This window comes from Streptomyces sp. SID12488 (genome assembly GCF_010548275.1).
In the GTDB taxonomy this organism is placed as follows: domain Bacteria; phylum Actinomycetota; class Actinomycetes; order Streptomycetales; family Streptomycetaceae; genus Streptomyces.
Genome location: NZ_JAAGLT010000001.1, coordinates 738,503 through 794,601, shown reverse-complemented (window position 1 = coordinate 794,601; position 56,099 = coordinate 738,503). Strand labels below are relative to the sequence as shown.

Below are 56,099 nucleotides of genomic sequence, written 5' to 3'. Positions count from 1 at the left end.
GCGGACCGGGCGCTCCATCGTGGAGAACACGGCCCCGGCCACGTCAGAGCCGAGCGACTCAGTCGGCCTGAGTACGCGTACTCACGGGGTCACTCCGCCGCGCCGACGACGTCCTGGCGAAGGGAGGTGCCCTTCGGGGCGAGGCCGCCGTGCTCTGGCCGTGACCTCCGTCTGCGTAACCTCTCATCCGACCTCCTCGCGGGGTGAGAGCAAAGTTCCCTTCCGGTCACCCACAGCCACAGGGCCGAAACGCGCTCTGCCTACCTTCGGGACTCATCACCGCTCAGCACCCCAAAAAAGAACCACCCGAGCCCCGGACCACCGTGGAGGCGTCATGACAGCCCCTAGTTCAGCCCCCGCACCCGGCAGGGGAGGCCGCTGGATCGAGCACTGGGATCCCGAGGACGAGGCCTTCTGGAACGCGACCGGCGAGAAGGTCGCCCGCCGCAACCTGTACTTCTCCGTGCTCTCCGAGCACATCGGCTTCTCCATCTGGACGCTGTGGTCCGTGATGGTGCTGTTCATGGGACCGGAGTACGGGCTCACCCCGGCCGACAAGTTCTTCATCGTGTCGATGGCCACGGGCGTCGGCGCCGTCGTCCGCGTCCCCTACACCTTCGCCGTCGCCCTCTTCGGCGGCCGGAACTGGACCATCGTCTCCGCGGCACTCCTGCTCATCCCGACGATCGCGGCGTTCATCGTCATGGAGCCGGGGACGTCCTTCAACACGTTCCTCGCCTGCGCCATGCTCGCCGGCATCGGCGGCGGCAACTTCGCCTCCAGCATGACCAACATCAACGCCTTCTTCCCGCTCAGGAAGAAGGGCTGGGCCCTCGGGCTCAACGCCGGCGGCGGCAACATCGGTGTCCCGGTCGTGCAGCTCATCGGCCTCGCCGTCATCGGCGCGAGCGGCGGTCCGCGGGTGCTCCTCGGGATCTACATCCCGCTCATCCTCATCGCCGCCGTCCTCGCCGCGGTCAAGATGGACAACATCGCGCACCTGAAGAACGACACCGGCGCCGCCAAGGACGCCGTCAAGGACGCGCACACCTGGATCATGTCCTTCCTCTACATCGGGACGTTCGGGTCGTTCATCGGCTACAGCTTCGCCTTCGGCCTCGTCCTGCAGACCCAGTTCGGGCGTACGCCGCTCGAGTCCGCGTACGTCACCTTCATCGGCCCGCTGCTCGGCTCGCTGATCCGGCCCGTGGGCGGCGCGCTCGCCGACCGCTTCGGCGGGGCGAAGATCACGCTGTACAACTACGTCGGCATGGCCGGTGCCACCGGTGTCATCGTCGTCGCGTCCATGCAGAAGTCGCTGCCCCTCTTCACCACCGCCTTCATCGCCCTGTTCGTCCTCTCCGGCCTCGGCAACGGCTCGACCTTCAAGATGATCCCCGGCATCTTCCAGGCCAAGGCCCTCGCCAAGGGACTGGAGGGTGAGGAGGCCGCGGCCTACGGCCGTCGCCTGTCCGGCGCCTCCATGGGACTCATCGGCGCGGTCGGCGCGCTCGGCGGCCTCGGCATCAACCTCTCCCTCCGCCAGTCGTTCCTGAGCGTCGGATCCGGCACCGGAGCCTTCGTCGCCTTCCTCGCCTTCTACGGGGTCTGCTTCCTGGTCACCTGGGCCGTATACCTTCGCCGTCCGTCCGGTGCGCAGGCCACCGAAACCGCACCCTCCGAAGCAAAGCCGCAGCTCAACTACGCCGAGGTGTGACCCTCGCCGGAAGCGGCTTAAGTAACACCAGCGACATGAAGTCGAACCGAGCCTGTCACGCGCTGTTGACAGGCTCGTTCGGCACCCCTGTGCAGATGTGACCCGACTGCGGGACGAGAGCCATGTTCGACGAACAGCAGCGACCAGAACGACCGGAGCCACCGGACCACGGGCCCCTCGCGGGGTTCACCGTGGGTGTCACCGCCGCGCGTCGGGCCGACGAACTCGGGACCCTGCTCCAGCGGCGGGGCGCCGCCGTCGTGCACGCGCCCGCTCTGCGGATCGTGCAGCTCGCCGACGACAGCGAACTGCTCGCGGCCACCAAGCAGCTCATCGGCCAGGCGCCGGACATCGTCATCGCCACCACCGCCATCGGCTTCCGGGGCTGGATCGAGGCCGCCGACGGCTGGGGGCTCGGGGAGGATCTGCTCGCCTGTCTCGGCGGCGTGGAACTGCTGGCGCGCGGGCCCAAGGTCAAGGGGTCCGTCCGGGCCGCCGGGCTCAAGGAGGAGTGGTCGCCGGCCTCCGAGTCCATGGCCGAGGTGCTCGACCGGCTTCTGGAGGAGGGCGTCGAGGGGCGCCGTATCGCCATCCAGCTGCACGGCGAGCCGCTGCCCGGCTTCGTCGAGTCGCTGCGTGCGGCGGGCGCCGAAGTCGTCGGTGTGCCCGTCTACCGGTGGATGCCACCGGAGGACATCGGCCCCGTCGACCGGCTCCTCGACTCCACCGTCTCGCGCGGCCTGGACGCGCTCACCTTCACCAGCGCGCCCGCCGCCGCGTCCCTTCTCTCCCGCGCCGAGGAACGGGGCCTGCTCCCCGAACTCCTCGCCGCCCTCCACCACGACGTCCTCCCGGCCTGCGTCGGCCCGGTCACCGCCCTGCCGCTCCAGGCCCATGGCGTCGACACGGTGTCCCCCGAACGCTTCCGGCTCGGCCCCCTCGTACAGCTCCTCTGCCAGGAACTCCCTTCCCGCGCACGGGCGTTGCCCATCGCCGGGCACCGCGTCGAGATCCGCGGGCACGCCGTCATCGTCGACGGCGCTCTGCGGCCCGTACCGCCGGCCGGAATGTCCCTGATGCGGGCGCTGTCCCGGCGGCCGGGGTGGGTCGTCGCCCGCGCCGAACTGCTGCGTGCGCTGCCCGGAGCCGGCCGCGACGAGCACGCCGTGGAGACGGCGATGGCACGCCTGCGCACCGCCCTCGGCGCGCCCAAACTGATCCAGACGGTCGTCAAACGCGGCTACCGGCTCGCCCTGGACCCGGCGGCCGACGCCAAGTACTCCGACGCGTAGCCCCTCCGGGCCGGCATGGTCATCGTTGTCCGCGAGGCGGCCCCGGAGGAGTCGCGCCCCGGCAAGGGGACGGCGAACTGCGCGCCCAGCCCCACCGCCCCGCAGGTGGACGAGCCGCGTACCAGGCAGGGCGGACACCTCCACCGGCGTGCAGGTGGAGGAGTCGCGTACCCGCCGGGGCGGGCGTCTCCACCGGCCTGCCGGGTGGACGAGCCGCCCAGCCCGCGGAGCGAGTCGCCTCCACCGGCCCACGCCGAATGAACCGCGTATCCCGCGGAGCGACCTGCACGAGGGGTTCCGGCCGTGACAGCGGGCAGGCACTGTAGAGGGAACGGTTCCCCTGACCCCCTCAGTGGCATCCCACCGACATCCCACCCGGCATCCCGGCTGCCCTGAACGGTGGCGACTCCTAGGCGGTGACAGGGCACATGGCATCGGAGACGACCGTGGCCACAGCCTCGTACGAGCTGCGTTTCGACGCCGGGCGGATCTGCCTGGACCTGCTGGCGACCGCCCACCCCGACGAACGGCTCGGTGCCGTCGAGCCGCTCCGCGCCTGGATCGCCGCGTCCGGACTCGTCCCGGCGGGCACTCCCCTGCACCACGCCGACACCTCCTGGGTCGCGCACTTCCGTGAACTGCGGGACCTGACCGGCCGGTTGACCGGTCAGTTGGTGCACAGCCCCCCGGTGGCCGACCCCCGCCACCTCGACCAGGCCCTCATCCGTCTCAACGAACTCGCCCGCCCGGCGGCCCCGGCCCCCCGCGCTGTCCGCGCCGGGGACGGCACCCTCGTACGGGAGTTGCACGGGCCGCCCGACTGCGCGGCCCTGCTCGGCGCGGTCGCCAGGGACGCCGTGGAGCTGCTCACCGACCCCGTGGCACGCGCGTGCCTGCGCCAGTGCGAGGGCGACAGCTGCTCGATCGTCTACCTCGACACCTCCCGGGGCAGACGGCGCAGATGGTGTTCCAGCGAGATCTGCGGCAACCGGGAACGGGTCGCTAGACACCGGCGGCGGGTCGCCCTGGCACGCGCGTAGATCGTTTCCAGCACGCGCGTAGACCGCTCCGGAGAGGTTCGCAGATCGCCCATAGTGGGTCTTTCGCGCGGAATCGGACCTGGCAACTCCCCTGGGTTGCAGTGACCTTGGTTACACGTGTGTTTCCAGTCGGCGCGCCGCGGGCATCGCCCCGAACTTGCCAGTGTGGCGGAAATGTAAAGCACTTGCGGCAGGAATGTGCACCCTTGTCCCTCACGTCGGGGACGGACAAAGAAAGTTGTGGTCACGCGTTGAACATCCCGCATGCCACTTCCGTACTTGGTGGCGAGCGACCGACCGGGGGAACCCGGGACAGCGGAGGTGGGCGTGCGTAAGGATTCCGTCGTGGCCAATGAACAAGGACCGAGGGCCCGACATCGCATGTCCCAGCCCTCGGAGCCCGACGAGGACTTGATGCGTGCGCTCTACCGAGAGCACGCGGGGCCCCTCCTGGCGTACGTCCTGAGGCTGGTCGCCGGAGACCGGCAACGAGCCGAGGACGTCGTGCAGGAGACACTAATCCGTGCCTGGAAGAACGCCGGTCAGCTCAATCGAGCAACCGGTTCGGTACGCCCCTGGCTGGTGACGGTCGCCCGGCGCATCGTCATCGACGGGCACCGCAGCCGGCAGGCCCGGCCGCAGGAGGTGGACCCGTCGCCGCTGGAGGTAATCCCCGCGGAGGACGAGATCGACAAGGCGCTGTGGCTGATGACGTTGTCGGACGCGCTCGCCGACCTGACCCCCGCCCACCGGGAGGTCCTGGTCGAGACCTATTTCAAGGGACGTACGGTGAACGAAGCCGCCGAAACGCTGGGCATACCCAGCGGAACGGTGCGCTCACGGGTCTTCTACGCCCTGCGTTCGATGAAGCTCGCACTAGAGGAGCGGGGGGTGACGGCATGAGTATTTACGGGGGGTTCGGAGCGGGTAGTCCTGGTTCCATGCGAGGAATGCAGGGTTCCCAAGGCCCGAACGAACACGAGACAGTAGGCGCCTACGCCCTCGGCATCCTCGACGACGCGGAGGCCACGGCCTTCGAGGCACATCTCGCCGGCTGCGAGTGGTGCGCCCAGCAGCTCGACGAGCTGGCCGGGATGGAACCGATGCTGGCCGCCCTCGCGGACCTGCCCGGTGCCCAGGGATCTCCCGCCATCGGCGAGTCGCTGTCCGCCCGCCCGAGTCCACAGCTCGCGACGCGGCTGGTCGACGAGGTCGCGGAACGGCGTGCGAGCAAGCGCCGGCGCAGCTTCTACATGGTGGCCGCCGCGGCAGCCCTCATCATCGGCGGCCCGACCGCGGTGTTCGCGACGACCGGCGGCGACACCACCAGCGTGGCTACTCCCTCGCCGACGGTGACGACGAAGGCCACCGGCTCCGCCAAGGACGCCTTCGGTCTCATGAAGGACCGGGTCTCCGCCACCGACCCCAACACCAATGTCACCGCGACCGTGGCGATGGAGTCGAAGGCCTGGGGAGTCAGCGCGGTCCTCGAGCTGGGAGGCGTCAAGGGTCCGCTGAAGTGCTCCCTCGTCGCCGTCGGCAAGGACGGCAAGCGCGAGACCATGTCCAACTGGTCCGTCCCGACGGCCGGTTACGGCATCAAGGACGCCACGACCGAAGCTGCCCGCAACCCGCTCTTCATCCACGGCGGAACGGCCTTCAGCACCGACGAGATCGACCACTACGAGGTTGTCGACTCCGGCGGCAAGAAGCTCGTCGAGGTCGACGCCTGACCCTCCACCACTGTTTCCCGACCGCTCCGAGACCGCCCCAGGACGCCTCGTACGAAGACTCGTACGGTGTCCTGGGGCGGACTCGTAGCATCCGGGCCTCTTTTTCGCGTACGGTTGACGGCTGCCCAGCACGTCAGAAGGGGGCCCGGTGGCCGCTCAGGCTCAGCAGGAAACGGCGCTCGTGTCGGTCGAGGACTCCTCAGTACAGGACTCCGTCCGCGACCGCGAGATCAGCGTCGAACAAGAACACCTGGACCGGGTGTACCAGCGTCTTGAGGAGAAGATCGACGAGGCCGAGTTCCTCATGCACGACGCGGCCAAACGGGGCCAGGTCGGCACCCCCGGCGCGCTCGCCGAACGGGACGCCCAGGTGTTCCGCGCCGGCATCCACCTCAACAGGCTGAACAACGAGTTCGAGGACTTCCTCTTCGGCCGTATCGACCTGCTGCGGGGGATGGACGGCAAGAAGGGCCCGGACGGCGCCTACACGGCCGTGGAGGCCGCGGAGGGGGCCGTGAGCCCCGAGGGCACCGCCGACATCGCCGAGACCCTCCACATCGGCCGTATCGGCGTCCTCGACGAGGACTACTCGCCCCTCGTCATCGACTGGCGCGCCCCGGCCGCCGCGCCCTTCTACCGCTCGACCCCGGTCGACCCGGGCCGGGTGGTCAGGCGTCGCGTCATCCGGTCCAAGGGCCGGCGGGTCCTCGGCGTCGAGGACGACCTGATGCGCCCCGAGCTGAAGGCGTCCCTGGACGGCCAGGAGCTCGCGGTGATCGGCGACGGCGCCCTGATGGCGGCCCTCGGGCAGGCCCGCAGCCACACCATGCGGGACATCGTGTCGTCCATCCAGGCCGAACAGGACCTGGTGATCCGCGCTCCCGCCGCCTCGGTGACGTACGTGGAGGGCGGTCCGGGCACCGGCAAGACGGCCGTCGCCCTGCACCGCGCCGCCTACCTGCTCTACCAGGACCGGCGCCGGTACGCGGGCGGCATCCTGATCGTCTCCCCGACGCCCCTCCTGGTGGCGTACACGGAGGGCGTCCTGCCCTCCCTCGGTGAGGAGGGCCAGGTGGCCATCCGCGCCATCGGCTCCCTCGTCGACGGCGCCGAGGCCACCTTGTACGACGCCCCGGCCGTGGCCCGCGCCAAGGGCTCGTACCGCATGCTCGGGGTGCTCCGGAAGGCCGCGCGAGGCGCCCTGGAGCAGCACGACTCGCCGACGGTGACCAGCCGTCTGAGGGTCGTCGCCTTCGGCCGCCGTATCGAACTGGAGGCCCCCGAGCTGGCCCGCATCCGCGAGTCGGCGCTCAGCGGCACAGCCCCCGTCAACCTGATGCGCCCGCGCGCCCGCAGGCTGCTCCTGGACGCCCTGTGGGCCCGCTCGGGCGCCCAGAGCCGCCACACGGACCGGGAACTGGCCGCGGAACTCCGCTCCTCGTTCGACGAGGACGTCACGTCCGAGGACGACTTCATCGCGTTCCTGGACGCCTGGTGGCCGGAACTGACCCCCGCGTCGGTCCTCGCCGCCATGTCCGACGAACGCCTCCTCGGCCGCTGGGCCCGCCGCATCCTCAACCCGGGCGAGGTCCGCCGGGTCGCCCGCGCCCTCAAGCGCGACGGCCTCTCGGTCCACGACGTGGCCATGCTGGACGAGCTGGGCGCGATCCTCGGCGCCCCGGCCCGCCCCCGCAAGAGGCGCGAGGCGGACCCCATGGACCAGCTCAGCGGCCTGGAGGAGCTGATGCCGGTACGGGAGGAGACGCAGCGCGAACGGGCCGAGCGGCTCGCCGAGGAACGCACCGAGTACGCCCACGTCATCGTCGACGAGGCCCAGGACCTCACCCCGATGCAGTGGCGCATGGTCGGCCGCCGCGGCCGGCACGCCACCTGGACGGTCGTCGGCGACCCGGCCCAGTCCTCCTGGTCCGACCCCGACGAGGCGGCTCAGGCCCGTGACGAGGCCCTGGGCACCCGTCCGCGCCGTCGTTTCACCCTCACCGTCAACTACCGCAACCCGGCCGAGATCGCCGAACTGGCCGCCAAGGTCCTGGCCCTCGCGATGCCGGGCTCGGAGTCCCCGAGGGCGGTCCGCTCGACCGGCGTGGAGCCGCGCTTCGTGGCCGTACGGGGTTCCCTGGCCCAGTCGGTCCGTGACGAAGCCGCCCGCCTCCTGGACCTCGTCGACGGCACCGTCGGCGTCGTCGTGGCCATGAACCGCCGCGACGAGGCGGCCCGCTGGCTGGCGGGCCTCGGCGACCGTGTGGTGGCCCTGGGCAGCCTGGAGGCCAAGGGCCTGGAGTACGACGCCACAGTGGTCGTCTCCCCGGCGGAGATCGCCGACGAGAGCCCGGCCGGCCTGCGGGTTCTGTACGTCGCCCTGACCCGCGCCACCCAGCAGCTCACGGTCGTCTCGGCGGACCGCGACGAGCCCGATGCGCAGGGGGTGCCCGACCTTCTCCGGGACTGAGGCAAAGACAGTGGCCGATGGGAATTGCCTTACGGGGATCGTTTGTTACCGTTGACGTGGCACCGGCTCGATCCAAGCCCCCGGGCCCAACCTTCGTCGCTACGAGCGACCACTTGCCGCGAGGCGAGCATGGCGGGTCGGTGCCACTGAACATGTAGAGGTCCACGCCACGAAAGTGGCGTGGACCTCTCTTTGTTGAGAACAAAACGTTCGCAATCGAGGCCCCGCTACCAGCTACTCCGCGGTAGGTGCGACGATCGGACGGCAAACCAAGCATCAGGGTGAAAGCAGAAGGAAGTCGGCCATGGCAACGGCGCCCAGCGTCTCCTACTCGATCACGGTCCGGTTGGAGGTGCCCGCGAGCGGAACCGCGGTCTCCCAGATCACCACCGCCGTTGAGTCCTCCGGAGGCTCGGTGACCGGCCTCGACGTCACCGCCTCCGGCCACGAACTGCTCCGGATCGACGTCACCATCGCGGCGACCTCGACCGCGCACGCCGACGAGATCGTCCAGCAGCTCCGCGGCATCGAGGGCGTCAACCTCGGCAAGGTCTCGGACCGTACGTTCCTCATGCACCTCGGCGGCAAGATCGAGATGCAGTCCAAGCACCCGATCCGCAACCGTGACGACCTCTCGATGATCTACACCCCGGGCGTGGCCCGCGTGTGCATGGCGATCGCCGAGAACCCCGAGGACGCCCGCCGCCTCACCATCAAGCGCAACACGGTCGCGGTCGTGACGGACGGCTCCGCGGTGCTGGGCCTCGGCAACATCGGCCCGATGGCCGCCATGCCGGTCATGGAGGGCAAGGCGGCCCTCTTCAAGCGCTTCGCCGACATCGACGCCTGGCCGCTGTGCCTGGACACCCAGGACACCGACGAGATCGTCATGATCGTCAAGGCGATCGCCCCGGGCTTCGCCGGCATCAACCTCGAGGACATCTCGGCCCCGCGCTGCTTCGAGATCGAGGCCCGCCTCCGCGAGGCCCTGGACATCCCCGTCTTCCACGACGACCAGCACGGCACCGCGATCGTCGTCCTCGCCGCCCTCACCAACGCCCTGCGCGTCACGGGCAAGGCGATCGGCGACATCCGGGTCGTCATGTCGGGCGCCGGCGCGGCCGGTACGGCCATCCTCAAGCTGCTCATCGCGGCCGGCGTCAAGACCGCTGTCGTCGCCGACATCCAGGGCGTCGTCCACGCGGACCGCGCGGACCTGGTGGACGCGGCCCCGGACTCCCCGCTGCGCTGGATCGCCGACAACACCAACCTGGAGGGCCTCACCGGCACTCTCAAGGAGGCCGTGCGCGGCGCCGACGTCTTCATCGGTGTCTCGGCCCCGAACGTCATCGACGGCGACGACGTGGCCGCGATGGCGGAGGGTGCGATCGTGTTCGCGCTCGCGAATCCCGACCCCGAGATCGACCCGGCGATCGCCCGCCAGACGGCTGCCGTCGTGGCCACCGGCCGCTCGGACTTCCCGAACCAGATCAACAACGTGCTGGTCTTCCCGGGTGTCTTCCGTGGTCTCCTGGACGCGCAGTCCCGCACGGTCAACACCGAGATGATGCTCGCGGCGGCGACCGCACTCGCGAACGTCGTCACCGAGGACGAGCTGAACCCGAACTACATCGTGCCCAGCGTCTTCAACGACAAGGTCGCGGGCGCGGTGGCGGGTGCGGTGCGGGACGCCGCGAAGGCGGCGGCCGAGTAGTTCCCGGTTCCCGCTGCCGTATATGTGACGGTTACCACGGGCCCTCCTACCGGCGCGTCGGGGGCGTCCTGCCCCCGGGCGCCTCTAGGGTGGCGGCCAGGTTCAGCCTGTCGGCCCCGGCCGCTGACGCTTTCCGTCCGACTCCCAAGGGTGTTCGTGTGACTCCCAGGGGTGCCGGATTGGCTTTCCCGCCGCAGGTGGGGGCAGGATGCGTCTTCGGGCGTGAGGGTCCGACGGCGGACCCGGGTCCGGGGACCCACCGAGGACCCTGGCAGCATCGGCTTCGCTGTGCCCCCCATGCGGCTCCGCCGCGGGGCACGCCTCAACAGCAAGAAGAACACGGGAGTAACAACATGAACCGCAGTGAGCTGGTGGCCGCGCTGGCCGACCGCGCCGAGGTCACCCGCAAGGACGCGGACGCCGTTCTGGCCGCGTTCGCCGAGACCGTCGGTGAGATCGTCGCCAAGGGCGACGAGAAGGTCACCATCCCCGGCTTCCTGACCTTCGAGCGCACCCACCGTGCCGCTCGCACCGCGCGCAACCCGCAGACCGGCGACCCGATCGACATCCCCGCCGGTTACAGCGTCAAGGTTTCCGCGGGCTCCAAGCTCAAGGAAGCGGCCAAGGGTAAGTAAGGGCGCCTGTTCGTCGTTGCGGCTTGGCGCCGTGGGCGACTGCGGGGCCGCTGTAGTTGGTCGCGCAGTTCCCCGCGCCCCTTCAGGGCGCTGCAGTTGACGCCGATGGGGCGGTCACCCAAATTTGGGTGACCGCCCCATCGGCGTTCGTACGACTGCGGCTATCCGAGCGCCTTGCCGGGCAGCTCGACCTTCGCACCCAGTTCCACGAGCTTCTCCATGAAGTTCTCGTAGCCCCGGTTGATCAGGTCGATGCCGTGCACCCTGGACGTCCCCTGGGCGGCCAGGGCGGCGATGAGGTACGAGAAGCCGCCCCGGAGGTCCGGGATGACCAGGTCGGCGCCCTGGAGGCGCGTGGGGCCCGACACGACCGCCGAGTGGAGGAAGTTGCGCTGGCCGAAGCGGCAGTGGGAGCCGCCGAGGCACTCGCGGTAGAGCTGGATGTGCGCGCCCATCTGGTTGAGCGCGGAGGTGAAGCCGAGGCGGGACTCGTAGACCGTCTCGTGGACGATGGAGAGGCCGGTGGCCTGTGTCAGCGCGACGACCAGCGGCTGCTGCCAGTCCGTCTGGAAACCGGGGTGTACGTCCGTCTCCAGGGCGATCGACTTCAGCTGGCCGCCGGGGTGCCAGAAGCGGATGCCCTCGTCGTCGATCTCGAAGGCACCGCCCACCTTCCGGTAGGTGTTCAGGAACGTCATCATCGACCGCTGCTGGGCGCCGCGGACATAGATGTTGCCCTCGGTCGCCAGCGCCGCCGACGCCCACGACGCGGCCTCCAGCCGGTCCGGGAGGGCCGCGTGGTTGTAGCCGTCGAGCTTGTCGACCCCGGTGACACGGATGGTGCGGTCCGTGTCCATGGCGATGATCGCGCCCATCTTCTGCAGTACGCAGATGAGGTCCTCGATCTCGGGCTCCACCGCCGCGTTGGACAGCTCGGTGACGCCCTCCGCCAGCACCGCCGTCAACAGGACCTGCTCGGTCGCGCCCACGGACGGGTACGGAAGGGCGATCTTCGTACCGCGCAGCCGCTGAGGAGCCTCCAGGTACTGCCCGTCCGCCCGCTTCTCGATCGTCGCGCCGAACTGCCGCAGCACCTCGAAGTGGAAGTCGATGGGCCGGCCGCCGATGTCGCAGCCGCCGAGGCCCGGGATGAACGCGTGCCCGAGGCGGTGCAGCAGCGGGCCGCACAGGAGGATCGGGATACGGCTCGACCCGGCGTGCGCGTCGATGTCGGCGACGTTGGCGCTCTCCACGTGCGACGGGTCCATGATCAGCTCGCCGGGCTCCTCGCCCGGACGGACCGTCACCCCGTGCAGCTGGAGCAGCCCGCGCACGACACGGACGTCACGGATGTCGGGGACATTGCGCAGTCGACTTGGCGCACTGCCCAGCAGGGCGGCGACCATGGCCTTCGGTACGAGGTTCTTCGCACCGCGGACACGGATCTCGCCCTCCAGCGGGGTGCCGCCGTGGACAATCAGTACGTCGTCTGTGCCGTTGACCGTCATGTATCTCGCGTTCCGATGAGTTGGGCGGGGGTATGGCGGGACCGTCGTGCGGGACGCGGTCGTACAGGCCGCGGTCGTACAGGCACGCGCAGGAGCCGAAGAGCAAGGGTAAACGCCCCACACCCCCCTTCTGTAAGCCCAAGCGCCGCCCAGCCGTGTCATAGGTTTGCCACAACACGAACCGTTCGCCGCCGGGCACGTGCGGTCACCGGCGCGGGCGCGCGCCCGCTCGGATCCCGTACGCCCTGACCTGCCTTCACCCGGGTACCCCGATTGGCCCCCCTCAGAGGGGGAAGATGCGAGATCATGTCTGGCATGACCGAGGTGTCCTCGCTCACAGGGCGACTGCTCGTGGCAACGCCCGCCCTGGCGGACCCGAACTTCGACCGCGCGGTGGTGCTCCTTCTCGACCACGACGGGAAGGGTTCCCTCGGCGTCGTCCTCAACCGTCCGACGCCGGTGGACGTCGGGGACATCCTGGAGGGCTGGGCCGAACTCGCGGGTGAACCGGGGGTCGTCTTCCAGGGCGGCCCGGTCGCCCTCGACTCGGCGCTCGGCGTCGCGGTCATCCCCGGCGGCGGGGTGTCCGGCGAGCGCACCCCTCTCGGCTGGCGGCGCGTGCACGGCGCGATCGGCGTCGTCGACCTGGAAGCGCCGCCGGAACTGCTCGCGAAGGCGCTCGGATCGCTGCGCATCTTCGCCGGATACGCGGGCTGGGGCCCGGGGCAACTGGAGGCCGAGCTGGCGGACGGCGCCTGGTACGTCGTCGAGTCGGAGCCCGGAGACGTCTCCTCCCCGTCCCCGGAACGCCTGTGGCGCGAGGTCCTCAGGCGCCAGCGCAGCGAACTGGCGATGGTCGCGACGTATCCGGACGACCCTTCCCTGAACTGAGGGGTGTGACCTTCAGTACGATTGCCGCTATGAGCACTCTTGAACCTGAGACCCAGCCCCAGCGCGGGACTGGTACGGGGACCCTCGTCGAACCGGCGCCGCAGACCTCGCACGGCGACGGCGACCACGAGCGCTTCGCCCACTACGTCCAGAAGGACAAGATCATGGCGAGCGCCCTCGACGGGACTCCCGTCGTGGCGCTGTGCGGCAAGGTCTGGGTACCGGGCCGCGACCCGAAGAAGTACCCGGTGTGTCCCATGTGCAAGGAGATCTACGAGTCCATGGGCTCCGGCGGCGACGAGGGCAAGGGCGACGGCAAGAAGTAGGCCGCGCCGGCTGGTCGTTGATGTGCACAAAGGTCCCCAGGGTGCGATTTGGTGCGCCCTGGGGACCTTTGTGCTGTCTGTCGTTGCACGGGGTGCGTCGGCCGGTCACAGAGTGGTGGAGACGTGGTCAAGACCTCTTGTGGCCATGTCCATGTAGTCCATAGCCTCCGTGGTGTTGTGCAGAGCGAAACATCCATTGCGTATGTTGCAACGCTTTCTCCGGAGGAAACGCCAGATGAAGCTCTCTGTCCGATCTGCCCGGCTGGCCGCCTCCGTGGCCACCCTCGCCCTCGCCGGGCTCACCGCCACCGCTTGTGCCCCCGAGACCTCGGACAACTCCTCCTCCGGCAAGGACGAGCAGACCGGCACCCTGCGCGTGTGGCTCTTCCAGGAGGTGTCCAACACCCCCAAGGAGAAGGTCGTCACGTCGGTCGTCGACGCCTTCGAGAAGGCCCACAAGGGCGCCCAGGTGAAGGTCGAGTACATCCCCGTCGAGACCCGCGCCCAGCGCATCAAGGCCGCCTTCAACGACCCGAAGAGCGCCCCCGACGTCATCGAGTACGGCAACACGGACACCGCCGGTTATGTCGCCGACGGTGGACTCCTCGACGTCAGCAGGGAGTTCGCGGCCTGGAACGAGGCGAAGGACACCGACCCCACCGCCCGCCAGTCCGTCACCGTCGACGGCAAGGTCTACGGAGCCCCCTTCTTCGTCGGCGTCCGCGCTCTGTACTACCGCACCGACATCTTCAGGGAACTCGGCCTCCAGGTCCCGAAGACCATGGCCGAGTTGACGAACACCGCGCACCGGATCCGCGCGGCCAGGCCCGACCTGTACGGGATCGCGGTCGGCGGTGCCTACACCTACGGGGCGATGCCGTTCGTCTGGGCCAACGGCGGCGAACTCGCCACCGGCCGGGGCGGTTCGTACGCCTCCGCCATCGACGGCACCGCCGCGCAGAAAGGCATCAAGGCCTACACTTCCCTCTTCGGCGACGACAACTGTCCCGCCGCCAAGTGCGCGGGCATGGGCGGCAACGACACCGTCACCGCCTTCGCCGCGGGCAAGGCGGGCATGGCGATCGGCGGCGACTTCAGCCACGCGGCCGTCGAGGCGGGCAAGGTCAAGGGCGACTACGCGGTCGTACCGCTGCCGGGCGTCGCAGCCGGCTCGGTGGCACCGGCGTTCGCGGGCGGGAACAACCTCGGTGTGCTGAACAGCACTTCGCATCGCACACTCGCCGTCGACCTGATGGAACAGCTCGCCTCGAAGCAGACCCAGACCGAACTCTTCGACGCCATGGGCTTCCTGCCGACGTTCGCCGACGTGCGCGAGACCGTCGCCAAGAAGCAGCCGTACGTCGCGCCCTTCGTGAAGACCCTCGCCGCGGGCACCAAGTTCGTGCCGGCGTCGCCCGCCTGGTCGCAGATCGACTCCTCGCTGGTCCTGCCGACGATGTTCCAGGAGATCGTCAGCGGCAAGAAGGATGTCGCGGCGGCTTCCGCGGACGCGGCGAAGAAGATGGACGATGCGTTTGGCTCCGCGGGGTGACGCAGGTGACACCGCCCAGCAGCTCGGGGGTTGACGAGCGTCGGCGGGTGCGGGTGGGTCGTGGCTTGTCGCGCCCACGTGGCGGTAGCCGCAAATCCAGAACAGCCCCGCGCCCCTATCAGGGTGCCCCTTGGCTCTATCTCGCCCCTGCCCTTGTCGTCCTTGGGGGGGTGCTCCTTTACCCCATCTATCAGCTCGGGCTGATCTCGTTCTTCCACTACACCCAGGCTCAGGTCAGCGGTGGTGAGCCGGCCACCTTCGAGGGGTTCGGCAACTATCGGGAGATCTTCTCCGACCCCCAGTTCTGGCGGGTGCTGCTGGCGACGGTCGTCTTCGCGGCGGCCTGCGTGGTCTCCACGCTCTCCGTCGGCTGCGCCCTCGCCGTCCTGCTGACTCGTGTCCGTGCCCTGCCCCGCCTCGCGTTGATGCTGGCGGCGCTCGGCGCGTGGGCGACCCCCGCGGTCACCGGCTCCACGGTGTGGCTGCTGCTCTTCGACCCCGACTTCGGCCCGGTCAACCGGATGCTGGGCCTCGGCGACCACTCATGGACGTACGGACGCCTGAGCGCTTTCTTCCTGGTGCTGCTCGAAGTGGTGTGGTGCTCCTTCCCGTTCGTGATGGTCACGGTGTACGCGGGCATCCGCGCCGTACCGGGTGAGGTGCTGGAGGCGGCGGCCCTGGACGGCGCGTCCCAACTGCGCGTCTGGCGCTCGGTGCTGGCGCCGATGCTCCGCCCGATCCTGGTGGTCGTCACCATCCAGTCGGTCATCTGGGACTTCAAGGTCTTCACCCAGATCTACGTGATGACGAACGGAGGCGGCATCGCCGGCCAGAACCTCACCCTCAACGTCTACGCCTACCAACAGGCCTTCGCCTCCTCCCAGTACAGCCTCGGCTCGGCGATCGGGATCGTGATGCTGCTGATCCTGCTCGCCGTGACCCTCGTGTACCTGCGGCTGCTGCGCCGGCAGGGGGAGGAGCTGTGATGTCCGGCAACGTTGTCCAACGTGTTCGACCTGTCCAACGTGTCCAACGCGCCCGAGGTGTTCACCGATTCGTACGGCGGCCCTGGCGGCTGGCCGCCGAGGGGTCGGCGCTGCTGATCGCGGCCGTCGTCGCCTTCCCCCTCTACTGGATGGTGCTCAGCGCCTTCAAACCGGCCGGGGAGATCGAGTCGACCGAGCCGCGCCCCTGGACACTGGACCCCTCCCTGGACTCCTTCCGGCGGGTCTTCGGGCAGCAGGAATTCGGCCGGTACTTTCTCAACAGCCTTGTGGTCGCCTGCTCCGTGGTCGTCGTCTCGGCGCTGATCGCTTTCCTCGCGGCGACCGCGGTGACCCGATTCCGGTTCCGTTTCCGGACCACCCTGCTGATCATGTTCCTGGTGGCCCAGATGGTGCCCGTGGAGGCGCTCACGATCCCGCTGTTCTTCCTCATGCGGGACTTCGGGCAGCTGAACACGCTGGGCGCGCTGATCCTGCCGCACATCGCTTTCTCGCTGCCGTTCGCGATCTGGATGCTGCGGGGTTTTGTGAAGGCGGTTCCCGAGGCGCTGGAGGAGGCCGCGTACATCGACGGGGCGAGCCGGTCGCGATTCCTGTGGCAGATCCTTTTCCCGCTGGTCTTCCCGGGGTTGGTGGCCACCAGCGTGTTCTCCTTCGTCTCGGCCTGGAACGACTTCCTGTTCGCCAAGTCGTTCATCATCAGTGACACCTCCCAGTCGACGCTGCCGATGGCCCTGCTGGTCTTCTACAAACCCGACGACCCGGACTGGGGCGGCGTGATGGCCGCCTCCACGGTGATGACCATTCCGGTGCTGGTGTTCTTCGTACTCGTGCAGCGCCGACTGGTGTCGGGGCTCGGTGGAGCGGTTAAGGACTGACGTGGCTGATGTGACTGATGTGACCGGACTGATTCCGGCGCCCCTGCGGAGCGTCGGCAACGCGGGCGGCTTCGTGCTCGACGAGACCACGGTGATCGACGCCGGGCCCGGTACCGAGGCGACGGCGCGCTGGCTGCGCGGTGTCCTGGGGGCCGCGACGGGCCTCGCGCTGCCGCCCGGAGCGGGGGCCGCGGGCGAGACCGTCCGGCTGCGGGTACTGCCCGAGGACGCAGGTCACCTGGGCCCTGAGGGCTACAAGCTGTACGCCGACGGGGACGCCGTCGCCATCCACGGCGGCGGGCCGGCCGGTGTGTTCTGGGGCGCGCAGACGCTCCGTCAACTGCTCGGCCCCGATGCCTTCCGGCGTGCCCCTGTCACCCCCGGCCGGCAGTGGCTCGTCCCCGGCACCTTCGTCGAGGACACCCCCCGGTTCCGCTGGCGCGGCCTGATGCTTGACGTGTCCCGGCACTTCACGCCCAAGGAAGGCGTCCTGCGCTACCTGGACCTGATGGCGGCGCACAAACTCAACGTCTTCCACTTCCATCTGACGGACGACCAGGGCTGGCGCGTCGAGATCAAGCGCTACCCGAAGCTGACGGAGATCGGCTCCTGGCGGGCCCGTACCAAATTCGGCCACGGGGCCTCACCGCTGTGGGAGGAGAAGCCGCACGGAGGCTTCTACACCCAGGACGACATCCGCGAGATCGTCGCCTACGCCGCCGAGCGGCATATCAGCGTGGTCCCCGAAATCGACGTACCGGGGCACTCGCAGGCCGCCATCGCCGCGTATCCGGAACTCGGCAACACGGACGTCATCGACACCACCTCCCTCTCCGTCTGGGACAACTGGGGGATCAGCCACAACGTACTCGCCCCCACTGACAACACCCTGCGCTTCTACGAAGGCGTCTTCGAGGAAGTCCTCGACCTGTTCCCGGCGGAGTTCATTCACATCGGCGGCGACGAGTGCGCGAAGGAGCAGTGGCGGGAGTCGCCCACCGCGCAGGCCCGCATCGGGGAACTCGGGGTCGGCGACGAGGACGGGCTCCAGTCCTGGTTCGTAGGGCACTTCGACAAGTGGCTCACCGCGCGCGGGCGGCGGCTCATCGGCTGGGACGAGATCCTGGAAGGCGGCCTCGCACCGGGCGCCGCCGTCTCCTCCTGGCGCGGTTACGCGGGCGGCATCACGGCCGCGCGCGCGGGTCACGACGTCGTCATGTGCCCTCAGGAGCAGGTGTACCTGGATCACCGTCAGCACGGGGGCGCCGACGAACCCGTCCCCATCGGGTACGTCCGCACACTTGAGGATGTCTTCCGCTTCGAGCCGGTTCCAGCGGAGTTGGGCCCCGAGGAGGCGCGGCACGTCCTGGGCACGCAGGCCAACCTGTGGACCGAGGTGATGGAGGACGCCGGGCGCGTGGACTACCAGGCATTCCCGCGACTGGTCGCCTTCGCCGAGGTCGCCTGGAGTGCCCTGCCCGCGCCCGCCGAACGGGACTTCGCCGACTTCGAACGCCGGATGACCGCCCATTACGGGCGACTTGACGCCCTCGGCGTCGGCTACCGGCCGCCCGCCGGGCCGCATCCGTGGCAGCAGCGGCCAGGGGTCCTCGGACGTCCGATCGAGGGAGCGCCCCCGAACGTGTGAGGCCCCGTGGAGGCTTCGTAGGGCTTCACAGATGAAAACGCCCCCAACGCTCACCGATCAGTTCCAATCCGAACCGATCGGTGATGTCGTACGAAAACGGACCATCTCGCGGACGAGGCGGGCGAATGCCTCCTAGCGGACCCCTGCGTTCGGGTCTCGCGAGAATGTGCCAGAGTTGCCACGTCCGCCCTGTCAGCACGTACCGTACGGCAAACACAGGTGGGACCAGGTGGGGCAGCGGGAAGGGGCAGCCGGTTTGACCACGCAAGCACCGCAGGCGGCGCAGGCCGTGACGCTGCCCGCCTCGCTGGACGAGGCGGTCGCGGCGCTCGCAGCCATGCCGGCGGCCGTCCCCGTGGCGGGCGGCACCGACCTCATGGTCACCGTCAACTCCGGGCAGCTCAGACCCGCCGCGCTCGTCGGCCTCGGCCGGATCAGCGAGATCCGCGGCTGGCAGTACCAGGACGGCCACGCCCTGCTCGGCGCCGGCCTCACCCACGCGCGGATGGGCCGCCCCGACTTCGCCGCCCTGATCCCGGCCCTGGCCGCCTCCGCGCGTGCCGCGGGCCCGCCGCAGATCCGCAACGCGGGCACGCTGGGCGGCAACATCGCCACGGCCGCCCCCACGGGGGACGCACTGCCCGTGCTGGCCGCCCTGGAGGCGACGCTGATCATCGCGGGCCCCGGTGGCGCCCGCCGTGAGATCCCGGTGTCGCACCTGCTGGCCGGCGTGGAACTGTTGCGGGCCGGTGAACTCATCGGCTTCGTGCGCGTGCCCCTGCTGCACGCGCCCCAGGTCTTCCTGAAGGCCACCGGACGGACCGGCCCCGGGCGCGCCCTCGCGTCCGTCGCGCTCGTCCTCGACCCCGCCCGGCGTGGAGTCAGGTGCGCCGTCGGCGCCATAGCGCCGATGCCGCTGCGCCCCCTGGACGCCGAGCAGTGGGTCGCCCGGCTCATCGACTGGGACAACAACCGCACGATCGTCCCGGAGGCACTGGGTGCCTTCGGCGAGTACGTCGCCGCGGCCTGCATCCCCGACCCGGCTCCGGCCGAGGACGGCTCCGTACCACCGCTTCCGCCCGCGGTACTGCACCTGCGGCGCACTGTCGCCGCGCTGGCCCGGCGAGCACTGGGGAGGGCACTGTCGTGACCGACGACCAGTACGGCGACGACCAGTACGGCGACCGGCGCGAGAGCCGGCAGGGGGAGCTGCAGCACGGGGACCAGAGCGCAGAGGGCGCGCCCCGTGGCGGGGGCCGCTGGGACCCGCTGCCCCAGGGTGACTACGACGACGGTGCCACTGCCTTCGTGAAGCTCCCCGAGGGGGGCATCGACGCGTTCCTGGCCTCCGTGGACAGCCCGCTGGCCGCACCCGGCCATGGGTACGTGCCCCCGCAGATAGCGGCAGTGCCGGGTGCCGAGGACGGTTCCCCGGGCGCTCCGGGAGCGCCGGACGCGTGGGGGACGCCGCCCACGCCCCCCGGCGGCGCCCAGTGGCCGGACCCGAACGCCGTGCCCCAGGAGGCGCAGCGGCACGACGGGTTCAGCTACGACCAGAGCTCCACGGGGCAGTGGGCCTTCGACCAGGGAACCGGTGCGCCGGACACCGCCGCGCCCGGAACCGCGGGCCGCGAGGTGACCGGGGAGTGGCGGATCCCCGTCGCCGGTGGTGACCTCCCGGACGAATCGGGCGAGTTCAGCACCTCGGCGCTGGTCGAGCAGTGGGGCGGCACGCCGCCCGCCACGCTCCCCGGCGGCGCGTCCGCGCCCTGGGCGACGGACACGCCGACGCAGCCGTGGGCGTCCGGACCCGCCCCGGCGCCGGAGTCCGACCGGACGAACGGCGCGGGGACGATGTTCGCGCCCGAAACAGCGCACGAAACGGGTGGCGCCGGTCGCACGGCCGACGGGATCGGTCACCAGGCCGACGCCACCGGCCACACCGTCACCGAAGCCAGTCGCACGGTCCCCGACGAGGATCAAGCCCCGGCCGTAATCGCCCCCGACCCCGACGAGGGCCCTGACGGCCCCGCAGAGGCCGCCACGGAGACCGGCCCTGCTCCCGGGTCGGAGACCTCACCGGAGGCCACTGAGGAGCCCGTGGAGGGCGAGTCGGACGCGGGCGGCGAGGCATCCGGTGCCACAGCGACCGCTGAGGAGCCCGCCGCAGAGCAGGACGCGGCGGATCCGGCCGACGACGCCCCCGGACTGCCCGGCGAGGAACACCCCCTCGCCTCGTACGTGCTGCGGGTCAACGGCTCCGACCGGCCCGTCCCCGACGCCTGGATCGGCGAGTCGCTGCTCTACGTACTGCGCGAGCGCCTCGGCCTCGCCGGTGCCAAGGACGGCTGCTCCCAGGGCGAGTGCGGTGCCTGCAACGTGCAGGTGGACGGACGGCTCGTCGCATCCTGCCTCGTGCCCGCGGTCACCGCCGCCGGCAGCGAGGTGCGCACCGTGGAGGGCCTCGCCACCGACGGGCAGCCCTCGGACGTACAGCGGGCGCTCGCCAAGTGCGGGGCTGTGCAGTGCGGTTTCTGCGTCCCCGGGATGGCGATGACCGTGCACGACCTCCTGGAGGGCAACCCCGCCCCGACCCAGTTGGAGACGCGCCAGGCCCTGTGCGGCAACCTGTGCCGCTGCTCCGGCTACCGGGGCGTCCTGGAGGCGGTCCGCGAGGTCGTCGCCGAACGCGAGGCGCACGCCGCCGACGCCGAGGCGGAGGACGGCGAGGCACGTATCCCGCACCAGGCCGGACCGGGCGGGGGCGGGGTCAACCCGTCCGCGTTCGACGCCCCGGGCTTCGAGCCGGCCCGGAACCACGACTCGCACGCGTATGACCAGACTCACGGCCAGGACGGAGGCCAGACGTGAGCAACGAAGCCGCCACCGCGACCACGGCCGCGGAAGCCGCCCCCGACGCGGAGGCGCTCCCGCACGGCCTCGGCGTGTCGCTGCCGACCGCCGACGCGCGCGCCAAGACGGAGGGCACGTTCCCGTACGCGGCCGACCTGTGGGCCGAGGGCCTGCTGTGGGCCGCCGTACTGCGCTCACCGCACCCGCACGCCCGCATCGTCTCCATCGACACCACCCACGCGCGTGAGATGCCCGGTGTACGGGCCGTCGTGACGCACGAGGACGTGCCCGGGGTCGAACTGCACGGCCGTGGCCGAGCCGACCGCCCGATGTTCGCCTCCGAGGTCGTACGCCACCACGGGGAGCCCATCGCCGCCGTCGCCGCCGACCACCCGGACACCGCGCGCATGGCGGCGGCGGCCGTCATCGTCGAGTACGAGGTACTCGAACCGGTGACCGACCCCGAGCAGGCCTTCGAGGCCGAACCGCTGCACCCCGACGGCAACCTGATCCGGCACATCCCGCTGCGCCACGGCGACCCGGACGCGGTCGGCGAGGTCGTCGTGGAGGGCCTCTACCGGATCGGCCGCCAGGACCCCGCCCCCATCGGTGCCGAGGCGGGCCTCGCGGTACCGCGCCCCGACGGCGGCGTGGAGCTGTACCTCGCCTCCACTGACCCCCACGCGGACCGTGACGCCGCCGCCGCCTGCTACGGCCTGGAGCCGGAGCGGGTCAAGGTGGTCGTCACCGGAGTCCCCGGCGCCACCGCCGACCGCGAGGACCAGGGATTCCAGCTCCCGCTGGGCCTCCTTGCGCTGAAAACGGGCTGCCCGGTGAAGCTGACGGCGACCCGCGAGGAGTCCTTCCTGGGCCACGTCCACAGACACCCCACCCTCCTGCGCTACCGCCACCACGCGGACACCGACGGCAAGCTGGTGAAGGTCGAGGCACAGATCCTGCTCGACGCGGGCGCGTACGCGGACACCTCGGGGGAGGCCCTCGCGGCGGCCGTCTCCTTCGCCTGCGGCCCGTACGTCGTCCCCAACGCCTTTATCGAGGGCTGGGCGGTGCGCACCAACAACCCCCCCTCCGGCCATGTGCGCGGCGAGGGCGCGATGCAGGTCTGCGCGGCCTACGAGGCCCAGATGGACAAGCTGGCGAAGAAGCTGGCCGTCGATCCGGCGGAGCTGCGCCTGCGCAACGCGATGGCCACCGGAGACGTACTCCCGACCGGCCAGTCCGTCACCTGCCCGGCCCCGGTCGCCGAACTCCTCCAGGCGGTACGGGACTTCCCGCTCCCGCCGCTCCCCAAGGACACCCCCGAGGACGAGTGGCTGCTCCCGGGCGGCCCCGAGGGCGCGGGCGAACCGGGCGCTGTCCGCCGAGGCGTCGGCTACGGCCTGGGCATGGTCCACATGCTCGGTGCCGAGGGCGCGGACGAGGTCTCGACGGCCACCGTCAAGGTCCACGACGGCATCGCCACGGTCCTGTGCGCGGCCGTGGAGACAGGCCAGGGCTTCACCACCTTGGCTCGCCAGATCGTCCAGGAGACGCTGGGCATCGACGAGGTCCACGTGGCCCCCGTCGACACCGACCAGCCCCCGGCCGGCCCGGGAGCGCGGGGCCGCCACACCTGGGTGTCGGGCGGCGCGGTGGAACGGGCCGCGAAAATGGTCCGCACCCAGCTCCTCCAGCCCCTCGCGCACAAGTTCGGCATGTCCACGGAGCTGCTCCAGATCACCGACGGCAAGATCACCTCGTACGACGGTGTCCTGTCGACCACGGTGACGGAGGCGCTGGACGGCAAGGAACTCTGGGCCACGGCCCAGTGCCGCCCCCACCCCACGGAACCGCTGGACGAGGCGGGCCAGGGCGACGCCTTCGTGGGCCTCGCCTTCTGCGCGATCCGCGCGGTGGTGGACGTCGACATCGAGCTGGGCTCGGTACGGGTGGTGGAAATGGCGCTCGCCCAGGACGTCGGCCGGGTCCTGAACCCGGCGCAGCTGGCGGCCCGTATCGAGGCGGGCGTCACCCAGGGCGTCGGCATCGCGCTCACGGAGAACCTGCGCTCCGCGCGCGGGCTGATCCGCCACCCCGACCTCACCGGCTACGCCCTCCCGACCGCCCTGGACGCCCCGGACATCCACATCGTCAAACTGGTCGAGGAACGGGACGTGGTCGCACCCTTCGGCGCGAAGGCGGCGAGCGCGGTACCGGTGGTGACGTCACCGGCGGCCATCGCCTCGGCGGTACGCGCGGCCACGGGCCGCCCGGTGAACCGCCTGCCGATCCGCCCGCAGGCGGCGGTGGTGACGACGACGTCATGACGACTCCGAATCCGACTCCGGAGGAGCCGCAGCGTTACGAGCCCGGGCCGACGCCCGGCAAGGTGCTGGCGTGGGTGCTGCTGTTCCTGGTGGCGGCGGTCGTGGTCGTCGTGGGTGGCGTGTACTTCGGCTGAGGCCGCCAGCTTCTGCTCCGTCGCAGGTCAGAGGCTGTTGTCAGTGGTGCAGCGTAGTGTTCTGGTCAGTGGGAGGGCCTGCCGGGCAGTGGACGTTCTCGACGTCACGCCCGGGGGACCGTGAACAACCATGCGCGGGGGAAACCATGAGTACGAGGACCACCCTGACCAGGGACGAGTACGAGTCGCTGACGCGCGTGTGCCTGCCGGCAGGCAGAGGCCGGTCGAGGTGCGGCGCACTGCGCACCGGCGCCCTGCGGACGGTGGTGAACTCGACCTCGACCGGAGATACGCCCGCGACGCACTTCCCGCGCCATCGCCCCGCCCCGATGGACCGGCGCCCGCCGGCCACCTCCCTGGACGTGCTGCTGCGCTTCGCGGCGGCGACGGAGGAGATGGCAGCCGCGCGAGCCCAACTGGCTTTCTCCGCAGGCCGGTTCAGCCCGCGGACACTGGCGGAGACGTCCCGGCACCTGCTGACGGTGTTCGCGCAGGGCGCCGGCGGCGGAGGTGATGTGCTGCCGTACTGGAAGATGGCGGCCTCGATCCGCCCACTGGCCCGGATCGCCGCCTCCGGCGCGGAGTCGGGCCTCACACTGGACCTCCCGGCCCGCCTCCTGGAGCAGGAGTTCGGCCATGCCAGGGTGGCGCGCTTCGAGGACGTCGACTTCCCGGCACCGCTCACCCACGAGCCGACCCGCCGCTTCCTGAGCGGCACGGGACTCCCGGAGGACTGCTCCCTCTTCCAGCTGGACACGGAGATACCGCTGCCGACCCTCGCGGAGTACTGCGCGGACGAGGAGACCGAAGCCGAACTCCCGTACGGTGCAGCGGACTTGATCCGCCTGGGGCACCTGACGGAGGGCAACAGCCTGGTGCTGGACGGCAGAACGGGCGCGATCCTCACCTGGAACGAGCCCGAGACCACCCTGCACCGACTGAACACGGACGTTTCGACCCTCGCGTACACCCTGTGGCTGATGCGCCGGGCGAAGACGATCGACTTCGACGGCGAGGCGGGCAGGGTCCTCTGAACGCGGGGGAGCCTGCCGTTCCTTGGCCGGCGTCAGCCGGTTTTCCGGACGGGCGTGCTGCTGCGCCCGTGCTCCCGGCCAGCGAGCTCGGCGTCGAGTGTCTCCTGGGCGACGCGCATGGCGTCGGCGTAGACGGGGTCGTGCAGCCGCTTCCACATGTCTTCCTCGGCGACGTCCTCGACGTGGCTGACCACCCACCAGATATTGCCGAAGGGATCCTTGATGCGCCCTCCGCGGTGTCCGAAGGCGTCGTCCGCGACAGCGGTGACGACCTGGCCGCCGGCAGCGACGGCTTGTGAGAACGCCTGGTCCGCGTCGGCGACATACACACGCAGCAGACTCGGCATGACGGGCCAGTCCGCATGCCGGTCGAAGGCCAGCACGACGGTGTCACCGACCCGGATCTCACCGTGCCCTACCAGGCCGTCCTCTGTAAGTACCCGGCCGAGCTCCTCGCCGTCGAACGCGTGGGTGACGAAGTCGAGGAAGGCCCCCGTGTCGTCGGTGACGACCCAGGGGGCGACGGTGGTGTAGCCCTCCGGGGCGGTGTTGGTCTGCTGGGGCATCGCGGTCCTCTCGTCGATGTGGCTGTGCCGACAACGACGCTAGGTGAGATATAGGCCCGTTTCTGTCCTAGGCGCAGCGGGAGCAGAGAAGAACGGCCGATGGGACGGCCCTCAAGGAGGGCCGCCCCATCAGTGTGCAGCGGTCGGGCTGATTGAGGCCGTGGCGGGAATCGAACCCGCGTAATTCGCTTTGCAGGCGAATCCCTGAACCACTCGGGCACACGGCCATGTTGGGAGCGGAGGGTGGGAGCAGTGTGGCTGCGTCCCGGTCCGTCCCGAACTTCTTGAGTCGACCGTAGGGGCGGGCGGCGCGCGGGAACAAGGGAGCCGGGCGGGCTGCAATGGGACTGCCACACGCCGTTCATGAACCAGGGGCGGGGGAGAGGAGTGCAGAGGAGTGGTAGGTGGCCATTGGGCGTACGACGATGGTCCCGGGTGGGCTCCTCCCTCCGACAGGGGTCAAGTCGGGGGACGACCCTTACGCTGGCCTTCATGACCTCCCTGGAACCGGGCGACACCGGCGTCGCCGCCGACACCGCCGACGAGACCGTCGGCGCGGACACCCCTTTGGCTGCCGTACCCGGTGAGGGGGTGCTGGGGCGTACCTATCGGGCGCTCAGTGTCGGGATCGTCTCCGTCGTGCTGCTGATCGCCTTCGAGGCGACCGCCGTGGGGACGGCCATGCCCGTCGCGGCGCGGGAGCTGGACGGGGTGTCGCTGTACGCGTTCGCGTTCTCCGGGTACTTCACGACCAGTCTCTTCGGGATGGTGCTTGCCGGGCAGTGGTCGGACCGGCGGGGTCCGTTGGGGCCGCTGACCACCGGGATCGCCGCCTTCGCCGCCGGGTTGCTGTTGTCCGGGACTGCCGGGGTCATGTGGCTGTTCATCGCCGGGCGGGCTGTGCAGGGGCTTGGGGGCGGGCTGGTGATCGTCTCCCTGTACGTCGTGGTCGGGCGGGCCTATCCGGAGCGGTTGCGGGCCTCGATCATGGCCGCGTTCGCCGCCAGTTGGGTCGTGCCCTCCGTCGTCGGGCCCCTTGCCGCCGGTGCCGTCACTGAGCACCTCGGCTGGCGGTGGGTGTTCGTCGGGGTTCCGGTGCTCGTCGTCTTTCCGCTTGCCCTAGCGCTGCCTCAGATACGGCGGCTGGCCGGCGGTCCCGTGAAAGCGGGGGAGCGGGATGAGCAGGGAGACCGGCGGCGTATCCGGCTGGCCCTCGGAATCTCGTTCGGCGCCGGGCTGCTTCAGTACGCGGCCCAGGATCTGAGCTGGTTCTCGCTCCTTCCCGGGCTCCTCGGCGTCTCGCTGCTCGTGCCCGCTGCGCTCGGGCTGCTTCCCCGGGGGACCTATCGGGCCGCGCGCGGGCTGCCGTCCGTCGTGCTGTTGCGCGGGGTCGCCGCGGGGGCGTTCATCTCTGCCGAGTCCTTCATCCCGCTGATGCTCGTCACGCAGCGGGGGCTGTCGCCGACGATGGCCGGGTTCTCGCTCGCGGCGGGGGGCGTTACGTGGGCGCTGGGGTCGTCCGTGCAGGCGCGGGCGCGGATGGAGCCGTATCGGGAGCGGATGATGACGTTCGGGATGGTCGTCGTCGCCGCCTCCATCGCCGCCGCGCCCGCCGTGCTGATCGACGCCGTGCCGGTGTGGACCCTCGCGGTCGTGTGGGCGTTCGGGTGCTTCGGGATGGGGCTGGTCATCGCCAGCACCAGCGTGCTCCTGCTTCACCTCTCCGCGCCCGAGGAGGCAGGCAGCAACTCCGCCGCCCTGCAGATCTCCGACGGGCTCTCCAACGTGGTGCTGCTGGCGAGCGGGGGCGCGGCGTTCGCCGCGCTGGGCGGGGGGACGGTGGCTCACGCCTCCGCCGCGTCGGCCGGCGGCTCTCACCCGGGCGCCTTCGCCGTCGTGTTCCTGCCGATGGCGGGGGTGGCGTTGGTGGGGGCTTGGGTGACTACGCGGGTGCGGGCCGCTCACTCCTGAGTGATACCAGTCTGGCCCCACTGGGTGGTACCATTTTGGTATGGCTATGAACCTGCGTCTTCGTGACGACCAGACGGAAGCTCTGAAGCTGCGTGCCGAGGAGGAGGGCACGAGTATGCACGCCATATTGCTGAAGGCTGTGGACGACTACCTCTCCAGGACGGCTCACGAGGCGCTGGTGCGTAAGGCGGCCAAGGAGCAGACCGTCAAGTGGGCCGAACTGCTGGAGCGGCTCAAATGACGTACGTCTATCTGTCGGCCGAGGACGTGCTGGACATCGCCGGACTCGCTGTCGATGATCAGCAAGTTGTCGTCCGCGACGCCGGTTTGCTGGAGTCGGCCGTGCATCGTCCCTCGGCTTCGATGTTCGGGCAGGAGGCGTACTCCGACCTGTTCGACAAGGCGGCGGCCCTCTTGCAGTCGCTCGCGATCAACCACCCCTTCGTCGACGGCAACAAGCGCACGGCGTGGACCTCCTGCGTCGTCTTCCTGGCGCTGAACGACGTACAGCTGCGGCCGGACATCGATGCCGCCGAACGTCTGGTGATCGCGGTGGCCTCCGGCGGTGTGGATGAGGTCAAGGCCATCTCCGAGGTGCTGCGAGACCTGGCCGAGCCGTCGGTGTGAGCTGAGTCCCATCCCGGGGCACCCCCGCGTCGTACGCACGTTGACAGACCCGGGCCGCCGGTAGGGTGGCCCGGTTGTCATACGTAGCCCCAGCCCCAGCCCCAGCCATAGCCGTCGCAGAGCCGCCCGACCCACCACCCCCGGAGACCGTGACTACCACCGCCGCCAACGCTTCCCCCGGCACCGCCCATCACCTCTCGCCCGCCTTCCCCGGCCGTGCCCCCTGGGGTACCGCCAGCAAGCTGCGTGCCTGGCAGCAGAAGGCGATGGAGAGGTATCTCCAGGAGCAGCCGCGTGACTTTCTCGCCGTCGCCACCCCTGGCGCAGGCAAGACGACGTTCGCGCTGACGCTCGCCTCCTGGCTGTTGCACCACCATGTCGTGCAGCAGGTGACCGTGGTCGCGCCCACCGAGCATCTGAAGAAGCAGTGGGCCGAGGCGGCGGCGCGGATAGGGATCAAGCTGGACCCCGAGTACAGCGCCGGGCCGCTCAGCAAGGAGTACCACGGCGTCGCCGTGACGTACGCCGGGATCGGCGTGCGGCCCATGCTGCATCGGAACCGGGTCGAGCAGCGCAAGACGCTTGTCATTCTCGACGAGATCCACCATGCCGGGGACTCCAAGTCCTGGGGCGAGGCCTGTCTCGAGGCCTTCGAGCCCGCCACGCGCCGGCTCGCGCTGACCGGTACGCCGTTCCGCTCCGACACCAACCCCATTCCCTTCGTCGCGTACGAAGAAGGGAATGACGGGATTCGGCGGTCCTCCGCCGACTACACCTACGGGTACGGGAACGCGCTGGCCGACCATGTCGTGCGGCCCGTCATCTTCCTCTCCTACAGCGGGCAGATGCGGTGGCGGACCAAGGCCGGGGACGAGATCGCCGCCCGGCTCGGCGAGCCGATGACCAAGGACGCCATCTCGCAGGCCTGGCGTACGGCCCTGGACCCGCGCGGTGAGTGGATGCCCAGCGTGCTGCGCGCCGCCGACAAGCGGCTGACCGAGGTGCGGAAGGGGATTCCGGACGCCGGGGCGCTCGTCATCGCCACCGACCAGGAATCCGCCCGCGCCTACGCCAAACTGATCCGCGACATCACCGGGACCAAGGCGACGGTCGTCCTCTCCGACGACACCGGCGCCTCCAACCGCATCGACGAGTTCGCCAACAACGACTCCCGCTGGATGGTCGCCGTCCGCATGGTGTCCGAGGGGGTGGATGTGCCTCGGCTCGCCGTCGGCGTGTACGCCACCACCATCTCCACCCCCCTCTTCTTCGCCCAGGCCGTCGGACGCTTCGTGCGGTCCCGGCGGCGTGGCGAGACGGCCTCCGTGTTCCTGCCGACCGTCCCCGACCTCCTCACCTTCGCCAACGAGATGGAGGTCGAGCGCGACCACGCCCTCGACAAGCCCAAGAAGCAGGGCGAGGAGGACCCGTACGCCGAGTCCGAGAAGGAGATGGACGAGGCGAACAAGGAGGAGGACGAGGACACCGGCGAGCAGGAGCAGTTCTCCTTCGAGGCGCTGGAGTCCGACGCCGTCTTCGACCGGGTGCTGTACGACGGCGCCGAGTTCGGCATGCAGGCGCACCCGGGGAGCGAGGAGGAGCAGGACTACCTCGGGATTCCGGGGCTGTTGGAGCCCGACCAGGTGCAGATGCTGTTGCAGAAGCGGCAGGCCCGGCAGATCGCGCACAGCCGTAAGAAGCCCGACGGCGAGGCCGACCTCCTCGAACTGCCCGCCGAGCGGCGGCCCGTGGTCTCCCACAAGGAGATGCTGGAGCTGCGGAAGCAGCTCAACACCATGGTCGGCGCGTACGTCCATCAGACCGGCAAGCCGCACGGGGTGATCCACACCGAGCTGCGGCGCGCCTGCGGCGGGCCCCCGAGCGCCGAGGCGACCGCGGGACAGTTGCGACAGCGCATCGCCAAAGTGCAGGAATGGGCGACCCGGATGCGGTGATCGCCCCACCGACGCCCGGCGTGTCCGGTGAGGGGGCGTGGGCGGTCGTGCGCACGCTGTGCATATCGGGAGGAAGCGCAGTAGTCCGTACCGCGGAGTGACCGGATTCTGGACGGAGCCTTCCGCTGAGCGAACTGCCTTCGCTACTGTCCCCGAACGTACACGCCCCGTGGCAGCGCCGCCGCGGAGCGCAGTCGTAAAGCGACAGCGTCCGGGAGAGCCCTGGGCCGCCGCCGATCGGCCGCCTCTGACGCGCGTCGCCCACGGGACCGGCGACGCACCTGCCGCCAGGGAGCTGCCGACCTCACCACGTGAAGGAGTGGGCGTCGTGACCGCGGAGACCTCCCAGACGCTCGACCGGGGACTGCGCGTCCTCAAGCTGCTCGCCGACACCGACCACGGTCTGACCGTCACCGAACTGTCGACCCGGCTCGGCGTGAACCGGACCGTCGTGTACCGGCTGCTGGCCACCCTGGAACAGCACGCGCTCGTACGCCGTGATCTGGGCGGCCGGGCGAGGGTGGGGCTGGGAGTGTTGCGGCTCGGCCGGCAGGTGCACCCTCTTGTACGGGAGGCCGCGCTGCCCGCGCTCAGGTCGCTGGCCGAGGACATAGGCGCCACCGCCCATCTGACCCTGGTCGACGGGACGGAGGCGCTCGCCGTGGCCGTCGTCGAGCCGACCTGGACCGACTACCACGTGGCGTACCGGGCCGGTTTCCGGCATCCTCTGGAGCGCGGCGCGGCCGGCAAGGCCATCCTCTCCGCCCGGCAGCAGCCCCCCATCGACCCCGGATACACCCTCACGCACGGGGAGCTGGAGGCCGGCGCGAGCGGGGCCGCGGCCCCGCTGATCGGCGTGACGGGGGTCGAGGGGAGCGTGGGGGTTGTCATGCTCGCCGATGCGGTGCCCGAGCGGGTGGGCCCGCGGGTCATGGACGCGGCCCGGGAAGTGTCCGAGGCGCTGCGCTGACCGCCGGGCTCCCGTAGGGGAGGGGGCGGGCTCCCGTGGGTGAGGGGCGGGGTGGCCGCCCCTGGCCGGAAGGGGCCCCCACGTTAGATTGACCTCGTGCTCTCTCGCCTCACGCGCCCCCGGGCCGTCGCCGTCTGTGCCCTGCCCGTAGTGGCCCTGCTCGCCACGGCCGTGTTCGCGCCGCTGCCGTTCGCCGTGGCGCAGCCCGGGATGACGGCGAACGTGCTCGGCGACAACGACGGCGACGCGGTCATCACCATCACCGGCGCGACGACCCGCGAGACGCGCGGCGAGCTGCGGATGACGACGATCGAGGCGACCGGCCCGGACACCCACGTGAGCCTCGGCGACGTACTCGACGGCTGGTTCCGTACCGACCAGGCCGTGATGCCGCGCGACTCGGTCTACCCGAGCGGCAACAGCACCAAGGAGATCCAGGAGCACAACGAGGCCGAGATGAAGGAGTCGCAGGACGCGGCGGCCGAGGCGGCCCTGAAGTACCTGGACGAGGACTCCGGCAGGATCAAGGTCAGCCTGAAGCTGTCCGACGTCGGTGGTCCGAGCGCCGGGCTCCTGTTCTCCCTCGGCGTCGTCGACAAGCTCGACGGCGACGGCAAGGGCGGTGACCTGACCGGCGGTCGCACCATCGCCGGTACGGGGACGATCGACGAGGACGGGAAGGTCGGTGCGGTGGGGGGCGTCGCCCTGAAGACGCGGGCCGCGCGGCGGGACGGGGCGACCGTCTTCCTGGTGCCGAAGGCGGAGTGCTCGGATGCGGAGTCGGAGCTTCCGAAGGGGTTGCGGCTGATTCCGGTCACTTCGCTCAAGGGGGCGATCGAGGCGTTGGTGGCGTTGGAGACGGGGCGGGGGTCGGTGCCGGGCTGTTAGCTCCGCCGGGTACGCGGTTCTTCGGCTGCGGGCCCAGTGGGGGCTTGTCGCGCCCCGCGGCGGAGCCGTTGGTCGATACAGCCCCGCGCCCCTGAAGGACCCCCGGCCCCGCCCTGTCTCACCTCACCAGCGGTGTCTCGCGTCCTCCTGCGACGAGCAGCGATGTCGCGCGACTCGCCGGCGTCTCCCAGAAGACGGCCTCGCGCGTGACGAACAACGAGCCGTACGTCCGTGAAGAACTCCGGACGCGAGTCCTGCGGGCGGCCGAGCAACTCGGGTACCGCCCGAACGGCGCGGCGCGCAACCTCGCTTCGGGCCGGAGCCGGCGTCTCGGTGTGATCTCCCTCGGCACCCGCCTCCACGGGCCCATGACCATGCTCGTCGCCATAGAGCGCTCGGCGCGCCGGCTCGGCTACCGGGATTCATTCGCAGTGCATCGGGCTTCAGCCTGGTGGTGAAGCGAATCTGATGGCTGCGACGCGGAGCGTCGCAGGTTCTTGTCCGGCGGAGCTGGGTGCTGCTCACACGGGCCGGTTCTGTCGTTCGATGTACTGCCTGACCGCGGTGAGTGGGGCGCCGCCGACGGTGCCGGCGAAGTAGGAGCCGGACCAGAGTTTGTTGGCCCGCCAGTAGCGCTGTACCAGGTCGGGGAATTCCTGGCGCAGGCGGCGGGAGGAGACGCCTTTGAGGGAGTTGACGAGTTTGGTGACGGCGACCTTGGGCGGGAAGTTCACCAGGAGGTGGACGTGGTTGTCCTCGCCGTTGAACTCCATCAGCTCGCACTCGAAGTCCGTGCACACCGACCGCATGATCTCCTCCATCCGCGTCAGATGGGCATCGGTGAACACGTTGTGCCGGAGCTTGGTCACGAAGACCAAGTGGACGTGCATCATGAAAATACAGTGCCGGCCAGTTCTGATCTTCCGCGTCTCGCCCATAACCCAAGTATGTAGCGTGACGGTCATGCAGCTTCGGTACGCCTTCAGGTTGTACCCGGACTCCGGCCAGCGAACGGCACTGGCGAAGGCGTTCGGGTGCGCCCGCGTCGTGTTCAACGACGCGGTGCGCGCCCGCGAGGACGCCCGCGCGGCAGGGCTGGCCTTCCCCACCGCCGGACATCTGTCGAAGCAGCTGATCACTCAGGCGAAACAGACGGACGCACGGTCGTGGCTGGGCGAGGTGTCCGCCGTCGTGCTGCAGCAGTCCCTGCGCGATGTGGAGGCGGCCTACAAGAACTTCTTCGCCTCTCTCAAGGGCGGGCGCAAGGGCCCGAGGATGGGTGCGCCCCGGTTCAAGTCCCGCAAGGACAACCGGCAGTCGATCCGGTTCACGGCCAATGCCCGCTGGTCGGTCACCGGTAGTGGTCGGCTGAACCTGCCGAGGATCGGGGCGGTGAAGGTGACGTGGTCCCGGACTCTGCCCACCACCCCGACCTCGGTCACCGTGATCAAGGACGCGGCCGGACGGTACTTCGCGTCCTTCGTGATCGACACCGACCCGCATGCCGACGCCACCCGCATGCCGGACACCGACCAAACGGTCGGCATCGACCTGGGCCTGACCCACTTCGCGATCCTCGACGACGGCACGAAGATCGACAGTCCTCGGTTTCTGCGCCGCGCGGAGAAGAAGCTGAAGAAGGCCCAGCGGGAGCTGTCCCGCAAACAGAAGGGATCGAAGAACCGGAACAAGGCCCGCCTGAAGGTCGCTCGCGCCCACGCGAAGGTGGCCGACGCCCGCCGCGAGTTCCACCACCGGCTCTCCATGAAGCTGATCCGCGACAACCAAGCGATCGGTGTGGAGGACCTGGCGGTCAAGGGACTGGCGTGCACCAGGCTGGCGAAGAGTGTGCATGACGCGGGCTGGGCGCAGTTCGTGGCCATGCTGGAGTACAAGGCGGTCCGGTACGGCCGGTCCCTGGTGAAGGTCGGCAGGTTCGAGCCGACCAGCCAGGTCTGCTCGGCCTGCGGGGCCAAGGACGGACCCAAACCCCTGAACGTCAGGGAGTGGACCTGTACGGCCTGCGGTGCGGTGCACGATCGGGATCACAATGCAGCGAAGAATGTGAAAACGGCCGCCGGACTGGCGGTGACAGCCTGTGGAGCGCAGGTCAGACCAGGACTCGTCCCGGCACAGCGCGACGAAGCAGGAAGCCACGGATTCCCCTCCGAACCCCGTGCCGCGTAGCGGCACAGCAACGGAAGAGAAGGCCAGAATCCCCGGGCTTCAGCCCGGGAGCAAGTCAATCGGTCAGCGTCGCCCACACCACCGAGGACGACGAACACAGCACCGCCGAGGCCATCGACAGCCTCCTCGAACAGGGTGTCGACGGCATCGTGCTGTCGGAGGCGATCGACGAGGGAAGCCCCGTCAAGGTCTGGCTGGACGTTCCGATCCTCACCATCGGGCGGTTTCCCGGTCTGGTCGCGGCGCGGCGCATCCGGTCGGCGGAGAAGTCGGACCGCAGTGGGTATGTGGCGACCCGGCACCTCATCGACCTGGGGCACACCGAGATCCGGCATGTCTCGGGGCCCGGCCAGTGGTGGGCGTCCCGCGACCGTGCGGAGGGCTGGCGGTCGGCACTGACCGAGGCGGGCCTGCCCGTGGCGGAGCCCGTCGAGGGGGACTGGTCCTGCGCGAGCGGCTACGAGGCGGGCCTGCGGCTGGCGGCCGACGAGGCGATGACCGCGGTCTTCGCGGCCAACGACGACATGGCGATCGGCCTGGTCAGAGCGTTGCACGAGCGTGGCCGTCGGGTCCCGGACGAGGTGAGCGTCGTGGGCATGGACGACATCCCGGCCGCCCGGTTCCAGCAGCCCGCGCTGACCACGGTGGCGCAGGACTTCGACGCGGTGGCCACCGAGGGCATCGGCCTCCTGGTCGACGAGATCACGAACCCCGGCTCGACGGAACGCGTCCTGCACGAGGTGGACCCGCCGTTGGTCGTACGGGAGTCGAGTGGGCGGCCACGGTCACTGCCGGACAGGTCGTAGGTCCTAGGCGATCCGGGGCCTCGGCGGCGCGGAGGCCAGCCGCAGGCCCACCTCTACGAGGGTCCAGCCGACGCGGGTACGCAGATCCTGCGAGCCGGAGCGCTTGGCGGCGAGGGCGAGTCGGTGGGCGTCGGCCTCGGCGCGGAGGTCGACGACGCGGAGGTGATGGGGGGCGAGGTAGGGCTCGGGGTTCATCGGGCGGCAGCCTCTCAGTCCGTCTTGACGGGGAACAGGTGGGTGTGGACGCGCACTTGCTCTGTTTCGGGGCTGTCCTTGTCGGGGGTGAGGCTGCGGTAGCCCTCGATCAGTTCGTGCATCTTGTGGATGAGGTCCTCGGCGAGGTCGGGCGTCAGTTGCAGCGTCGCGCTGCTCATGTCCGAGCCGCGTGACCACGCCTGGGGCCAGTCGTCCCGGGTGCCGAGCCAGGTGGACAGCTCGCGGGTGTGGCTGTTCGCGATCTCGTGCAGGTACAGCTCGGTCGCTCCGCGCAACTCGGGGTCTGCGTCCTTGAACTGGCTGCTGTCGAAGGACAGCCCCTGGTACACCGCCTTCCACCACCGCTCCCGCCCCTTGCCGCGCTCCGGCGCGTCCTCGACGAAGCCGTGTGTGGCGAGCTGGCGCAGGTGGTAGCTGGTCGCCCCGCTGGACTCGCCGAGCTTCTCGGCCAGTTGGGACGCCGTCGCCGGACCGCGCCGACGTAGAGCGTCCAGCAACTGCATCCGCAGCGGATGGGCGAGGCCGCGCAGCGAGCGGGCGTCGAGGTGACGCACCTTGCGCTCTTCGTTGGCCGTCCGCTCTTGGTTCTCCGGGCGTTCCTCGTGCTCCGTCATGCATGCAAAGGTAGCCTTGCAAAGAAACCATTGCAAGTACTTCTTTGCAGCGCCTTCTTTGTAACTCGGCTCAGTCGCCGTGCTCCGAAGCCGCCTGCTCCACCAGTGGGATGATCCGCAGCGGAACGGGGTTCTCCATGACGATCGCCGTGGCGGCCCGGTCGATGCCGTCAAAGCCGACGACCCGGTCGATCACCCGCTGGAGATCGGCGTTCGAGCGGGCCACGAGCCGGCACAGCATGTCCCCGCTGCCGGTGGTCGTGTGCAGCTCCAGCACCTCCGGTACGGACGCCAAGTGGGCCCGTACGTCCGGCCCTTGGCCCTGCCGGATCTGGAGCGTCGCGAAGGCGGTGACCGGGTAGCCGAGGGCCGCCGGGTCCACCTGCGGCCCGAAGCCCCGGATGACGCCGTTCGACTGGAGCCGGTCGAGACGCGCCTGCGCCGTCCCCCGCGCCACTCCGAGCCGCCGGGACATCTCCAGTACGCCGATCCGCGGCTCTCGCGCGAGCAGCACGATGATCCGCCCGTCCAGCTCGTCGATCGTCACAGCAGCCCCCCAGATGGGATGGTCATCCTGTACAGAAAGCCCGTAAGTCCGCGCCTACAGCTGAGCAGAATGTCCAGCTCCAGCGCAAACTGTTGCGCATCTTGCCGTGGCGGGACCAGGCTGCGGCCATGACGCAGACCACACACCACACTCCCGACACCGCCCGGCAGGCAGATCCCTTCCCGGTCAAGGGAATGGACGCGGTCGTCTTCGCCGTGGGCAACGCCAAGCAGGCGGCGCACTACTACTCCACGGCCTTCGGCATGCGGCTCGTCGCCTACTCCGGACCGGAGACGGGCAGCCGAGAGACGGCGTCGTACGTCCTGGAGAACGGCTCCGCCCGGTTCGTGTTCACCTCCGTCGTCAAGCCCGCCACCACCTGGGGCCACTTCCTGGCCGCACATGTGGCCGAGCACGGCGACGGCGTCGTCGACCTCGCCATCGAGGTCCCGGACGCCCGCGCCGCGTACACGTACGCCGTCGAGCACGGCGCCCGCTCGCTGGCCGAGCCGTACGAGCTGAAGGACGAGCACGGCTCGGTCGTCCTCGCCGTGATCGCCACGTACGGCCAGACCCGCCACACCCTCGTCGAGCGCACGGGGTACGACGGCCCGTACCTCCCGGGGTTCGCCGCCGCGACCCCGATCGTCGAACCGCCCGCCCGGCGCACCTTCCAGGCGATCGACCACTGCGTGGGCAACGTCGAACTCGGCCACATGGACGAATGGGTCGGCTTCTACAACAGGGTCATGGGCTTCACGAACATGAAGGAGTTCGTGGGCGACGACATCGCCACCGAGTACAGCGCGCTGATGTCGAAGGTCGTCGCCGACGGGACGCTGAAGGTCAAGTTCCCGATCAACGAGCCGGCCATCGCCAAGAAGAAGTCCCAGATCGACGAGTATCTGGAGTTCTACGGCGGCGCGGGCGTCCAGCACATCGCCCTGAACTCGGGCGACATCGTCGAGACCGTACGGACCATGCGGGCGGCCGGGGTCCAGTTCCTCGACACGCCCGACTCGTACTACGACACCCTGGGGGAGTGGGCCGGCGACACCCGCGTGCCCGTCGAGACCCTCCGCGAGCTGAAGATCCTCGTCGACCGCGACGAGGACGGCTACCTGCTCCAGATCTTCACCAAGCCGGTCCAGGACCGCCCGACCGTCTTCTTCGAGATCATCGAACGGCACGGCTCGATGGGCTTCGGCAAGGGCAACTTCAAGGCCCTCTTCGAGGCGATCGAGCGCGAACAGGACAAGCGCGGCAACCTGTAACCCTGAATCTCTGTAACTCCGTAACCGGTTTGTATCTGCGGTCAGTTGGGCGGTCCCGACGCCACGGGATCGCCCAGCCCCGCCAACGCCTCCTTCGCCGCCGGTACGCCCACCGGCGAGAAGTACGGGTTGATCCGCAGCGCCTCCTCCAGATGCCGGCGTGCGGGACCCGTCAGCCCCAACTCCCGCTCGATCATGCCCCGGTGGTACACGTACAGGGCGCTGCGCACCTCGGCGCCGTGCTCCTTGTCGGTCGTCCGCCCAGCCCAGGCGAGTGCCTCCTCGGCCTTGCCCGCCCGGTGCAACGCCCAGCCCAGCGCGTCCGCGACATCGAGCCCCGGCTGCCGCGCCCACTCCGCGCGCAGCCGCCGTACGGCCGACCCCGCGTCCCCGTGGTCCGCCTCGAACCGCCCGAGCAACAACTCGCTGTCAACGCCGCCGAGTTGCTCCTTCGCGACTCGGGCCCGCAGCACGGCGTACTGCGCCCGCGCCTCCGTCGGCCGGCCCAGGGAGTCGTACAACTCGCCCAGCTCCAAGGCGTATTGAGGCGACGGCTGCTTGGCGAGGGACGCCCGGTACGCGATCGCCGCCTCCCGCGTACGGCCCAGCGCGGCCAACGCCCGCCCCTCGCTCGCCCGCGCCGACGACAGCCCGGGGTCGAGCCGCAGGGCGGCCTCGAAGTGCCGCAGCGCGTCGGCCGGTTCGCCGCGTTCCCACGCCAACTCGCCTGCCCTGTAGTGCCATTCGGCCTCCTCGGCCGGGGTCGAGGCCCGCGCCGCCGCGTCCGCGAGCGCCGCCTGCGCGTCCTCGCGCCACCCCCGGTCCCGGTACACACCCGCCGCCCGCGCCATCACCGCCGGTACCGCCGTCCCGGAACGCAGCCCCTGCAGTCGCTCCAGCGTCCGCCGGACCGCCTTGTGGTCGCCGAGACCCGTGTACGCGTCGAGCAGCGCCGGGTACGACGTCCAGCGCTTCGGCGCCTGCCGCAGGGCCGCCTCGCCCCACGTCCGGGCGGCCGGGAAGTCACGCCGCGCGTTCGCCAGCGCGGCCATGCCCACGAGCCCCTCGGCGTTCCGGCCCCCGGCCGCCGGCCGCACCTTCAGCGACGTACGCAGTGCCCGTTCCGCCCTCGGGAAGTCGGCGGCGTCCGCCGTCCGCCGCCCGCGCTCCACATAGGCCGAGCCGAGCTGCGCCCAGGCCTGCCCGTCACGCGCATGGGTGCGTACGTATGCCTCACGATCGCCGATGAACACCGCCAGGTCGGGCAGCGCGGCGGGCACCCCGCCGGTCACCGCCAGCTCCGCCCGGGCCGCCGGACCCGGCGCCGGTGCGGACGCCGGGGCAGGCAGGTCAGGGGGCAGCAGCATCAACGCGCCGCCGAGTACCGCACACCCCGCGAGTGCGGCGATCAACGGGCGAGGAAGGACACGTACACGACCACGGCCACGGACTCTCTCCATCTCCATGGCGCTCACTGTGCGTCAATACGACGACCGGATTCCCGTATCGAAAGCGCCCCGCAGCCGGGGTTCACACCGATGGCCCCGGGTGCGACGCTGTGATCATGAGCCGTATCCAAGCCGCACCCGACGAAGCCCAGGGCAACCTCACGGACCGGCTGCTCGCGGAGCTGCCGGCCGAGGCCGTGCTCACCGATCCCGACGTCACCGCCGCCTACGCGAACGACATGGCGAGCTTCTGCGAGGCGGGCACCCCGGCCGTCGTGGTCCTGCCGCGCACCGTCGAGCAGGTCCAGCACGTCATGCGCGTCGCCACCGAACTGCGCGTCCCGGTGGTCCCGCAGGGTGCCCGTACCGGGCTGTCGGGCGCGGCCAACGCGTCCGAGGGCTGCATCGTGCTGTCGCTCGTGAAGATGGACCGGATCCTGGAGATCAACCCGGTCGACCGCATCGCCGTCGTCGAGCCCGGCGTCATCAACGCGACGCTCTCCCGCGCGGTCAACGAACACGGCCTGTACTACCCGCCGGACCCCTCCAGCTGGGAGATGTGCACGATCGGCGGCAACATCGGCACCGCGTCGGGCGGGCTGTGCTGCGTGAAGTACGGGGTGACCGCCGAGTACGTACTCGGGCTGGACGTCGTCCTCGCCGACGGTCGGCTCATGTCCACCGGGCGCCGGACCGCGAAGGGCGTCGCCGGATACGACCTCACCCGCCTGTTCGTGGGCTCGGAGGGCTCCCTCGGCATCGTCGTACGGGCGGTGCTGGCGCTGAAGCCGCAGCCACCCCAGCAACTGGTCCTGGCCGCCGAGTTCGGGTCGGCCGCCGCCGCCTGCGACGCCGTGTGCCGGATCATGGCGGGCGGTCACGTGCCGTCCCTCCTCGAACTCATGGACCGTACGACCGTCAAGGCGGTCAACGCGCTGGCGAACATGGGCCTGCCGGAGACCACCGAGGCGCTCCTCCTCTGCGCCTTCGACACCCACGACCCCGCCGCCGACCTGGCCGCCGTCGGCGCGCTCTGCGAAGCGGCCGGGGCGACGCAGGTGGTCCCCGCCGACGATGCCGCCGAGTCCGAACTCCTCCTCCAAGCACGGCGGTTGTGCCTCGTCGCGCTCGAAGCGGTCAAGGGCACGACGATGATCGACGACGTGTGCGTACCCCGGTCGCGGCTCGCCGAACTGCTGGAGGGGGTCGAGCGCATCGCCGAGAAGTACCAGCTGACCATCGGGGTGTGCGCCCACGCGGGCGACGGCAACACCCACCCCACGGTCTGCTTCGACGCCCAGGACCCCGACGAGTCCCGGCGGGCCCGCGAGTCCTTCGACGAGATCATGGCCCTCGGCCTGGAACTCGACGGCACGATCACCGGCGAGCACGGCGTCGGCATCCTCAAGAAGGAGTGGCTGGCACGCGAGCTGGGCCCGGTGGGCGTGGAGATGCAGCGGGCGGTCAAGGCCGCCTTCGATCCGCTGGGCCTCCTGAACCCGGGAAAACTGTTCTGAACGACCGGCGGTACGTGTCACACGTGCGGTGCGAGTCATACGTACCCCTCCCCGTCCTGGGACTCGTCCGACGGCCACGGGTCACGCAGCCACAGGTCATCGGCCACGGTGGGTGCGAGCAGCTCGGCGAGGCCGTCGTCGATGCCGAGCTGCTCGGCCTCAGAGCCCGGGGGGACCGCCCGAAGGGTGCGCTCCAGCCACGCCGACACCTGAGCGGTGGGTGCCTCCAGCAGGGCGTCTCCGTCGGGTGAGCTCAGCGCCATGAGGATGACGCTGCGCCCGTCGACCTTCGTCGGCCACACCCGGACGTCACCGTGCCCGCACGGCCGGAACACCCCCTCGACGAGGAGTTCGCGGGCGAACGTCCAGTTCACGGGGTTCTCGGAACCGATGTGGAAGGCGATGTGGACGGCGAACGGATCGTTGGTGCGGTAGGTGAGGCGGGCGGGGACCGGGATGCTCCGCTCCGGCGACAGGATGAGTTTCAGCTCCAGTTCCCGTTCCACCACGGTGTTCATCGCGTGGTTCATGGCGGGCACTTCCTCTCTCTCCACGAGCGCGACAGGCGTCTCGTACGGGGCCCGCGGTGGGCCCGTACGAGGAGAGAGCGCGGGAACGCGTCAGCATTACGCGGGTTCCGAGAGGTTTTTCGGAGAAGTTTTTTGCGAACGCTGTCGGAGCCGTCGCGACAGATGTCAGAAGCTGTCACGAAGGGAGTAGGTAGCGCGGGAGGGGCATCGGCGCATGCGCCGGTCTGATAGATGTGGGGCACCCCAAATGACCCCCGACAGATACGGGACGACGGACATGAGCGCCCCAACCCCGGCACCCGGTGACGACAGGCCCCGCGAAGGGTTTTACCCGGACCCGTCCATTCCTGGATATGTCCGGTTCTGGAACGGCACCGCCTGGGTGCCGGGCACCAGCCGCCCGGCGCAGTCCGACGGTGCGCCCGCCGCGGCGCGGGTCGAGGAGACCGGGCCGCACTTCTTCGACGAGGACCCGCACTCGCCGGCCGGCGAGCCGCGTCGGGCGACCCCGGCCGAGGCCCAGCACGGCAGCCGGCCCGAACCGGCGTCCGCCTGGGGTGCCGACCGCTCGCACCAGTCCGGGTTCGGCGGTGACCGGGACCGCCAGGTCTCCTGGGGCTTCCCGGCACCGGCCGCCGACCCGAGAACCACCGACCCCAGGGGGGCGCACGAGCCCCCGGTCCAGCCGGACGGGCGGTCGGCGCGTACGGACGGTTCGGCGACGATCCCGCCGATGGAACCGGACGCCGGTGACGTGCCCGAGTCGGGCACGTTCGTGTTCCGCCGGCCCACCCCCGGACCGGCCGCCACCGGCGCCGAGGGAGGCGTCCCCGGCACCCGTGGCCCCGTGCCCTCCGAGGGCACCATGACCTTCCGTGCGCTCTCCCCGCGCACGGGGCGCGAGGGCGGGGCGGGCGGCGCGCAGCCGGGGAGCACGAGCTCGCCGGAGGGCGCACAGGGCCCTGTCACGGCACCCGCACCCGCACCCTCGCCCGGAAACGGCCGCGGCTTCGGCGCCGGAAAGGCCGCGGCGGCCCGCGCGGCGTCGGCCCAGGGCGCGAACCCCGCCCTGCTGCCCCCGCCCCCGGCCGTTCCCCAGCAGAACACTCCCGGAGCCGGTGCGGCCATGGGCCCCGGCGTCGGCGGCGGCCAGCCCTCCTGGGCCCAGCAGGTGCACCGCCTGGGCGGGGCCGAGGAGGACGGAGAGCAGCGCCTCGCGCCCTGGAAGCCGCCTGTCGAGGACGTGTTCCAGGCCGCCGCCCGCCGACAGGCGTCGGCCCGTCCGGCGGGCCTCGGCAAGCGGCTGTTCGCGCGGCTCGTGGACACCCTGGTCGTCGGCGCCCTCACCGCCGCGGCGGCCGTACCGCTGGGCACCATGGCCGCCGACCACATCACGGAGAAGATCGACGCGGCCAAGCTCTCCGGCGAGACCGTGACCGTATGGCTGCTGGACGGCACGACCGGGATGTACCTGGGCATCGTGCTGGCCGTGCTGCTGCTGGCCGGGATCCTGTCCGAGGTGTGGCCCACGGCCAAGTGGGGCCGCACCCTCGGCAAGAAGCTGGTCGGTCTGGAGGTCCGGGACATCGAGGGCCACGAGCCGCCGTCGTTCGGCGGGGCCCTGCGCCGCTGGCTCGTCTACGCCGTCCCCGGACTGCTCGGCATCGGTGTCGTGGGTGTCCTGTGGTGCCTGTTCGACCGCCCGTGGCGCCAGTGCTGGCACGACAAGGCGGCGCACACCTTCGTGGCGGGCTGAGCGCACACCGATATACGTCGGCCGTACGTTCGACGCGGGGCGGCCGGGTACGGCGTACGGATCGCCTGATCCGGTCCCCCGGACGGCCCCTCGCCGGATGCGGAGCCGGGTGGTTCGCGGTCCACTCGGGCCATGAGCAGCGAACCGCCTCCCGGCTCCGGTCAGCAGCCACCGGACGACGACCCGTTCAGGAAGCAGCCACCGCCTCCGTCGTACGGCGCGGGCGATCCGTACGGCAGCTCAGGCCCCGCCGGCGGCGGCTCGCCGTACGGAGGCGGCGGCCAGCCCTACACGGGCGCCGGCGGCCCACCCTATGCAGGCGGCGGCGGTGATCCGTACGGCGGTGCGGGCGACCCCCTCGCGGGCATGCCCCCGCTCGCCGACGGCGGCCGGCGCGTGCTCGCGCGGCTCATCGACATGATCCTCGTCGGGATCGTCGTCTGGCTGCTCACCTGGGGTTTCAACGTCAACGAGTACGACGTCGACGGCGACAACATGGACTACGGCCGCTCGGTCGGCCAGTCGGTGATCGCCGCCGTGCTCTACATCGCGTACGACACGATCCTGATCTCCCGCACCGGGCAGACGCTCGGCAAGAAGTGGCTACGGCTCCGGGTGGCCAACCTCGACAACGGTGCCACGCCCTCCGTGCAGAGCGCGCTCGTCCGGTCGCTCGTCCTGTGGATCCCGTTCGCGTTCTGCTGCGCCTGCATCTGGACGGCGATCTCGGGCGGCTGGAGCTTCTTCGACAAGCCGTACAGGCAGGGCCTGCACGACAAGGCGGCCAAGACGGTGGTGGTCAGCACCGGTTGATCCGATTGATCCGGTGATCAACTCCGGGGACGGCAACGGCGGTTGGGCGGGCCCGCTTCAATGCGGGCCCGCCCAACCGCCGTTGGCGGAGCGGAAGGGTTCGGGGTGCTTCAGTCCTGCTGTCCCGAGGAGGCCGGTACCGGGACGCGTTCGCGCGGTGCCTGGGCGGCCGACGAGGCGACGATCTGTGAGGTCGCCCGGGCCGGCCTGGACCGGGGAACGGTCATGGCGACCAGCAGTCCCAGGACGAGTCCCACGAGGGCGATCAGCGCGACCCCCGGACCCGAATCCGTCTGAGACAGCAGCAGCATGGCGAGCGTCGAGAGAATCACGGTGCACGAACCGTAGGTGAGCTGTGCGACGGTCGGACGAGGCGCGGTCTGACGAGGCATGGCAATCGAGTCCTCGTTGGATTCGGGAGTGAGGGGAGCGGGTCGGCGTGGCTTCCACCGGGCATCCGGCGTTCCGCCAACCGACTCTAATCGCGTCCATGCCCGACTGGAACGCGCAGTAAGCGTGACCTAACCCACGGCTCCGGAGCACAGGGGGCGCACGGAGTCACAGCGTCCAGCAACTGGACGCGCCCGCGCGCCGGTTGGGCGACACGGTTGGGCGACACGTCGGACGTGCTCCCGATGTCCGTAAAGCGGACCCCTGGCGGAGATATGGCGGCTGCCAACTCCACATAATGCACTTGACCTGTCCAAGTCAAGGTCTGTCTTTTCTTCTAAACCTCTAGTCAAATTACGTCACTTGACTACACGCGTATACCGCCCGCGGAGAGCTTCCGAACCAGGAACCCCCCATCCGCGCGGACGGACGCGGGGGAGGGACCCTCAAGTGACCAGCAGACCCTGGACGTTCAGAACGGCGGCCGTCGGTGTGGCACTCGCCACAGCCGCCGCCACCTTCTCCACCTACGCCATCGCCGAGGCCGATTCGAGCGCTTCGGCCGCGCCGGCCGCGAACCGGCACGACCCGGCGGAGCAGCAGCACGCGGACCACGATCTCGACGGCCCGCTGAGCAAGACCCAGGAGGCCCAGCGCGAGGAAGCGCTCAACCAGGTCATCTCCGGCGAGGCCACGGCCAAGAACCGCAACGGTTCGCAGGTCGTGCAGCTGAAGAGCGGCAAGGGCAAGGGCAAGTACGTCGAACTGGGCCGGGAGAAGACCGACAAGATCTTCACGATCCTGGTCGAGTTCGGCGACCAGGTCGACAGCCGCTACGGCGGCACGCCCGGCCCGTTGCACAACAAGATAGCCAAGCCGGACCGCACCCAGGACAACAGCACGGCCTGGCAGGCGGACTACAACACCGACCACTTCCAGAAGCTCTACTTCGGCACCGGCAAGAACGTCGAGTCGATGAAGAAGTACTACGAGAAGCAGTCCTCGGGCCGCTACTCGGTCGAGGGCACCGTCTCGGACTGGGTCAAGGTCCCCTACAACGAGGCCCGTTACGGCTCCAACCTGGCCAACGACGGCGCCTGGTACGCGGTCCAGGACGGTGTCACCGCATGGGTCGCGGCGCAGGAGGCAGCAGGCGCGACCGACGCGGCGATCAAGGCACAGCTCGCCGCGTACGACCAGTGGGACCGCTACGACTTCGACGCCGACGGCAACTTCAACGAGCCCGACGGCTACATCGACCACTTCCAGATCGTGCACGCCGGTGAGGACGAGTCCGCGGGCGGCGGCGCCCAGGGCGAGGACGCCATCTGGGCCCACCGCTGGTACGCGTTCGGCACCGACGCCGGCTCGACCGGCCCGGCCGGCAACCAGCTCGGCGGCGCCCAGATCGGCGACACCGGCATCTGGGTCGGCGACTACACCATCCAGCCGGAGAACGGCGGACTCGGCGTCTTCGCCCACGAGTACGGCCACGACCTCGGTCTGCCGGACCACTACGACACCACCAACACCGGTGAGAACTCGACCGGTTTCTGGACTCTGATGTCGTCCGGTTCCTGGCTCGGCACCGGTGGCGACAACATCGGCAACCTGCCCGGCGACATGAACGCCTGGGACAAGCTCCAGCTGGGCTGGCTCAACTACGACACGGCGAAGGCCGGGAAGAAGTCGAACCACAAGCTGGGCGTCGCCGAGTACAACACCAAGAACGCGCAGGCGCTCGTCGTCGAACTGCCCGAGAAGACGGTCACCACCGACATCGTCGCCCCGGCGCAGGGCGCGACCCAGTGGTGGAGCGGCAGCGACAACAACCTCTCCAACACGCTGACCCGTTCGGTCGACCTCACCGGCAAGTCCTCGGCCACCCTGACCCTGGACGGCTGGTACGACATCGAGGCCGACTACGACTTCCTCTACACGGAGGTCTCCACCAACGGCGGCGCCACCTACACGCCTCTCGACGGCACGGTCGACGGCGCTGCCATCCCGCGTGACGGCAGCGGCAACCCGGCGCTCACCGGCACGGTGGACGCGTACAAGAAGCTGTCGTACTCCCTGAACGCCTACGCGGGCAAGAAGTTCGACCTGCGCTTCCGCTACACGTCCGACGGCGGCGTCTCCCAGAAGGGCTTCGCGGCCGACGAGATCACCGTCACCGCCGACGGCGCCACGGTCTTCGCCGACAACGCGGAGAGCGCGGACGCGGCGTGGACGACGAAGGGCTTCTCGCGCATCGGCGCGGGCATCACGGACGACTACCCGCAGTACTACATCGCCGAGAACCGCCAGTACGTGTCGTACGACAAGACCCTCAAGGTCGGCCCGTACAACTTCGGCTTCTCGACGACCCGTCCGTCCTGGGTCGAGCACTTCCCGTACCAGAACGGCCTGTTGATCTGGAAGTGGGACACCTCCCAGAACGACAACAACGTGACCGCGCACAACGGTCTCGGCAAGATCCTCCCGGTGGACGCGCACCCGACCCCGCTGAAGTGGGCGGACGGCACGCTGATGCGCAGCCGCATCCAGTCCTACGACTCCCCGTTCAGCCTGTACCGCACGGACGCGCTCCGGCTCCACAAGGCGGACGTGCTCACGAAGGTCGCCTCCCAGAAGGGCGTGCCGGTCTTCAACGACCACACCTCCACGTACTACGACGCGGCGACCCCGCTGGCGGGCGTGAAGATCACTGACACCAACACCAAGATCAAGATCGTCAAGGAGGCCAAGGACGGCTCCACGATCTCGCTCCAGGTGGGCCCCGCGGTGAAGTAGTCCACATAATCGCAGGTCAGAGCATGATCGGCCGTGACCCCCTGGCGGGTCGCGGCCGATCGTGTTTAGGTGCCTCCTGTGCCTTTCTTATTGACACCGAGTCCCACGGGGGGTGTGGCCGCATGGCCGCAGGAGGTTTCTGCAAGTTGCCCAGTGGCAGCGTGGTGGTGGCGTTGAACCTGCCCAGCCCCACCGCCCCGGCCCCCACCCGCACGGGTGCCGGGCTGGACGACGTACGCGTCCTGGTACTGGCCCAGAACCGCGCCCGGGCACTGACCCGCCTGCGCAACCTCGGCCTGCGAGCGGTGTACCTCCGGGGCAACGCGGCCCCGCCAACCCCCGACGAGATCACGGCCGTCCTCCACCACCCCGACGGCCTGATATGGCGCACGGCCCCGGACAACAGCGTCCCGTCGATACCGGAGCGCACGGAGCTGTGGCACCCGATCAGGTCCCTGCTGCGGAGGCCGCCGGTACGGGTGTGACGCCCGGCCGGGGACGTCCTGGGTGGCAGTGCTGAGTGGCAGTGCTGAGCGGTCGTCCTGGGCGGGACTCCGTCCTGCGGCCTAGGACCGCCGCCTGATGTGAGCGGCCGGCGTAGGCCATAACCTCGCCGTATGACGGCAGCAGGCTCACCTTCCGACGAATCACCCGACGCATCTCCCGACGGACCCCGCAGCCTCGATCAGCGCAGGCGCGAAGCGCTGGAACGGCTCGCGCGCGACATCGACGTATGGGTCGCCACGGCGGACGCCGACGGCGAGCCGACCCTGGTTCCACTGACCTTCTGGTGGGACGGCGGGACGGTGTGGCTGGCCACCCGCGACACCAACCCGACCGGCCGCAACCTGCGCGCCTCGGGCCGGGTACGGCTCTGCTTCGGCCACACCCGGGACGTGGTCCTGATCCACGGCACGGCCCGCACGCTGACCCGGGAGGAACTCCCGGCCGGTGTGGGCGACGCCTTCACCGCGAAGGACGGCTGGGACCCGCGGGAGAGCGGCCCCGCGTACGTCTGGTTCCAGGTCGTCCCGGAGGTGATCCAGGCGTGGGGAACCGTGCCCGAGATGTCCGACCGGGATCTGATGCGCGACGGCAAGTGGCTGAACCAGGCGGCCGACTGACCAGGGCGTACGGCCTACGGGTCACACCACCGGCTTGCCGGACAGTTCCACGCCCGCCGCCCGCAGCTCCTCCAGGGCCCGGTCCGTGGACTCCTCGGCGACGCCGGCGGTGAGGTCGAGCAGCACATGCGTACGGAAGCCCTCCCGGGCCGCGTCCAGGGCGGTGGCCCTGACGCAGTGGTCGGTCGCGATGCCGACCACGTCCACCTCGTCGATCTCGCGGGCCCGCAGCCACTCGGTCAGCGTGACCCCGTTCTCGTCGGCGCCCTCGAAGCCGCTGTAGGCCGCCGCGTAAGCCCCCTTGTCGAACACGGCGTCGACCGCGCCGGAGGCGACCGCCGGGGCGAAGTTCGGGTGGAAGCCGACGCCCTCCGTGCCGGCCACGCAGTGCGCGGGCCAGGAGCGCTGGAAGTCGGGATTGTCGGCGAAGTGGCCGCCGGGCGCGACGTGGTGGTCACGGGTCGCCACGACGTGGCGGTATCCGGCGGGGGCCTGCCCGATCAGCTCGGTGATCGCGGCGGCAACGTCGGCACCTCCGGTCACCGCGAGACTGCCTCCCTCGCAGAAGTCGTTCTGCACGTCTACGACGATCAAGGCGCGGCGCATGGGCGGACTTCCTTCGACGGTTTCGGCCGTACGGCCGTTTCGGCGGTGACGGCGGGTCGGTCGTGCGGGAGGGTGCGGGCCCGGCCGGTGCGACTGTGTGAACTACAGAACTACAGAACTGCTGAACCACCGAGCCTAGAGACTTCCGCACCACTTCGGGAGGGGGCATTCGGGGCAATCGACGCGCGCGGACGCCCGTTGCCCCTGTGCCCCGGGGGCGTCAGACGCGCACGGGCAGGTACTCCGTCGGAATGACGGCCTCCCCGCGCGACAGCTGCGTCGCCGACAGCGGCAGGTTGGCGCGCGCGGCGGCATGCCGGTCCCGAACGACGTCCAGCGGCTCGCGGGCGACGACCCGACCGCCCTTGACCAGCTCGACCAGCAGCTGCCGGTCGGCCAGCTCGACGGGCACCGGTCCCGTACCGATCACCTCGGCCTCGGCGATCCCGTCCCGGTCGAGCCGCCGCGCCGCCCACTTCCGACCCCCGATCGACGTCTTGCCGCCGCTCGACTTCTTCGCCACGGGTACGAGCGGAGCCTTCGGGTCGGCAGACTCGGCGCGGGCCACCAACTTGTAGACCATCGAGCATGTCGGGTGGCCGGAACCCGTCACCAGCTGGGTGCCGACCCCGTACGCGTCCACGGGCGCCGCCGCCAGTGAGGCGATCGCGTACTCGTCGAGGTCCGAGGTCACGATGATCCGAGTCCGCGTGGCCCCCAGCTCGTCCAGCTGCTGCCGCACCCGGTGCGCGACCAGGAGCAGATCCCCGGAGTCGATGCGCACCGCGCCCAGCTCGGGCCCGGCGACCTCCACCGCCACCTGTACCGCCTCGGTGACGTCGTACGTGTCCACCAGCAGCGTCGTGTTCCGGCCCAGCGAGTCCACCTGGGCCTGGAAGGCTTCCCGCTCGCTGTCGTGGAGCAGGGTGAACGCGTGGGCGCTCGTCCCGACGGTCGGGATGTCGTAGCGGAAACCGGCGGCCAGGTCGGACGTGGTCGCGAAGCCGCCGATGTACGCGGCGCGGGAGGCGGCCACGGCGGCCAGCTCGTGGGTGCGCCGGGCGCCCATCTCGATCAGGGGGCGCTCCCCGGCGGCCGAGGCCATCCGGGACGCCGCCGCCGCGATCGCCGAGTCGTGGTTGAGGATGGAGAGGATCACCGTCTCGAGCAGCACGCACTCCGCGAAGGACCCCTCGACCCGGAGAATCGGCGAGCCCGGGAAATAGACCTCGCCCTCGGGATAGCCCCAGATGTCCCCGCCGAACCGGTACGTGGCCAGCCACTCCAGGGTCTCCTCGTCGACGATCCGGCGCTCGCGCAGGAAGTCGAGGACGGCGGCGTCGAACCGGAAGTTCTCCACCGCGTCGAGCACCCGCCCGGTGCCCGCGACGACGCCGTAGCGCCGGCCCTCCGGCAGCCGCCGGGTGAAGGCCTCGAAGACCGACCGCCGGTCGGCGGTGCCCGCCTTCAGGGCTGCCTGGAGCATCGTCAGCTCGTAGTGATCCGTGAAGAGTGCCGTAGAGGGAACGTCCACCGGCAGCCCAAGGTCCGCTGTGTTCATGAGGAAGGATGCTACCCCCATCTCGTCACTTTGACGATTTCCCGGGTGATTTGGCCCGCGACCCCCTTGTGGTGGCAGCATGGGCCTGTGACGTCACCCGCTCCCGTAGAGATCGAACGCACCGAGTCGGCGGAGGAGACCTTCGCCGTACCCGAGCCCGACGTCCCGTGGGTCACCATCGTCCACAACGACCCGGTCAACCTCATGAGCTATGTGACCTACGTCTTCCAGACGTACTTCGGCTACTCGAAGGACAAGGCCACCAAGCTCATGATGGACGTCCACCACAAGGGCCGGGCGGTCGTCTCCAGCGGCAGTCGCGAGGAGATGGAACGCGACGTGCAGGCGATGCACGGCTACGGTCTGTGGGCCACCCTCCAGCAGGACCGGAAGTAGCGAACTCATTCCATGCCAGGACACTTCGAACCGCTCCCCGGCGGCGGCGCGGCCGTCGCGCTCGACGATGTCGAGATCTCCATCATCCGGTCGCTGGCCGTCCAGCTCCTGGAGCTGATCGGCCCCGGCCCCGCCGAGGACGCCTCCGACGACCCGCTCGCCGAGCTGTTCGCCGAGGGCCCGAGCGAACCCCCCTCCGACCCGGTGCTCAAGCGCCTGTTCCCGGACGCCTACGGCGACCCCGTCGACGTACCAACGTCGCCCGGCAAGGCCGAGGAACAGCGGGAGTACTCCGCCGAGTTCCGCCGGTTCACCGAGAACGACCTGCGGACCGGCAAGCGGGAGAACGCCATCAAGGTGATCCGCTCACTGGACGCGCTGACGCCGGCCGGCGACGGGGGCGCGGTGCTCAAGCTGGCCCACGAGGAGTCCCAGCAGTGGCTGGGCACGCTCAACGACCTGCGCCTGGCGATCGGCTCCCGGCTGGACGTCATCGACGAGGAGGACACCGACCTCCTCTACCAACTGCCGGACGAGGACCCTCGCAAGCCGATGGTGATGGCGTACCTGTGGCTGGGCGGGCTGCAGGAGACACTCGTCTCCACGCTGATGCCCTGACGCTGCCATCCCCCGCGGCATCGCCTGATTCCGGCATGTGGACCGTCCCGTACCAGCCCTCGGTACGGGACGGCCCCTCTGTCTATCCTGGCCAGCATGCTGACCATCACCCAGGCCCTCGTCGACCAGATCGTCGCCCACGCGCGCAAGGACCACCCCGACGAGGCATGCGGCGTCGTCGCCGGCCCCGAGGGCTCGGACCGGCCCGAGCGCTTCATCCCGATGCTGAACGCGGCCGGGTCGCCCACGTTCTACGAGTTCGACAGTGGCGAGCACAAGAAGGTGCACGACGAGATGTGGGACCGCGACGAGGAAGCGGTGATCGTCTACCACTCCCACACCATGACCGAGGCCTACCCGTCCCGCACCGACATCTCCTACGCCCACGAACCCCAGGCCCACTACGTCCTCGTCTCTACCCGCGACACGGACGGCGCCGGCGACTTCCAGTTCCGCTCCTTCCGGATCATCGAGGGCGAGGTCACGGAGGAAGAGGTCACGGTCGTGGAAACCTACTGATCTCACCTACCGGCCCGAAAATGTCCAGAGTGCGGGACAGGTCTCCAGGATCCGGACCGGGAATCGATACGATGAGCCCATGGTTCCCTACGACGTGAGTGAGAAGACGCCGAGCGCCCCGCTGCTCGTGGCGCGGCTGCACGTCGACCTGTGCAGGCTGGCCAGCGCCATCTGTTGACGCTGATCCCTGCTGCCGTACGGCCGTGAGCCGCGGCGCCTCACATGCATGACCTGCATGACCTGCTGAAGAATGCTTTTCGCGCCGCCGCGCGCCCATCGACCTACCACTCCCGACAGGAGCCCCGAGCCATGGCCATCGAGGTCCGCATCCCGACCATCCTCCGCACCTACACCGACGGCGAGAAGGCCGTCCCCGGTGCCGGGGAGACCCTCGCCGAGCTCCTCGCCGACCTCGAGACCCGGCACGCGGGCGTCCAGGCCCGGATCGTGGACGACGGCAAGCTGCGCCGCTTCGTCAACGTCTACCTCAACGACGAGGACGTCCGCTTCCTCGACGGCATCAACACCAAGCTCGCCGACGGTGACACCGTGACGATCCTGCCGGCCGTGGCCGGCGGCATGGCCTGATCGGCCCCTGGCACCCATGCGCTACGACTCGCCGCTGGCCGCGGTAGGCAACACCCCCCTGGTGCGCCTGCCGCGGCTGTCGCCGTCCGCCGACGTACGGATCTGGGCGAAGCTGGAGGACCGCAACCCCACCGGCTCGGTCAAGGACCGCCCCGCCCTGCACATGGTCGAGCAGGCCGAGAAGGACGGCAGGCTCACCCCCGGCTGCACGATCCTCGAACCCACCTCCGGTAACACCGGCATCTCGCTCGCCATGGCCGCCAAGCTCAAGGGCTACCGCATGGTCTGCGTGATGCCCGAGAACACCTCTCAGGAACGCCGAGAGCTGCTCGCCATGTGGGGCGCCGAGATCATCCCCAGCCCCGCCGCAGGCGGCTCCAACACGGCGGTACGCGTCGCCAAGGAGCTCGCCGCCGAGCACCCCGACTGGGTGATGCTCTACCAGTACGGCAACCCGGACAACGCGGGCGCCCACTACGCCGGCACCGGCCCGGAGATCCTCACCGACCTCCCCTCCATCACCCACTTCGTGGCCGGCCTCGGCACCACGGGAACCCTGATGGGCGTCGGCCGCTACCTCCGCGAGCACAAGCCGGACGTGAAGATCGTCGCCGCCGAGCCGCGCTACGACGACCTGGTGTACGGCCTGCGCAACCTCGACGAGGGCTTCGTACCCGAGCTGTACGACGCCTCCGTCCTCACCACCCGCTTCTCCGTCGGCTCGGCGGACGCGGTCACCCGCACCCGGGAACTCCTCCAGCAGGAGGGCATCTTCGCGGGCGTCTCCACCGGCGCCGCGCTGCACGCCGCGATCGGCGTCGGCAACAAGGCCGTCAAGGCCGGCGAGAGCGCGGACATCGTCTTCGTCGTCGCCGACGGTGGCTGGAAATACCTCTCGACAGGCGTCTACACGGCGGCCACGACGGAGGAAGCCATCGAGACACTGCAGGGCCAGCTCTGGGCGTAAGGCCGCACGGCCTCGTGCGGCCGTAAGGCCCTGACCGGCCGATCACGAGCCCGCTCCGCGTCACCAGGCCTTAGGCGAGGTGCCGGACCTGGTCCCAAAGGGCCGGGTCCACCACCCCCACCCGCCGCCGGAACTCCCTCAAGGGCAGGTCACGCAGCTCGTCCGTCTCCAGGAAGCTCGGCCGGCCCTGGGCGTCGCCCACCGCACCCGGCGGCAGCGGGATCACTCCGGGCCGCTCGTCGTGGTACTTGCTGGTGATCTTCGCGACCGTCGCATGCCGCCCGCGCACCGCGATCACCAGACACGGCCGGTCCTTGCTCCCCGGGCCGTCCTCGAAGGGCACGTTCGCCCACCAGATCTCCGCCGGCCGGGGCCGCGCCGACCGCCCCCGTTGACCTTTCGGCCCCTCGGGCCGCGCAGGCGGCCTGCCCCCGCGCTTCGAGGGCCGATGCCCGCGTCCCCAGCCGTCCACCAGCGCCGCGACCAGCGCGAGCAGCACAACGGCCGCCAGGGCGAGCCACCATGACGTGTCCATACGGAAGACCGTACCGGCGCACTCCCCACACTGCCCGCGCTACCGGTGCTTCACGTCCAGCCGAACCGGTGACAGCACAGGTGAGTTCGCCCACAACAGCCCTTGACGGAGGAGCGACGGGGGGTTTTGCGCCTTACGCTCGACAGCACCGCAAGAACCCCGTCACGTTCGTTTTGACGCTCCCCGCCCGCGGAGGTTTCTGCTTTATGAAGCTCACCGTCGTCGGCTGCTCTGGGTCGTTCCCGTCCGCGGAATCGGCCTGCTCGAGCTACCTCGTAGAGGCCGACGGCTTCCGGTTGCTACTCGACATGGGCAACGGTGCCCTTGGCGAGTTGCAGCGCCACTGCGGTCTCTACGACCTCGACGCGATCTTTCTCAGTCATCTGCACGCCGACCACTGCATCGACATGTGCGCGTACTTCGTCGCACGGTACTACCGCCATGACGGCGGGCGCTGCGACCCGATCCCGGTCTACGGCCCCGAAGGCACCGAACACCGTCTCACCACCGCCTACGCCGACACCCCCACCGCCTCCTCCATGAGTGAGGTCTTCGACTTCCACACGGTCAAGCCGAGCACCTTCGACATCGGCCCGTTCACCGTGCACACCGAGCGGGTGCGCCACCCGGTGGAGGCGTACGGCATCCGCATCGAGCACGCCGGGAAGTCGCTGACGTACTCGGGGGACACCGGCGTCAGCGAGACGCTGGAGCAACTCGCCCGGAACACCGACCTGTTCCTCTGCGAGGCCGCGTTCACGCACGGCAAGGAGAACATCCCCGACCTGCACCTCAACGGCCGCGAGGCAGGCCAGACGGCGAAACGCGCGGGCGCGCGCAAGCTCGTCCTGACCCACATTCCCCCGTGGACCGACCCGCAGGTGAACCTGCTCGACGCACGCGAGGTGTTCAGGGGACCGGTGGAACTGGCGGCGCCACGGGCGTCGTACGAGATCTGAGATCTGACGCCGCGTAGACGCACGAGGGCCCCGGAACCGACTCCTCGTCGGGTTCCGGGGCCCTCGTCATGCCTGTACTTCTGTACTTCCGTACGAGGACGGCGGCTTACGCCTTGGTGAGATCCTCGATCTCCTCCTCGGGCTCGCGGCCGGGGGTGGGGAGGTTGAACTTGGTGATGGCGAAGCGGAAGACGACGTAGTAGATCGCGCCGAAGACCAGGCCGACGGGGATCAGCAGCCAGGGCTTGGTGGAGATGCCCCAGTTGATGAAGACGTCGATGAAGCCGGCCGAGAAGCTGAAGCCCATGTGCATGCCCAGGGCCCAGGTCACGGCCATCGAGATCGCGGTGAGGACCGCGTGAATGGCGTACAGCACCGGGGCGATGAACATGAAGGTGAACTCGATCGGCTCGGTGATACCCGTGAAGAACGAGGTCAGGGCCATCGACATCATCATGCCCAGGACGGCCTTGCGACGCTCGGGCCGGGCGGAGTGCGCGATCGCGAGGGCGGCGGCCGGCAGACCGAACATCATGATCGGGAAGAAGCCGGTCATGAACATTCCGGCGGACGGGTCACCGCCGAAGAAGCGCGGCAGGTCGCCGTGGAAGACCGTGCCGGCGGAGTTGGTGAAGTCGCCGATCTGGAACCAGGCCACCGAGTTCACGAACTGATGCATGCCGATCGGGATCAGCGCACGGTTGATGAGGCCGAAGAGAGCGGCGCCGAAGGAGCCCAGACCGGTCATCCACTCGCCGAAGTCGGTGATGACGTCACCGATGGGCTGCCAGCCCAGGACGACCAGAACACCGAGCACGGTGCCGAGGGCGGCCGTGATGATCGGCACGAGCCGGCGGCCGTTGAAGAAGCCGAGCCAGTCGACGAGTTGCTTGCGGTGGTAGCGCTGCCAGAGCATCGCCGTCAGGAGACCGAGGATGATGCCGCCGAGCACGCCCGGGTTCTGGAAGGTCGCGGTCTGGGCGGCCTCGTTGCCCTTCTGCCAGAAGCCGCCGCCGAGTCCGGTCGCCGTGTAGGTGGCGCCTTCGTGGCCGTCCTTGATCGGGTACTGGTGGATCACCGCGTAGTAGGTCAGGAATCCGACCACGGCGGCCAGTGCCGTCGAGCCGTCGGCCTTCTTGGCGAAGCCGATGGCCACGCCTATGCAGAACAGCAGGGGCAGACCGAAGGAGCTGTCGAGCAGGGCGCCGCCGGCTCCGGCGAACACCTTCGCCACATCGGCGGGGATGTGGAACCTCTCCTGGGAGTCCGCTTGGCCGAACCGGAGCAGAAGCCCCGCCGCCGGAAGTACGGCGATCGGCAACTGCAGGCTGCGGCCGACCTTCTGCAGGCCCTGGAACAGGCCGGATCCCCTCTTCTTCGCGGGGACCGCCGCGGTGGTGGCGGTGCTCATACTTCCTCCAACGGGTGGAACGTGGTCTACACCAGTCAGTGGTGTAGACCATGTTGTAGCACGGTGAAGGGCGCATAAGGAACCCACGATTTCACAACAGATGCAGACTGGTGTAGACCAGTCGCGAACAGTGCGCGGACGGTGCGCAGACCGCTCGCGAAGATCGGTCAACTGTGGGTTACTGCGAC

At 70.0% G+C, this 56,099-nt stretch carries 54 protein-coding genes, 1 tRNA gene and 1 pseudogene; 42 read left to right on the top strand and 14 right to left on the bottom strand.

What is annotated here, in order from left to right:
* The first annotated feature begins 334 nt into the window (after positions 1-334).
* The 8 genes from G3I56_RS03640 to G3I56_RS03605 all read left to right on the top strand — a co-directional run bounded on the left by G3I56_RS03640 (position 335) and on the right by G3I56_RS03605 (position 10,601).
* Positions 335-1,717, top strand: a complete 1,383-nt coding sequence (locus G3I56_RS03640; RefSeq protein WP_164407078.1) for a nitrate/nitrite transporter — start codon at positions 335-337, stop codon at positions 1,715-1,717.
* A gap of 122 nt (positions 1,718-1,839) precedes the next feature.
* Entirely contained in the window at positions 1,840-3,009 is a 1,170-nt protein-coding gene (locus G3I56_RS03635; RefSeq protein ID WP_164407076.1) for a uroporphyrinogen-III synthase, read from the top strand.
* A 428-nt stretch (positions 3,010-3,437) separates the two neighbouring features.
* Positions 3,438-4,049 carry an ABATE domain-containing protein gene (locus G3I56_RS03630; protein ID WP_164407075.1) on the top strand — a complete coding sequence of 204 codons (612 nt, stop codon included), beginning with the start codon at positions 3,438-3,440 and terminating at the stop codon, positions 4,047-4,049.
* A 381-nt stretch (positions 4,050-4,430) separates the two neighbouring features.
* Positions 4,431-4,952, top strand: a complete 522-nt coding sequence (locus G3I56_RS03625; RefSeq protein WP_203688970.1) for a sigma-70 family RNA polymerase sigma factor — start codon at positions 4,431-4,433, stop codon at positions 4,950-4,952.
* 47 nt (positions 4,953-4,999) lie between these two features.
* Positions 5,000-5,782 carry a zf-HC2 domain-containing protein gene (locus G3I56_RS03620; protein WP_164407073.1) on the top strand — a complete coding sequence of 261 codons (783 nt, stop codon included), beginning with the start codon at positions 5,000-5,002 and terminating at the stop codon, positions 5,780-5,782.
* 148 nt (positions 5,783-5,930) lie between these two features.
* Entirely contained in the window at positions 5,931-8,252 is a 2,322-nt protein-coding gene (locus G3I56_RS03615; RefSeq protein WP_164407071.1) for a UvrD-helicase domain-containing protein, read from the top strand.
* Between the two features lie 304 nt (positions 8,253-8,556).
* Positions 8,557-9,966, top strand: coding sequence for an NAD-dependent malic enzyme (locus tag G3I56_RS03610; RefSeq protein WP_164407070.1), 1,410 nt, complete (start codon positions 8,557-8,559; stop codon positions 9,964-9,966).
* Between the two features lie 353 nt (positions 9,967-10,319).
* Positions 10,320-10,601: an HU family DNA-binding protein gene (locus tag G3I56_RS03605; RefSeq protein ID WP_006374476.1), complete on the top strand. Its 282-nt coding sequence runs from the start codon at positions 10,320-10,322 to the stop codon at positions 10,599-10,601.
* A 161-nt stretch (positions 10,602-10,762) separates the two neighbouring features.
* On the opposite strand, the gene murA is transcribed toward G3I56_RS03605, so the two are convergent.
* Positions 10,763-12,109 carry a UDP-N-acetylglucosamine 1-carboxyvinyltransferase gene (gene murA, locus G3I56_RS03600; RefSeq protein WP_164407069.1) on the bottom strand — a complete coding sequence of 449 codons (1,347 nt, stop codon included), beginning with the start codon at positions 12,107-12,109 and terminating at the stop codon, positions 10,763-10,765.
* Positions 12,110-12,424: 315 nt separating this feature from the next.
* Here murA and G3I56_RS03595 point away from each other — a divergent pair, with 315 nt between their 5' ends.
* The 11 genes from G3I56_RS03595 (at position 12,425) to G3I56_RS03545 (ending at position 24,756) form a co-directional block, all read left to right on the top strand.
* Positions 12,425-13,000: a YqgE/AlgH family protein gene (locus tag G3I56_RS03595; RefSeq protein WP_164407068.1), complete on the top strand. Its 576-nt coding sequence runs from the start codon at positions 12,425-12,427 to the stop codon at positions 12,998-13,000.
* 29 nt (positions 13,001-13,029) lie between these two features.
* Entirely contained in the window at positions 13,030-13,326 is a 297-nt protein-coding gene (locus G3I56_RS03590; RefSeq protein ID WP_053741615.1) for a DUF3039 domain-containing protein, read from the top strand.
* Positions 13,327-13,561: 235 nt separating this feature from the next.
* Positions 13,562-14,878, top strand: coding sequence for an extracellular solute-binding protein (locus G3I56_RS03585; RefSeq protein WP_164407066.1), 1,317 nt, complete (start codon positions 13,562-13,564; stop codon positions 14,876-14,878).
* A gap of 47 nt (positions 14,879-14,925) precedes the next feature.
* Positions 14,926-15,864, top strand: coding sequence for a sugar ABC transporter permease (locus G3I56_RS03580; RefSeq protein WP_164407265.1), 939 nt, complete (start codon positions 14,926-14,928; stop codon positions 15,862-15,864).
* A complete protein-coding gene (locus G3I56_RS03575; RefSeq protein WP_239134653.1) occupies positions 15,864-16,760 on the top strand; it encodes a carbohydrate ABC transporter permease in 897 nt (298 codons plus the stop codon). Before G3I56_RS03580 ends, G3I56_RS03575 begins: the two co-directional genes overlap by 1 nt.
* 1 nt (position 16,761) lies before the next feature.
* On the top strand, positions 16,762-18,408 hold the full coding sequence (locus G3I56_RS03570) for a beta-N-acetylhexosaminidase (RefSeq protein WP_343239848.1): 1,647 nt from the start codon (positions 16,762-16,764) through the stop codon (positions 18,406-18,408).
* A gap of 256 nt (positions 18,409-18,664) precedes the next feature.
* Positions 18,665-19,558: an FAD binding domain-containing protein gene (locus tag G3I56_RS03565; protein WP_164407065.1), complete on the top strand. Its 894-nt coding sequence runs from the start codon at positions 18,665-18,667 to the stop codon at positions 19,556-19,558.
* A gap of 59 nt (positions 19,559-19,617) precedes the next feature.
* On the top strand, positions 19,618-21,279 hold the full coding sequence (locus G3I56_RS03560) for a (2Fe-2S)-binding protein (RefSeq protein WP_203689159.1): 1,662 nt from the start codon (positions 19,618-19,620) through the stop codon (positions 21,277-21,279).
* Positions 21,276-23,588 (top strand): molybdopterin cofactor-binding domain-containing protein, encoded by a 2,313-nt coding sequence (locus tag G3I56_RS03555; protein ID WP_164407063.1) that lies wholly within the window; start codon positions 21,276-21,278, stop codon positions 23,586-23,588. The genes G3I56_RS03560 and G3I56_RS03555 overlap by 4 nt, the downstream gene beginning before the upstream one ends.
* The gene (locus G3I56_RS03550) at positions 23,585-23,722 is read left to right on the top strand and encodes a hypothetical protein (protein ID WP_164407062.1); all 138 of its coding nucleotides are present in this window, start codon (positions 23,585-23,587) and stop codon (positions 23,720-23,722) included. Before G3I56_RS03555 ends, G3I56_RS03550 begins: the two co-directional genes overlap by 4 nt.
* A 146-nt stretch (positions 23,723-23,868) precedes the next feature.
* The gene (locus G3I56_RS03545) at positions 23,869-24,756 is read left to right on the top strand and encodes an SUKH-4 family immunity protein (protein WP_164407060.1); all 888 of its coding nucleotides are present in this window, start codon (positions 23,869-23,871) and stop codon (positions 24,754-24,756) included.
* Between the two features lie 32 nt (positions 24,757-24,788).
* Here the strand turns inward: G3I56_RS03545 and G3I56_RS03540 are convergent, their stop codons facing one another.
* Positions 24,789-25,322, bottom strand: a complete 534-nt coding sequence (locus tag G3I56_RS03540; RefSeq protein ID WP_164407059.1) for a VOC family protein — start codon at positions 25,320-25,322, stop codon at positions 24,789-24,791.
* 155 nt (positions 25,323-25,477) lie between these two features.
* Positions 25,478-25,549: transfer RNA gene (locus G3I56_RS03535), tRNA-Cys, on the bottom strand.
* Between the two features lie 265 nt (positions 25,550-25,814).
* On the opposite strand from G3I56_RS03535, the gene G3I56_RS03530 reads away from it, so the two are divergent.
* The 7 genes and pseudogenes from G3I56_RS03530 to G3I56_RS03500 all read left to right on the top strand — a co-directional run.
* Complete coding sequence (locus G3I56_RS03530; protein ID WP_164407058.1) at positions 25,815-27,293, top strand: MFS transporter; 1,479 nt, start codon at positions 25,815-25,817, stop codon at positions 27,291-27,293.
* A 40-nt stretch (positions 27,294-27,333) separates the two neighbouring features.
* On the top strand, positions 27,334-27,534 hold the full coding sequence (locus G3I56_RS03525; protein WP_053741608.1) for a CopG family transcriptional regulator: 201 nt from the start codon (positions 27,334-27,336) through the stop codon (positions 27,532-27,534).
* Positions 27,531-27,920 carry a type II toxin-antitoxin system death-on-curing family toxin gene (locus tag G3I56_RS03520; RefSeq protein WP_164407056.1) on the top strand — a complete coding sequence of 130 codons (390 nt, stop codon included), beginning with the start codon at positions 27,531-27,533 and terminating at the stop codon, positions 27,918-27,920. Before G3I56_RS03525 ends, G3I56_RS03520 begins: the two co-directional genes overlap by 4 nt.
* A gap of 149 nt (positions 27,921-28,069) precedes the next feature.
* On the top strand, positions 28,070-29,875 hold the full coding sequence (locus G3I56_RS03515; protein ID WP_164407055.1) for a DEAD/DEAH box helicase: 1,806 nt from the start codon (positions 28,070-28,072) through the stop codon (positions 29,873-29,875).
* Between the two features lie 328 nt (positions 29,876-30,203).
* Positions 30,204-30,845, top strand: a complete 642-nt coding sequence (locus tag G3I56_RS03510; RefSeq protein ID WP_164407053.1) for a helix-turn-helix domain-containing protein — start codon at positions 30,204-30,206, stop codon at positions 30,843-30,845.
* A 96-nt stretch (positions 30,846-30,941) separates the two neighbouring features.
* Positions 30,942-31,733 carry a S16 family serine protease gene (locus G3I56_RS03505; RefSeq protein ID WP_164407052.1) on the top strand — a complete coding sequence of 264 codons (792 nt, stop codon included), beginning with the start codon at positions 30,942-30,944 and terminating at the stop codon, positions 31,731-31,733.
* Positions 31,734-31,846: 113 nt separating this feature from the next.
* Positions 31,847-32,149 (top strand): annotated as a pseudogene (locus G3I56_RS03500) (LacI family DNA-binding transcriptional regulator); the annotation flags it as partial.
* A gap of 105 nt (positions 32,150-32,254) precedes the next feature.
* On the opposite strand, the gene tnpA reads toward G3I56_RS03500, so the two are convergent.
* The gene (gene tnpA, locus G3I56_RS03495; protein WP_164407262.1) at positions 32,255-32,671 is read right to left on the bottom strand and encodes an IS200/IS605 family transposase; all 417 of its coding nucleotides are present in this window, start codon (positions 32,669-32,671) and stop codon (positions 32,255-32,257) included.
* A gap of 25 nt (positions 32,672-32,696) precedes the next feature.
* Here tnpA and G3I56_RS03490 point away from each other — a divergent pair, with 25 nt between their 5' ends.
* A complete protein-coding gene (locus G3I56_RS03490) occupies positions 32,697-33,920 on the top strand; it encodes an RNA-guided endonuclease TnpB family protein (RefSeq protein ID WP_164407051.1) in 1,224 nt (407 codons plus the stop codon).
* Positions 33,830-34,726 (top strand): substrate-binding domain-containing protein, encoded by an 897-nt coding sequence (locus tag G3I56_RS03485; protein ID WP_239134697.1) that lies wholly within the window; start codon positions 33,830-33,832, stop codon positions 34,724-34,726. Before G3I56_RS03490 ends, G3I56_RS03485 begins: the two co-directional genes overlap by 91 nt.
* A 3-nt stretch (positions 34,727-34,729) precedes the next feature.
* On the opposite strand, the gene G3I56_RS03480 is transcribed toward G3I56_RS03485, so the two are convergent.
* The 3 genes from G3I56_RS03480 to G3I56_RS03470 all read right to left on the bottom strand — a co-directional run bounded on the left by G3I56_RS03480 (position 34,730) and on the right by G3I56_RS03470 (position 36,103).
* On the bottom strand, positions 34,730-34,921 hold the full coding sequence (locus G3I56_RS03480; protein WP_164407050.1) for a hypothetical protein: 192 nt from the start codon (positions 34,919-34,921) through the stop codon (positions 34,730-34,732).
* A gap of 14 nt (positions 34,922-34,935) precedes the next feature.
* Positions 34,936-35,556, bottom strand: coding sequence for a helix-turn-helix domain-containing protein (locus tag G3I56_RS03475; protein WP_164407048.1), 621 nt, complete (start codon positions 35,554-35,556; stop codon positions 34,936-34,938).
* Between the two features lie 70 nt (positions 35,557-35,626).
* Positions 35,627-36,103, bottom strand: a complete 477-nt coding sequence (locus tag G3I56_RS03470) for an Lrp/AsnC family transcriptional regulator (RefSeq protein WP_053741599.1) — start codon at positions 36,101-36,103, stop codon at positions 35,627-35,629.
* A 128-nt stretch (positions 36,104-36,231) separates the two neighbouring features.
* Between G3I56_RS03470 and hppD the strand changes: the two genes are divergently transcribed.
* Positions 36,232-37,377 (top strand): 4-hydroxyphenylpyruvate dioxygenase, encoded by a 1,146-nt coding sequence (gene hppD / locus G3I56_RS03465; protein ID WP_164407047.1) that lies wholly within the window; start codon positions 36,232-36,234, stop codon positions 37,375-37,377.
* A gap of 41 nt (positions 37,378-37,418) precedes the next feature.
* Here the strand turns inward: hppD and G3I56_RS03460 are convergent, their stop codons facing one another.
* Entirely contained in the window at positions 37,419-38,843 is a 1,425-nt protein-coding gene (locus G3I56_RS03460; protein WP_164407046.1) for a tetratricopeptide repeat protein, read from the bottom strand.
* A gap of 92 nt (positions 38,844-38,935) precedes the next feature.
* Here G3I56_RS03460 and G3I56_RS03455 point away from each other — a divergent pair, with 92 nt between their 5' ends.
* Complete coding sequence (locus G3I56_RS03455; protein ID WP_164407045.1) at positions 38,936-40,342, top strand: FAD-linked oxidase C-terminal domain-containing protein; 1,407 nt, start codon at positions 38,936-38,938, stop codon at positions 40,340-40,342.
* A gap of 35 nt (positions 40,343-40,377) precedes the next feature.
* Here the strand turns inward: G3I56_RS03455 and G3I56_RS03450 are convergent, their stop codons facing one another.
* Entirely contained in the window at positions 40,378-40,872 is a 495-nt protein-coding gene (locus G3I56_RS03450) for an SsgA family sporulation/cell division regulator (protein ID WP_203688967.1), read from the bottom strand.
* Positions 40,873-41,149: 277 nt separating this feature from the next.
* Here G3I56_RS03450 and G3I56_RS03445 point away from each other — a divergent pair, with 277 nt between their 5' ends.
* A complete protein-coding gene (locus G3I56_RS03445) occupies positions 41,150-42,628 on the top strand; it encodes an RDD family protein (RefSeq protein ID WP_164407260.1) in 1,479 nt (492 codons plus the stop codon).
* Between the two features lie 132 nt (positions 42,629-42,760).
* Positions 42,761-43,441 (top strand): RDD family protein, encoded by a 681-nt coding sequence (locus G3I56_RS03440; protein ID WP_164407043.1) that lies wholly within the window; start codon positions 42,761-42,763, stop codon positions 43,439-43,441.
* Between the two features lie 110 nt (positions 43,442-43,551).
* Here G3I56_RS03440 and G3I56_RS03435 read toward each other — a convergent pair whose 3' ends face one another.
* Positions 43,552-43,833, bottom strand: coding sequence for a hypothetical protein (locus tag G3I56_RS03435; RefSeq protein WP_164407042.1), 282 nt, complete (start codon positions 43,831-43,833; stop codon positions 43,552-43,554).
* 448 nt (positions 43,834-44,281) lie between these two features.
* Between G3I56_RS03435 and G3I56_RS03430 the strand changes: the two genes are divergently transcribed.
* From G3I56_RS03430 to G3I56_RS03420, 3 genes are all read left to right on the top strand, one after another.
* Positions 44,282-46,627 carry an immune inhibitor A domain-containing protein gene (locus G3I56_RS03430; RefSeq protein ID WP_164407041.1) on the top strand — a complete coding sequence of 782 codons (2,346 nt, stop codon included), beginning with the start codon at positions 44,282-44,284 and terminating at the stop codon, positions 46,625-46,627.
* Positions 46,628-46,749: 122 nt separating this feature from the next.
* Complete coding sequence (locus G3I56_RS03425) at positions 46,750-47,112, top strand: hypothetical protein (protein WP_164407040.1); 363 nt, start codon at positions 46,750-46,752, stop codon at positions 47,110-47,112.
* Positions 47,113-47,244: 132 nt separating this feature from the next.
* The gene (locus G3I56_RS03420; RefSeq protein ID WP_164407038.1) at positions 47,245-47,751 is read left to right on the top strand and encodes a pyridoxamine 5'-phosphate oxidase family protein; all 507 of its coding nucleotides are present in this window, start codon (positions 47,245-47,247) and stop codon (positions 47,749-47,751) included.
* A 21-nt stretch (positions 47,752-47,772) separates the two neighbouring features.
* Here G3I56_RS03420 and G3I56_RS03415 read toward each other — a convergent pair whose 3' ends face one another.
* Both G3I56_RS03415 and G3I56_RS03410 read right to left on the bottom strand, forming a co-directional pair.
* On the bottom strand, positions 47,773-48,357 hold the full coding sequence (locus G3I56_RS03415; RefSeq protein WP_164407037.1) for a nicotinamidase: 585 nt from the start codon (positions 48,355-48,357) through the stop codon (positions 47,773-47,775).
* A 220-nt stretch (positions 48,358-48,577) separates the two neighbouring features.
* Positions 48,578-49,918 carry a nicotinate phosphoribosyltransferase gene (locus tag G3I56_RS03410; protein ID WP_164407036.1) on the bottom strand — a complete coding sequence of 447 codons (1,341 nt, stop codon included), beginning with the start codon at positions 49,916-49,918 and terminating at the stop codon, positions 48,578-48,580.
* Positions 49,919-50,005: 87 nt separating this feature from the next.
* On the opposite strand from G3I56_RS03410, the gene clpS reads away from it, so the two are divergent.
* From clpS to G3I56_RS03380, 6 genes are all read left to right on the top strand, one after another.
* A complete protein-coding gene (gene clpS / locus G3I56_RS03405; RefSeq protein WP_164407035.1) occupies positions 50,006-50,314 on the top strand; it encodes an ATP-dependent Clp protease adapter ClpS in 309 nt (102 codons plus the stop codon).
* A 12-nt stretch (positions 50,315-50,326) separates the two neighbouring features.
* Positions 50,327-50,932 (top strand): DUF2017 domain-containing protein, encoded by a 606-nt coding sequence (locus G3I56_RS03400; protein ID WP_164407033.1) that lies wholly within the window; start codon positions 50,327-50,329, stop codon positions 50,930-50,932.
* A gap of 96 nt (positions 50,933-51,028) precedes the next feature.
* A complete protein-coding gene (locus G3I56_RS03395; protein ID WP_164407032.1) occupies positions 51,029-51,451 on the top strand; it encodes a M67 family metallopeptidase in 423 nt (140 codons plus the stop codon).
* A gap of 79 nt (positions 51,452-51,530) precedes the next feature.
* Entirely contained in the window at positions 51,531-51,629 is a 99-nt protein-coding gene (locus G3I56_RS44970; RefSeq protein WP_343239847.1) for a putative leader peptide, read from the top strand.
* 131 nt (positions 51,630-51,760) lie between these two features.
* Positions 51,761-52,039 carry a MoaD/ThiS family protein gene (locus G3I56_RS03385; RefSeq protein ID WP_164313213.1) on the top strand — a complete coding sequence of 93 codons (279 nt, stop codon included), beginning with the start codon at positions 51,761-51,763 and terminating at the stop codon, positions 52,037-52,039.
* 16 nt (positions 52,040-52,055) lie between these two features.
* Positions 52,056-53,006 carry a cysteine synthase gene (locus G3I56_RS03380; RefSeq protein ID WP_053741584.1) on the top strand — a complete coding sequence of 317 codons (951 nt, stop codon included), beginning with the start codon at positions 52,056-52,058 and terminating at the stop codon, positions 53,004-53,006.
* A 70-nt stretch (positions 53,007-53,076) separates the two neighbouring features.
* Here the strand turns inward: G3I56_RS03380 and G3I56_RS03375 are convergent, their stop codons facing one another.
* Positions 53,077-53,541 (bottom strand): type II toxin-antitoxin system PemK/MazF family toxin, encoded by a 465-nt coding sequence (locus tag G3I56_RS03375; RefSeq protein WP_164407030.1) that lies wholly within the window; start codon positions 53,539-53,541, stop codon positions 53,077-53,079.
* A 206-nt stretch (positions 53,542-53,747) separates the two neighbouring features.
* Here G3I56_RS03375 and G3I56_RS03370 point away from each other — a divergent pair, with 206 nt between their 5' ends.
* Positions 53,748-54,500 (top strand): MBL fold metallo-hydrolase, encoded by a 753-nt coding sequence (locus G3I56_RS03370; protein ID WP_164407029.1) that lies wholly within the window; start codon positions 53,748-53,750, stop codon positions 54,498-54,500.
* Between the two features lie 106 nt (positions 54,501-54,606).
* Here the strand turns inward: G3I56_RS03370 and G3I56_RS03365 are convergent, their stop codons facing one another.
* Entirely contained in the window at positions 54,607-55,911 is a 1,305-nt protein-coding gene (locus tag G3I56_RS03365; RefSeq protein ID WP_164407028.1) for a PTS transporter subunit EIIC, read from the bottom strand.
* Positions 55,912-56,099 lie beyond the last annotated feature (188 nt).

Bases quoted from the DNA above. Each gene is read 5' to 3' on its own strand.
- G3I56_RS03640 (WP_164407078.1), top strand. From the start codon at position 335: ATGACAGCCCCTAGTTCAGCCCCCGCACCCGGCAGGGGAGGCCGCTGG.
- G3I56_RS03635 (WP_164407076.1), top strand. From the start codon at position 1,840: ATGTTCGACGAACAGCAGCGACCAGAACGACCGGAGCCACCGGACCAC.
- G3I56_RS03630 (WP_164407075.1), top strand. From the start codon at position 3,438: ATGGCATCGGAGACGACCGTGGCCACAGCCTCGTACGAGCTGCGTTTC.
- G3I56_RS03625 (WP_203688970.1), top strand. From the start codon at position 4,431: ATGTCCCAGCCCTCGGAGCCCGACGAGGACTTGATGCGTGCGCTCTAC.
- G3I56_RS03620 (WP_164407073.1), top strand. From the start codon at position 5,000: ATGCAGGGTTCCCAAGGCCCGAACGAACACGAGACAGTAGGCGCCTAC.
- G3I56_RS03610 (WP_164407070.1), top strand. From the start codon at position 8,557: ATGGCAACGGCGCCCAGCGTCTCCTACTCGATCACGGTCCGGTTGGAG.
- G3I56_RS03605 (WP_006374476.1), top strand. From the start codon at position 10,320: ATGAACCGCAGTGAGCTGGTGGCCGCGCTGGCCGACCGCGCCGAGGTC.
- murA (WP_164407069.1), bottom strand. From the start codon at position 12,109: ATGACGGTCAACGGCACAGACGACGTACTGATTGTCCACGGCGGCACC.
- G3I56_RS03595 (WP_164407068.1), top strand. From the start codon at position 12,425: ATGACCGAGGTGTCCTCGCTCACAGGGCGACTGCTCGTGGCAACGCCC.
- G3I56_RS03590 (WP_053741615.1), top strand. From the start codon at position 13,030: ATGAGCACTCTTGAACCTGAGACCCAGCCCCAGCGCGGGACTGGTACG.
- G3I56_RS03585 (WP_164407066.1), top strand. From the start codon at position 13,562: ATGAAGCTCTCTGTCCGATCTGCCCGGCTGGCCGCCTCCGTGGCCACC.
- G3I56_RS03575 (WP_239134653.1), top strand. From the start codon at position 15,864: ATGTCCGGCAACGTTGTCCAACGTGTTCGACCTGTCCAACGTGTCCAA.
- G3I56_RS03550 (WP_164407062.1), top strand. From the start codon at position 23,585: ATGACGACTCCGAATCCGACTCCGGAGGAGCCGCAGCGTTACGAGCCC.
- G3I56_RS03545 (WP_164407060.1), top strand. From the start codon at position 23,869: ATGAGTACGAGGACCACCCTGACCAGGGACGAGTACGAGTCGCTGACG.
- G3I56_RS03540 (WP_164407059.1), bottom strand. From the start codon at position 25,322: ATGCCCCAGCAGACCAACACCGCCCCGGAGGGCTACACCACCGTCGCC.
- G3I56_RS03530 (WP_164407058.1), top strand. From the start codon at position 25,815: ATGACCTCCCTGGAACCGGGCGACACCGGCGTCGCCGCCGACACCGCC.
- G3I56_RS03525 (WP_053741608.1), top strand. From the start codon at position 27,334: ATGGCTATGAACCTGCGTCTTCGTGACGACCAGACGGAAGCTCTGAAG.
- G3I56_RS03520 (WP_164407056.1), top strand. From the start codon at position 27,531: ATGACGTACGTCTATCTGTCGGCCGAGGACGTGCTGGACATCGCCGGA.
- tnpA (WP_164407262.1), bottom strand. From the start codon at position 32,671: ATGGGCGAGACGCGGAAGATCAGAACTGGCCGGCACTGTATTTTCATG.
- G3I56_RS03490 (WP_164407051.1), top strand. From the start codon at position 32,697: ATGCAGCTTCGGTACGCCTTCAGGTTGTACCCGGACTCCGGCCAGCGA.
- G3I56_RS03480 (WP_164407050.1), bottom strand. From the start codon at position 34,921: ATGAACCCCGAGCCCTACCTCGCCCCCCATCACCTCCGCGTCGTCGAC.
- G3I56_RS03475 (WP_164407048.1), bottom strand. From the start codon at position 35,556: ATGACGGAGCACGAGGAACGCCCGGAGAACCAAGAGCGGACGGCCAAC.
- hppD (WP_164407047.1), top strand. From the start codon at position 36,232: ATGACGCAGACCACACACCACACTCCCGACACCGCCCGGCAGGCAGAT.
- G3I56_RS03460 (WP_164407046.1), bottom strand. From the start codon at position 38,843: ATGGAGATGGAGAGAGTCCGTGGCCGTGGTCGTGTACGTGTCCTTCCT.
- G3I56_RS03450 (WP_203688967.1), bottom strand. From the start codon at position 40,872: ATGAACCACGCGATGAACACCGTGGTGGAACGGGAACTGGAGCTGAAA.
- G3I56_RS03445 (WP_164407260.1), top strand. From the start codon at position 41,150: ATGAGCGCCCCAACCCCGGCACCCGGTGACGACAGGCCCCGCGAAGGG.
- G3I56_RS03440 (WP_164407043.1), top strand. From the start codon at position 42,761: ATGAGCAGCGAACCGCCTCCCGGCTCCGGTCAGCAGCCACCGGACGAC.
- G3I56_RS03435 (WP_164407042.1), bottom strand. From the start codon at position 43,833: ATGCCTCGTCAGACCGCGCCTCGTCCGACCGTCGCACAGCTCACCTAC.
- G3I56_RS03425 (WP_164407040.1), top strand. From the start codon at position 46,750: ATGGCCGCAGGAGGTTTCTGCAAGTTGCCCAGTGGCAGCGTGGTGGTG.
- G3I56_RS03420 (WP_164407038.1), top strand. From the start codon at position 47,245: ATGACGGCAGCAGGCTCACCTTCCGACGAATCACCCGACGCATCTCCC.
- G3I56_RS03415 (WP_164407037.1), bottom strand. From the start codon at position 48,357: ATGCGCCGCGCCTTGATCGTCGTAGACGTGCAGAACGACTTCTGCGAG.
- G3I56_RS03410 (WP_164407036.1), bottom strand. From the start codon at position 49,918: ATGAACACAGCGGACCTTGGGCTGCCGGTGGACGTTCCCTCTACGGCA.
- G3I56_RS03400 (WP_164407033.1), top strand. From the start codon at position 50,327: ATGCCAGGACACTTCGAACCGCTCCCCGGCGGCGGCGCGGCCGTCGCG.
- G3I56_RS03395 (WP_164407032.1), top strand. From the start codon at position 51,029: ATGCTGACCATCACCCAGGCCCTCGTCGACCAGATCGTCGCCCACGCG.
- G3I56_RS44970 (WP_343239847.1), top strand. From the start codon at position 51,531: ATGGTTCCCTACGACGTGAGTGAGAAGACGCCGAGCGCCCCGCTGCTC.
- G3I56_RS03385 (WP_164313213.1), top strand. From the start codon at position 51,761: ATGGCCATCGAGGTCCGCATCCCGACCATCCTCCGCACCTACACCGAC.
- G3I56_RS03380 (WP_053741584.1), top strand. From the start codon at position 52,056: ATGCGCTACGACTCGCCGCTGGCCGCGGTAGGCAACACCCCCCTGGTG.
- G3I56_RS03375 (WP_164407030.1), bottom strand. From the start codon at position 53,541: ATGGACACGTCATGGTGGCTCGCCCTGGCGGCCGTTGTGCTGCTCGCG.
- G3I56_RS03370 (WP_164407029.1), top strand. From the start codon at position 53,748: ATGAAGCTCACCGTCGTCGGCTGCTCTGGGTCGTTCCCGTCCGCGGAA.
- G3I56_RS03365 (WP_164407028.1), bottom strand. From the start codon at position 55,911: ATGAGCACCGCCACCACCGCGGCGGTCCCCGCGAAGAAGAGGGGATCC.